The 57,671-nt window shown below is 60.1% G+C and carries 51 protein-coding genes (2 of these 51 cut by a window edge); 26 read left to right on the top strand and 25 right to left on the bottom strand.

The annotated features are described in order from the left end of the window. The 3 genes from ACI514_RS27975 to ACI514_RS27965 form a co-directional block, all read left to right on the top strand. Window positions 1–736: the 3' portion of a PepSY-associated TM helix domain-containing protein gene (locus ACI514_RS27975; protein WP_405122749.1), read on the top strand. 395 nt of this gene lie to the left of the window's left edge; 736 of the gene's 1,131 nt are visible here — the last part of the coding sequence; its start codon lies beyond the left edge, outside the window; the stop codon is at window positions 734–736. Beyond that, window positions 733–912 (top strand): hypothetical protein, encoded by a 180-nt coding sequence (locus ACI514_RS27970; protein WP_095050282.1) that lies wholly within the window; start codon window positions 733–735, stop codon window positions 910–912. The genes ACI514_RS27975 and ACI514_RS27970 overlap by 4 nt, the downstream gene beginning before the upstream one ends. A 209-nt stretch (window positions 913–1,121) precedes the next feature. Beyond that, entirely contained in the window at window positions 1,122–1,751 is a 630-nt protein-coding gene (locus ACI514_RS27965) for a glutathione S-transferase (protein WP_320413579.1), read from the top strand. A gap of 208 nt (window positions 1,752–1,959) precedes the next feature. Here ACI514_RS27965 and creD read toward each other — a convergent pair whose 3' ends face one another. From creD to ACI514_RS27945, 4 genes are all read right to left on the bottom strand, one after another. Continuing rightward, on the bottom strand, window positions 1,960–3,330 hold the full coding sequence (gene creD / locus ACI514_RS27960; protein ID WP_095050279.1) for a cell envelope integrity protein CreD: 1,371 nt from the start codon (window positions 3,328–3,330) through the stop codon (window positions 1,960–1,962). A gap of 168 nt (window positions 3,331–3,498) precedes the next feature. Continuing rightward, window positions 3,499–4,917 carry a two-component system sensor histidine kinase CreC gene (gene creC, locus ACI514_RS27955; protein WP_320413581.1) on the bottom strand — a complete coding sequence of 473 codons (1,419 nt, stop codon included), beginning with the start codon at window positions 4,915–4,917 and terminating at the stop codon, window positions 3,499–3,501. Then, window positions 4,917–5,597: a two-component system response regulator CreB gene (creB, locus tag ACI514_RS27950; RefSeq protein ID WP_160059692.1), complete on the bottom strand. Its 681-nt coding sequence runs from the start codon at window positions 5,595–5,597 to the stop codon at window positions 4,917–4,919. The genes creC and creB overlap by 1 nt, the downstream gene beginning before the upstream one ends. A gap of 73 nt (window positions 5,598–5,670) precedes the next feature. Next, entirely contained in the window at window positions 5,671–6,174 is a 504-nt protein-coding gene (locus ACI514_RS27945) for an ATP-dependent zinc protease (RefSeq protein WP_007909997.1), read from the bottom strand. Window positions 6,175–6,480: 306 nt separating this feature from the next. Between ACI514_RS27945 and ACI514_RS27940 the strand changes: the two genes are divergently transcribed. After that, on the top strand, window positions 6,481–7,368 hold the full coding sequence (locus tag ACI514_RS27940; RefSeq protein WP_160059693.1) for an acyltransferase: 888 nt from the start codon (window positions 6,481–6,483) through the stop codon (window positions 7,366–7,368). A gap of 1 nt (window position 7,369) precedes the next feature. On the opposite strand, the gene ACI514_RS27935 is transcribed toward ACI514_RS27940, so the two are convergent. Continuing rightward, window positions 7,370–7,927 carry a DUF2780 domain-containing protein gene (locus tag ACI514_RS27935; protein ID WP_160059694.1) on the bottom strand — a complete coding sequence of 186 codons (558 nt, stop codon included), beginning with the start codon at window positions 7,925–7,927 and terminating at the stop codon, window positions 7,370–7,372. A gap of 149 nt (window positions 7,928–8,076) precedes the next feature. Here ACI514_RS27935 and ACI514_RS27930 point away from each other — a divergent pair, with 149 nt between their 5' ends. Both ACI514_RS27930 and ACI514_RS27925 read left to right on the top strand, forming a co-directional pair. Continuing rightward, window positions 8,077–8,712: an RNA polymerase sigma factor gene (locus ACI514_RS27930; protein WP_405122748.1), complete on the top strand. Its 636-nt coding sequence runs from the start codon at window positions 8,077–8,079 to the stop codon at window positions 8,710–8,712. Beyond that, on the top strand, window positions 8,709–9,383 hold the full coding sequence (locus tag ACI514_RS27925) for an anti-sigma factor domain-containing protein (protein ID WP_405122747.1): 675 nt from the start codon (window positions 8,709–8,711) through the stop codon (window positions 9,381–9,383). Before ACI514_RS27930 ends, ACI514_RS27925 begins: the two co-directional genes overlap by 4 nt. Window positions 9,384–9,649: 266 nt before the next feature. Here ACI514_RS27925 and fdhA read toward each other — a convergent pair whose 3' ends face one another. From fdhA to ACI514_RS27885, 8 genes are all read right to left on the bottom strand, one after another. Continuing rightward, window positions 9,650–10,849, bottom strand: coding sequence for a formaldehyde dehydrogenase, glutathione-independent (gene fdhA / locus ACI514_RS27920; protein WP_093429915.1), 1,200 nt, complete (start codon window positions 10,847–10,849; stop codon window positions 9,650–9,652). Between the two features lie 175 nt (window positions 10,850–11,024). Then, on the bottom strand, window positions 11,025–11,882 hold the full coding sequence (purU, locus tag ACI514_RS27915) for a formyltetrahydrofolate deformylase (protein ID WP_405122746.1): 858 nt from the start codon (window positions 11,880–11,882) through the stop codon (window positions 11,025–11,027). 216 nt (window positions 11,883–12,098) lie between these two features. Next, entirely contained in the window at window positions 12,099–12,731 is a 633-nt protein-coding gene (locus tag ACI514_RS27910) for a sarcosine oxidase subunit gamma (protein WP_160059697.1), read from the bottom strand. Between the two features lie 160 nt (window positions 12,732–12,891). Continuing rightward, complete coding sequence (locus ACI514_RS27905; protein WP_160059698.1) at window positions 12,892–15,909, bottom strand: sarcosine oxidase subunit alpha; 3,018 nt, start codon at window positions 15,907–15,909, stop codon at window positions 12,892–12,894. Next, window positions 15,906–16,235: a sarcosine oxidase subunit delta gene (locus ACI514_RS27900; RefSeq protein WP_007913119.1), complete on the bottom strand. Its 330-nt coding sequence runs from the start codon at window positions 16,233–16,235 to the stop codon at window positions 15,906–15,908. The genes ACI514_RS27905 and ACI514_RS27900 overlap by 4 nt, the downstream gene beginning before the upstream one ends. A gap of 14 nt (window positions 16,236–16,249) precedes the next feature. Beyond that, entirely contained in the window at window positions 16,250–17,500 is a 1,251-nt protein-coding gene (locus tag ACI514_RS27895; protein ID WP_003206307.1) for a sarcosine oxidase subunit beta, read from the bottom strand. A 20-nt stretch (window positions 17,501–17,520) separates the two neighbouring features. Then, window positions 17,521–18,774 (bottom strand): serine hydroxymethyltransferase, encoded by a 1,254-nt coding sequence (locus tag ACI514_RS27890; protein ID WP_007913117.1) that lies wholly within the window; start codon window positions 18,772–18,774, stop codon window positions 17,521–17,523. Between the two features lie 272 nt (window positions 18,775–19,046). Next, window positions 19,047–19,757, bottom strand: a complete 711-nt coding sequence (locus ACI514_RS27885) for a TraX family protein (protein WP_405122745.1) — start codon at window positions 19,755–19,757, stop codon at window positions 19,047–19,049. Window positions 19,758–19,883: 126 nt separating this feature from the next. Between ACI514_RS27885 and ACI514_RS27880 the strand changes: the two genes are divergently transcribed. Together ACI514_RS27880 and ACI514_RS27875 are read left to right on the top strand one after the other, a co-directional pair. After that, complete coding sequence (locus tag ACI514_RS27880) at window positions 19,884–20,924, top strand: low specificity L-threonine aldolase (RefSeq protein ID WP_016772826.1); 1,041 nt, start codon at window positions 19,884–19,886, stop codon at window positions 20,922–20,924. 174 nt (window positions 20,925–21,098) lie between these two features. Next, entirely contained in the window at window positions 21,099–21,923 is an 825-nt protein-coding gene (locus tag ACI514_RS27875) for an SDR family oxidoreductase (RefSeq protein ID WP_405122744.1), read from the top strand. 208 nt (window positions 21,924–22,131) lie between these two features. On the opposite strand, the gene gbcB is transcribed toward ACI514_RS27875, so the two are convergent. Then, a complete protein-coding gene (gene gbcB, locus ACI514_RS27870; protein WP_160059702.1) occupies window positions 22,132–23,232 on the bottom strand; it encodes a glycine-betaine demethylase subunit GbcB in 1,101 nt (366 codons plus the stop codon). 296 nt (window positions 23,233–23,528) lie between these two features. On the opposite strand from gbcB, the gene gbcA reads away from it, so the two are divergent. Further along, window positions 23,529–24,824, top strand: a complete 1,296-nt coding sequence (gbcA, locus tag ACI514_RS27865; RefSeq protein ID WP_016986282.1) for a glycine-betaine demethylase subunit GbcA — start codon at window positions 23,529–23,531, stop codon at window positions 24,822–24,824. 802 nt (window positions 24,825–25,626) lie between these two features. Here gbcA and ACI514_RS27860 read toward each other — a convergent pair. The 6 genes from ACI514_RS27860 to ACI514_RS27835 all read right to left on the bottom strand — a co-directional run bounded on the left by ACI514_RS27860 (window position 25,627) and on the right by ACI514_RS27835 (window position 33,380). Beyond that, on the bottom strand, window positions 25,627–26,397 hold the full coding sequence (locus ACI514_RS27860; protein WP_077574827.1) for an electron transfer flavoprotein subunit beta: 771 nt from the start codon (window positions 26,395–26,397) through the stop codon (window positions 25,627–25,629). A 9-nt stretch (window positions 26,398–26,406) separates the two neighbouring features. Continuing rightward, on the bottom strand, window positions 26,407–27,627 hold the full coding sequence (locus ACI514_RS27855; RefSeq protein ID WP_405122743.1) for an electron transfer flavoprotein subunit alpha/FixB family protein: 1,221 nt from the start codon (window positions 27,625–27,627) through the stop codon (window positions 26,407–26,409). After that, window positions 27,627–29,576, bottom strand: a complete 1,950-nt coding sequence (gene dgcB, locus ACI514_RS27850) for a dimethylglycine demethylation protein DgcB (RefSeq protein ID WP_405122742.1) — start codon at window positions 29,574–29,576, stop codon at window positions 27,627–27,629. Before dgcB ends, ACI514_RS27855 begins: the two co-directional genes overlap by 1 nt. A gap of 112 nt (window positions 29,577–29,688) precedes the next feature. Beyond that, window positions 29,689–31,749 (bottom strand): dimethylglycine demethylation protein DgcA, encoded by a 2,061-nt coding sequence (dgcA, locus tag ACI514_RS27845; protein WP_016983627.1) that lies wholly within the window; start codon window positions 31,747–31,749, stop codon window positions 29,689–29,691. 15 nt (window positions 31,750–31,764) lie between these two features. Further along, window positions 31,765–32,295 carry a DUF5943 domain-containing protein gene (locus tag ACI514_RS27840; protein ID WP_005792152.1) on the bottom strand — a complete coding sequence of 177 codons (531 nt, stop codon included), beginning with the start codon at window positions 32,293–32,295 and terminating at the stop codon, window positions 31,765–31,767. Between the two features lie 107 nt (window positions 32,296–32,402). Beyond that, on the bottom strand, window positions 32,403–33,380 hold the full coding sequence (locus tag ACI514_RS27835) for a dipeptidase (RefSeq protein ID WP_160059705.1): 978 nt from the start codon (window positions 33,378–33,380) through the stop codon (window positions 32,403–32,405). Window positions 33,381–33,614: 234 nt separating this feature from the next. Between ACI514_RS27835 and ACI514_RS27830 the strand changes: the two genes are divergently transcribed. The 3 genes from ACI514_RS27830 to ACI514_RS27820 all read left to right on the top strand — a co-directional run bounded on the left by ACI514_RS27830 (window position 33,615) and on the right by ACI514_RS27820 (window position 34,887). After that, on the top strand, window positions 33,615–34,016 hold the full coding sequence (locus ACI514_RS27830; RefSeq protein ID WP_223027360.1) for a lysozyme inhibitor LprI family protein: 402 nt from the start codon (window positions 33,615–33,617) through the stop codon (window positions 34,014–34,016). Between the two features lie 101 nt (window positions 34,017–34,117). Next, window positions 34,118–34,441 carry a helix-turn-helix domain-containing protein gene (locus ACI514_RS27825; RefSeq protein ID WP_160059707.1) on the top strand — a complete coding sequence of 108 codons (324 nt, stop codon included), beginning with the start codon at window positions 34,118–34,120 and terminating at the stop codon, window positions 34,439–34,441. 29 nt (window positions 34,442–34,470) lie between these two features. After that, the gene (locus tag ACI514_RS27820) at window positions 34,471–34,887 is read left to right on the top strand and encodes a DUF3010 family protein (RefSeq protein WP_116028358.1); all 417 of its coding nucleotides are present in this window, start codon (window positions 34,471–34,473) and stop codon (window positions 34,885–34,887) included. A gap of 122 nt (window positions 34,888–35,009) precedes the next feature. On the opposite strand, the gene ACI514_RS27815 is transcribed toward ACI514_RS27820, so the two are convergent. Further along, window positions 35,010–35,954, bottom strand: coding sequence for a GlxA family transcriptional regulator (locus ACI514_RS27815; RefSeq protein WP_160059708.1), 945 nt, complete (start codon window positions 35,952–35,954; stop codon window positions 35,010–35,012). A 207-nt stretch (window positions 35,955–36,161) separates the two neighbouring features. Here ACI514_RS27815 and ACI514_RS27810 point away from each other — a divergent pair, with 207 nt between their 5' ends. The 6 genes from ACI514_RS27810 (at window position 36,162) to ACI514_RS27785 (ending at window position 41,721) form a co-directional block, all read left to right on the top strand. Further along, window positions 36,162–37,106: a choline ABC transporter substrate-binding protein gene (locus ACI514_RS27810; RefSeq protein WP_405122741.1), complete on the top strand. Its 945-nt coding sequence runs from the start codon at window positions 36,162–36,164 to the stop codon at window positions 37,104–37,106. 108 nt (window positions 37,107–37,214) lie between these two features. After that, window positions 37,215–38,102, top strand: a complete 888-nt coding sequence (locus tag ACI514_RS27805) for a 3-keto-5-aminohexanoate cleavage protein (protein ID WP_123454174.1) — start codon at window positions 37,215–37,217, stop codon at window positions 38,100–38,102. A gap of 152 nt (window positions 38,103–38,254) precedes the next feature. Then, window positions 38,255–39,220: an L-carnitine dehydrogenase gene (locus tag ACI514_RS27800; protein WP_160059710.1), complete on the top strand. Its 966-nt coding sequence runs from the start codon at window positions 38,255–38,257 to the stop codon at window positions 39,218–39,220. 227 nt (window positions 39,221–39,447) lie between these two features. Next, window positions 39,448–39,924, top strand: coding sequence for a thioesterase family protein (locus ACI514_RS27795; protein WP_405122740.1), 477 nt, complete (start codon window positions 39,448–39,450; stop codon window positions 39,922–39,924). Window positions 39,925–39,948: 24 nt separating this feature from the next. Beyond that, entirely contained in the window at window positions 39,949–41,112 is a 1,164-nt protein-coding gene (locus tag ACI514_RS27790; RefSeq protein WP_405122739.1) for a gamma-butyrobetaine dioxygenase, read from the top strand. Between the two features lie 345 nt (window positions 41,113–41,457). Next, on the top strand, window positions 41,458–41,721 hold the full coding sequence (locus ACI514_RS27785; RefSeq protein WP_160059713.1) for a hypothetical protein: 264 nt from the start codon (window positions 41,458–41,460) through the stop codon (window positions 41,719–41,721). Between the two features lie 88 nt (window positions 41,722–41,809). Here ACI514_RS27785 and ACI514_RS27780 read toward each other — a convergent pair whose 3' ends face one another. Together ACI514_RS27780 and ACI514_RS27775 are read right to left on the bottom strand one after the other, a co-directional pair. Then, the gene (locus ACI514_RS27780; RefSeq protein ID WP_007949927.1) at window positions 41,810–42,913 is read right to left on the bottom strand and encodes a GlxA family transcriptional regulator; all 1,104 of its coding nucleotides are present in this window, start codon (window positions 42,911–42,913) and stop codon (window positions 41,810–41,812) included. A 514-nt stretch (window positions 42,914–43,427) separates the two neighbouring features. Then, entirely contained in the window at window positions 43,428–44,804 is a 1,377-nt protein-coding gene (locus ACI514_RS27775; protein ID WP_405122738.1) for an L-serine ammonia-lyase, read from the bottom strand. Between the two features lie 437 nt (window positions 44,805–45,241). On the opposite strand from ACI514_RS27775, the gene ACI514_RS27770 reads away from it, so the two are divergent. The 3 genes from ACI514_RS27770 (at window position 45,242) to choV (ending at window position 48,273) form a co-directional block, all read left to right on the top strand. Next, window positions 45,242–46,186 carry a choline ABC transporter substrate-binding protein gene (locus ACI514_RS27770; protein ID WP_064119194.1) on the top strand — a complete coding sequence of 315 codons (945 nt, stop codon included), beginning with the start codon at window positions 45,242–45,244 and terminating at the stop codon, window positions 46,184–46,186. Between the two features lie 66 nt (window positions 46,187–46,252). After that, window positions 46,253–47,098, top strand: a complete 846-nt coding sequence (choW, locus tag ACI514_RS27765; RefSeq protein ID WP_016983941.1) for a choline ABC transporter permease subunit — start codon at window positions 46,253–46,255, stop codon at window positions 47,096–47,098. Beyond that, window positions 47,095–48,273, top strand: coding sequence for a choline ABC transporter ATP-binding protein (gene choV / locus ACI514_RS27760; RefSeq protein ID WP_064119193.1), 1,179 nt, complete (start codon window positions 47,095–47,097; stop codon window positions 48,271–48,273). Before choW ends, choV begins: the two co-directional genes overlap by 4 nt. Before the next feature lie 240 nt (window positions 48,274–48,513). On the opposite strand, the gene betT is transcribed toward choV, so the two are convergent. Further along, window positions 48,514–50,511 carry a choline BCCT transporter BetT gene (gene betT, locus ACI514_RS27755; RefSeq protein ID WP_038363124.1) on the bottom strand — a complete coding sequence of 666 codons (1,998 nt, stop codon included), beginning with the start codon at window positions 50,509–50,511 and terminating at the stop codon, window positions 48,514–48,516. A gap of 63 nt (window positions 50,512–50,574) precedes the next feature. Further along, window positions 50,575–50,769 carry a hypothetical protein gene (locus ACI514_RS27750; protein WP_160059716.1) on the bottom strand — a complete coding sequence of 65 codons (195 nt, stop codon included), beginning with the start codon at window positions 50,767–50,769 and terminating at the stop codon, window positions 50,575–50,577. Between the two features lie 171 nt (window positions 50,770–50,940). Here ACI514_RS27750 and betI point away from each other — a divergent pair, with 171 nt between their 5' ends. From betI to ACI514_RS27725, 5 genes are all read left to right on the top strand, one after another. Further along, window positions 50,941–51,534, top strand: coding sequence for a transcriptional regulator BetI (betI, locus tag ACI514_RS27745; RefSeq protein ID WP_007918292.1), 594 nt, complete (start codon window positions 50,941–50,943; stop codon window positions 51,532–51,534). Between the two features lie 88 nt (window positions 51,535–51,622). Next, window positions 51,623–53,095, top strand: a complete 1,473-nt coding sequence (gene betB / locus ACI514_RS27740) for a betaine-aldehyde dehydrogenase (RefSeq protein WP_160059717.1) — start codon at window positions 51,623–51,625, stop codon at window positions 53,093–53,095. A gap of 144 nt (window positions 53,096–53,239) precedes the next feature. Further along, complete coding sequence (gene betA / locus ACI514_RS27735) at window positions 53,240–54,943, top strand: choline dehydrogenase (RefSeq protein ID WP_405122737.1); 1,704 nt, start codon at window positions 53,240–53,242, stop codon at window positions 54,941–54,943. A gap of 280 nt (window positions 54,944–55,223) precedes the next feature. Continuing rightward, the gene (locus ACI514_RS27730; RefSeq protein WP_160059719.1) at window positions 55,224–56,666 is read left to right on the top strand and encodes a TldD/PmbA family protein; all 1,443 of its coding nucleotides are present in this window, start codon (window positions 55,224–55,226) and stop codon (window positions 56,664–56,666) included. Continuing rightward, a protein-coding gene (locus ACI514_RS27725) for a TldD/PmbA family protein (RefSeq protein ID WP_405122736.1) crosses the window boundary here: on the top strand, window positions 56,666–57,671 show its 5' portion. It continues 332 nt past the right edge of the window; only the first 1,006 of its 1,338 coding nucleotides appear in the window; the start codon lies at window positions 56,666–56,668; its stop codon lies beyond the right edge, outside the window. Before ACI514_RS27730 ends, ACI514_RS27725 begins: the two co-directional genes overlap by 1 nt.

Genomic DNA, 57,671 nt, shown 5'->3' with positions numbered 1-57,671 from the left:
CCTGCGACTGCATGTCGACATGTTCGCCGGGCTGCCGGGCAAATTACTGCTGGCGTTCATGGGGCTGCTGTTTGTCGTGGCCATCGTATCCGGGACGGTGCTGTACCTGCCGTTCATGCGCCGTTTGAAGTTCGGCACGGTGCGTCAGGACAAGTCGACACGGCTGCGCTGGCTCGACCTGCATAACCTGATCGGTGTTGTCACCCTGACCTGGGCGCTGGTTGTCGGCGTGACCGGTGTGATCAGCGCCTGCGCCGACCTGCTGATCGCTGCCTGGCGCAATGACGCACTGACTGCGCTGATCGAACCGTACCGCGGTGCGCCACCGCTGACCCACCTGGCGCCGGCCACGCGTTTGCTCGATATCGCTGCTGAAGTTGCGCCGGAGATGAAACCGGATTTCATTGCCTTCCCCGGCACACGCTTTTCCAGCGAACACCATTACTCGGTGTTCATGAAGGGCGGTACGCACCTGACCTCGCATCTGCTGACGCCGGTGCTGATCGATGCGACCACGCTGCAGGTCACCGCCGTGGCCGAACGGCCGTGGTACATGGACGCCATGGGCATGTCGCAGCCGCTGCACTTTGGTGACTATGGCGGCATGCCGATGAAAATCCTCTGGGCCACTCTGGATGTGCTGACGATCATTGTGCTCGGCAGTGGCGTGTATTTGTGGGTGGTTCGGCGCAGAGCGGCCAGGCCTGTGCTGGAAACGGCGGAGGCCTCTGCATGAAGCCGCGTCAGTCGAGTTTCTGGAAAGTGTTCAGCACGCCGATCGTGATTGCGTTGCTCAGTGCGGCGGGGTTGTTTGCGGCGTTGCTGGGGGATGGGATTTGGGATGCATTGAGCTGGGTCGGACTGGGTGTTCCGGCCTTTCTGGCGATCAGGGGATTGTTGCTGCGCAGGTAGTTTTTGTGCTGTCGGTGATGGCCTCATCGCTGGCAAGCCAGCTCCCACAAGGATCTCTGCTGGGCCTGAAATGTGTGTTCACTGCAAAAACCTGTGGGAGCTGGCTTGCCAGCGATGGCGCCCGGATGGGCGCCATAAATTCCCTCGCCAGCCATCGCGGTTCTGACTAGGCTAACCACCTGCTCTTCGACGATCACCGAGGTTTGCCAATGTCCGCCCCCAGCATGACCCTGTACCACAACACGCTCTCCCCGTTTGTGCGCAAAGTGATGGTGTTGCTGCACGAAACCGGCCAGCAGGATCGCGTCGCGCTGCAAGACTGCGTGCTAAGCCCGGTCAGCCCGAGCGCCGAGCTCAATCTCGACAACCCGCTGGGCAAGATCCCTGCCCTGCGCCTGGCCGACGGCAACGTTATCCATGACAGCCGGGTGATCCTCGAATACCTCGACCAGCAGCACGTCGGCAATCCGCTGATCCCCCGCGAAGGCGCGGCTCGCTGGCGCCGCCTGACCCTGGCCTCGATGGCCGACGGGATCATGGACGCGTCGGTGATGGTGCGTTATGAAATGGTCCTGCGCGCGCCGGAAAAGCATTGGGATGAATGGCTCGAGGCTCAGCGCGACAAGATCCGCCGCGCCCTCGCTTTGTTGGAGCGCGACGCGATTGCCGAGCTGACCAGCCACTTTGATGTGGCAGCGATCAGCGTCGCCTGTGCGCTGGGTTATCTCGATTTGCGCTTCCCGGATCTGGGCTGGCGGGATGCCAACCCGCAATTGGCCAACTGGTTTTTTGAAGTGAGTCAGCGACCTTCCATGATCGCGACCATGCCCAAGCCTTAGTTTTCCAGGGCCTGTTCCGGCCTCATCGCTGGCAAGCCAGCTCCCGCAGGATTTGTGGTAGATCGGGGATTTGTGTCATCACCGAACTCATTGTGGGAGCTGGCTTGCCAGCGATGGCACCACCTCGGTTCCACAGGCAAAAAACCGATCATCCGCGTCACCAATCCCTCCCTCCAGCACTGATCCTCACGCAATCCCAGCGACCGGCTCATTGCATCGCCCCGACATCAAACTCCAACGGCTTCGCCGGTTTCTGACCGATCCCGTACCAATCCAGTTTGCGCGTCAGCACCATGAACACACCGAGCAAACCAAACAGCAACAACGAGCCCATCAACAACGCGTAATCCTCAGCGCTCAGCAAGCCATAAAGCAGGCCATACAACGCCGCCAGCCCCGCCGAAAAACTCAAGCCGTGACGCACACTGCGCAGCACATGGCAGACATAAAATCCGATCAACACCACACAGGCACTGGCCGACAGCAAATATGCCAGGGCAAAACCAATGTGCTCCGACAGCGACAGCAACAACAGATAAAAGAATGCCAGCGCCACACCAACCAGCGCGTATTGCACCGGGTGCACGGCCAGACTCTTGAGTACTTCGAAGAGGAAGAAACCGGCGAACGTCAGGACAATGAACAGCAGCGCATACTTGATCGCCCGGTCACTCTTCAGATATTGATCCACCGGATCGATAAAGCTCACACCGAAGCTACGACCGTTGAACGCCTCGCAATCATTGCTGCTCACGCAACGGCTCATGGCGTCTTGCAGGTTGGTGGAGAAAAACGTGGTCTGCCAATCGGCGCTGAAACCTTGATCATTGATTTCACGTTTGCCCGGCAGGAAGTTGCCGACAAAGCTTGGATGCGGCCAGTTGGCAGTGAGGCTGACGCTGCTGCTCTTGCCCACCGGCAGCACCTGCAATGAACCAGTGCCTTGCAGACGCAGGTCGAAGCCGAAGCTCAGTTCCGTGGTTTTACTGGTGTCGAGCAACGGCAGCGTGACCCGCACACCTTCACCGAGCCAACCGACTTGCGTACCCGGAACGAAATCGAGGCGCTGGCCATCGAGCTCCAGTTTCAGCGCATTTTCGATACCGCGAATATCGCTGATACCGACCGCGAGAAACGGTGCATCGAATTGGTAGTCGCTGAAGTCTTCCTTGATGCCCAATTGCGCCGGCAATGAGAAATGGCCGTTGATGCGGTTATCGGCGTGGAACAGCCGCGCCTCATAAATGCCCCGCGCACGCAGTTCGGTTTGCACCTGGCCGTCCAGTTCAAATCGTTCCGGCAGGAAGTACAAACGCCCGCGTTCTTCGCCCGGTTCGTCGTAACGCTGGTTGGTTTTATCGTTGGTTTTCCAGTTGTGAATCACTTTGCGATACGGCACCACCATCACCGGGCCGCTCAGTTGCTGGCTGTAGCTGGAGCTGCGGGCAATGTCTTCGAGCACGCCATCGCGCAGCTGTTGGCGCTCGTCGATGACGCCGTCGATCATCAGCAGCGGGATCAATAACAGCAGGATCAGCAGGGCGATGGCGCCGAGCTTTATAGTCAGATTCTTGTTCATGGGACTCTCCCTGTTTGGATGGGGAGAGTCTGCTGAGTGGGTGTGGGGGTTTTGTGGGGGGAATGTGGAGATTGTGTGGAAAAATCAAAAGATCGCAGCCTTCGGCAGCGCCTACAGGTGTACGCACCCTATGTAGGAGCTGCCGAAGGCTGCGATCTTTTGACGGAATCAAGGCAAGCGCAATGTCACCTCAACACCACTTTCGACATTACGAATCTGCATCGTCCCACCATGTAACTTGACCACTTCTTCAACGAAGTTAAGCCCCAACCCCGTGCTTTTTCGTCCACTGTCCGGGCGCGGCAATGAGTAGAAGCGTTCAGTCAAACGCGGCAAAGCGTAGTCAGGAATCGGCGCCGTTTCATTGAACAATCGAAATTCGATCTGCTCGCCAACCCGCTCGGCACTGAACCGCAGAAGCCCCTCAAACGGGGTGAAATCCAGCGCATTTTCCAGCAGATTACCCAACGCCTGACGCAGCAAAAACGGCTCGCCAATCAACAGCAGATCCGCCGCAATGGTCTGTTCGATGCGCAACTGTTTGCCTTCAATTCGCGCCGCCTGCCCCTGCAACAACTGATCAACCAGCGCCGCCAACGGCACGGCGACCCGCTCTTCAAGGCCCTGACGTTGTTCCACCTGCGCCAGATTCAGCAACCGTTCGATCAACTGCTGCATCCGCGCACTTTCACTGTCGATGTTGCCGACAAAGCGCAATCGCTGAACCGGCGGCATGTCCCCTTGCAGCAACTCCGCCGCGCCACGAATCGCCGCCAGCGGACTTTTCAGTTCATGGGTCAGCGTGTGCACATAACGCTCGACGTAGGCCTTGCCTTCCAGTTGCGTGCGCATCTGTTCCACGGCGGTAGCCAATTGTTCCAGTTCACCGCCACGGTAATGCGGCACTTCCACCCGCCGGCCCTCACTCACCGCTTGGGCATAACCGGTCAGACGATGCAGCGCGCGGCTCAGCCACCACGACAGCAATGCGCCAAAGAGCAGACCGAGGCCGATCAATCCGGCGCCGTAAAACAGCAGGCGCCGCTCGGTGCGATCGACGTAGGGCTGCAATGAGCTGTTCGGCTTGGCCACGGTGACCACACCGATGATCTGGCCGTTGTCGCGGATCGGCGCGCCGACGTGCATCACCGACGAGCTGGCGTCATCCGGATCACTGCGGCTCGAACGTGCGCCGTACTCACCGCGCAGGGTCAGGTAGACGTCGTTCCAGCGCGAGTAATCCTGACCGACCGCGACACCACTGGAATCGAGCACGACGATGCCTTTCGCGTCGGTGACGTAGATACGGTGGTTGACCTGATTTTTCGGCAAACCCCAAATGGTCGCTTGCGGCTGGCGCTCACCATAGGCGCGCAGCAACTCGGGCCAGCGGTTCTCGCTGAGGGTGCCGGCCTTGAAATCATCCCGCAGGATTTCCGCCATCAGGTTGGCGGTATCGACCAGGGTTTCTTCGGTGGACTGACGCACGCCGGGGCGGATTTCTTCCATCACCGTGTTGAGCACGAAATAACCGGTGAGGCCGACAAACAGCACGTACACCAGAAAGATCCGCAGCCCCAGTGACATCAGCTGTGCCCCGGGCTGTAGCTGTAACCGAGGCCACGATGAGTCTGGATCGGCTCGGCGTCGGCGCGCACCAGACGCAATTTGGCGCGTACGCTTTTGATGTGGCTGTCGATGCTGCGCTCGTAGCCGGCGTCGGCGGCGACGCCTAGCGCATCAAGTAATTGTTCGCGGCTGAACACCCGCTCGGGTTGTTCCAGCAGGCATTGCAGCAGGCGGAATTCGTGGCGGGTCAGGCTCAGGGTCTGACCGCGATAAATGATTTGAATCCGCTCCGGATCGATACGAAACAGCGCTGAACTGGTCTCAATCGCTGGACGCGGCGCCATGCGCTTGAGGATGGCCTTGACCCGCGCCGCCACCTCTCGAGGACTGAACGGCTTGACCACGTAGTCGTCGGCGCCGATCTCCAGGCCCACCACGCGATCAATCTCGGCATCGCGGGCGCTGAGGAACAGCACCGGCACTTCGCTGAAGCGCCGCAGTTGTTTGCAGGTTTCGAAACCGCTGATGTCCGGCAGGCCGATGTCGAGGATGATCAGATCGGCCGGGGTCTGCCGCTGATGCTCCAGCGCCGCCGCGCCGAGGCTCAGCCACGTGGTGGCGAAGCCCTCGCCCTGCAAGGCAAAAATCAGCGTGTCGGCAATCGCCGCTTCGTCTTCGACAATCAGGATATGAGGCATGGCGTCCGAGCCCGTGGGTTAAGTGCGCGAACGGTGCCCCAAGCCTGACGTTACGTCAATGAGACCACTTGGCTCAGCAGTCCGGCTTGTCGGCCGTGAAGCGCCGTGCCGGGTTTACTGCCGCGCCGAATTCGCGCAAGGCCTTGGCACCGATCAGCAGCGGATAGTTGAAGTTGCTGCGGTCGGTCAGGTTGACCTCAACGGTACGCTTGACGTTGCCCAGGCACAGCTCCAGATCGACCACCGGACGTTTGGCGACTTCGGTGCTTTCGCCCTCATCCTCTTCATCCGAGCGGCTCTTGATCTTGCTGATCCGTGCGACCTTGTGTTCGTAGACCTTGTTGCTGGCGTCCTTGGTGCCGAGGCGGAACCGTACCCATTCATCGCCATCGCGGGTGAAGGTTTCGATGTCCTTGGCCGACAGCGAGGCGGTCAGTGCGCCGGTGTCCATCTTGGCCTTGAGCACTTCACCACCGATTTCCGGCAGCGCAATGTATTCATAGCGCCCGTACAGGGTCGGCTCGGCGGCCATGACCGGCAGGGCGACGAGGGCAAACAGTGCAAGGAGGGATTTCACGTAAGGGGTTTCCTTGGAAAATGAGGGCGGCAGACTGGGATTTTAGACACCCATTGAGTCATTCGTTCGCCTTGAATCGCTTTCGCGAGCAGGATCGCTCCCAAAGGGTTTTGTGCTGAGCAGACATTTTTAATACACCTGAATCCAGTGTGGGAGCGAGCCTGCTCGCGAAGAGGACAGCACATTCAACACAACGCTTGAAGCAAAGCATACCGGCCCAAAAGTGAAACATTCGTCACCACCGATTTGGCCTGCCGCGCGAAGCTGCTTATCATGGCGCGCCCATCCGTTTGCAAAGAGTTGCTTATGCGCCGCCTGCTCACCGGCTGTTTCGTCACCCTGCTGCTGTTGCTCAACACCCTGATCCTGATCGGGCCGTTGTTGGTTTTCGCCCTGCTCAAACTGATCGCACCAGGCCGCTGGCGCGATTACGCGTCGGGGGCGGTGATGTGGATCGCCGAGACCTGGGCGGAAATCGACAAGCTGATTTTCCGCCTGTGCATTCCCACCCAATGGGACATTCGCGGTGGCGAAGATTTGCGCGGTGACACTTCGTATCTGGTGGTCAGCAACCACCAGTCGTGGGTCGATATTCCGGCGCTGATCCAGACCCTCAACCGCCGCACGCCATTCTTCAAATTCTTCCTCAAGAAGGAACTGATCTGGGTGCCGTTTCTGGGGCTGGCGTGGTGGGCGCTGGATTACCCGTTCATGAAGCGCTACACCAAGGCATTCCTGGCGAAGCACCCGGAGCTGGCCGGCAAGGATCTGGAAATCACCAAACAGGCCTGCGAGCTGTTCAAGCGTCAGCCGGTGACTGTGGTCAATTATCTGGAAGGCACGCGCTACACCGCCGCGAAAAGCGCGCAGCAGCAATCACCCTTCAACCACTTGCTCAAGCCCAAGGCCGGCGGCGTGGCGTTTGTCCTGGCGGCGATGGGTGAACAACTGGATGCGATTCTCGACGTCACCGTGGTGTATCCACAGGCGAAGATCCCGGGTTTCTGGGATTTGATCAGCGGCAACGTGCCGCGCGTGATCATCGACATCAAGACCCGCGAACTCGACCCGGCGCTGTGGCAGGGCGATTACGAGAATGATCCGGCGTTTCGCCAGACGGTCCAGAGCTGGGTCAACCGGCTCTGGAACGAGAAGGATCAGCGCATCGCCGAACTGCGCAGCGAGCGCGGCTGAATCAGCTACCGGTGCCGGCGCCCCAGATGCTGCCCAGGCTGCTCAGCAGCGAACCGCCGACGCCCTGCTGACCGAGGTATTGCAACAGCACAGGGGCAAACTGGCCGATCATGCCGCTGTCCATGCCCAATGCGCTGAAGGCATTGTTCAGGTCATTGGTGTCCTTGACGTTGCCCAGCGCGTTTTCCAGACCGGCGGATTTGCCGGACGAACCGAGCAAAGCCCCCAACGCCGCCAGATTGCCGCTGCCACCCGACAGTTTGTCGATGCCCGGCACTTCCTTGGCCAACTGCGAATAATCGGTACTGCTCAATTGATTCTTCGCCAGACCAAGCATCGCACTGGTGCCGCCAACGGCTTGCTCCGGCGTGACATCCAGCGCACTGAGGGCACTGAGCAAACCGGCGGTTTCCGAGGTCGGCGCCGCAGCGGCCGCCTTGTCACCGCCCTGCATCCCCGAAACCGCACCAGCGACGTCGTTCAGACTGAAACCGGCAAACACCGGCCCGGCGGCCAGGGTCAGGAGCGATGCCAAGGTAAAACCGCGTGAAATCTTCATCAGACATCCTCTTGCGCTGTAAAAACCACCCGGTGAACGGGCAGTGAAACTGCCGGTTTGACCGGGTATCCGCCGGCATGTTCCGGCGCGGCGCATCCATTTTCATCCGGCTCACGTATATAAAACGTGAAATCCCGGACACCCTCGTGATGAATGGCACAACCGCTGTCGCTGAACTAGCCTGTGAACAGTCCGAGCCCAGCCCTCGTCGCCCGACCTTTGCCTGGAGAGTCGTCATTTCCATCGCCGACACCGATCAGCTGCGACAGTTGTTGGCCCAGTGTTCACTGGGTGATCGTCGCGCCTTCGAAACGCTCTATCGCAGTGTCGGCCCACGCTTGCATGGCGTTGCCCTGCGCTTTATGGGCCGTGCCGATCTGGCCGAAGAAGTGCTGCAGGAAGCCTTCGTGCGCATCTGGAACAACGCCTCGCGCTACGAAGCGCACCTGTCCGCGCCGCTGACCTGGATGATCAACATCACTCGCAATCAAGCCATCGATCAGTTGCGCAAACACCGTGACCGGCCACTGACTGACCTCGAACAGGACGCCCTGCCGGACGAAAGCCCCTCGGCTCACGACCAACTGAACAGCGCCCGCGAAGCTCATGCGCTGAACCGCTGCCTGGAGACCCTCGAAAGCATGCAGCGCCAGTCAATCACCGTGGCCTACTTTCAAGGATTGTCGTGCACGGAACTCGCCGAACATCTGGCCACGCCACTGGGAACGGTGAAATCGTGGATCCGCCGTGGCATGGAACGTCTGCGTCGGTGCCTTGAATCATGAATTACCAGACCCCTGCCCTGCGCCGCGCCCTCGCCGCCGATTACGCGATTGGCCTGATGTCTGCACCTGCGCGGCGGCGCTTTGAACAGTTGCTGCTGGATGACACGACATTAAGGGCTGAACTGGCGCAATGGCAGGAAAGCCTCGTCTCTCTCACCGAAGCGCTGCCGGAACATCCGGTGCCCGACCGCGTGTGGCAAGGCATCACCGCGCGCATCGAACCGCAGGTGCTGCATGTGCCTGAGAAACGGCCATTCTGGAACTGGCTGCGACTCACCGCTGCGATCTGCTCCATTGCCGTGCTGGTGCTCCTCGGCTCGCTGTACAACCGCGACGACGCCCGCTACCGCGCCACGCTGTTGACCGCTGATGCGCAACCGGCGCTGAAGGTCGAGGCGCATGCGGATTATCTGCAGGTCGAGCCGCTGACGCTGGCGGCGGTTGATGCGGATCGCAGCCTGGAACTGTGGGCGATTCCGGCTGACGGCAAACCGATCTCGCTTGGGGTCATTCCGGCGGGTGGCAAAGGCAAGGTTGAGTTGAACGAAGCGCAGAAGATGTTGATCGGCAAACCGATTGCTTTGGCGGTCAGTCTGGAACCTAAAGGTGGCTCGCCGACTGGGCAACCGACCGGACCGGTTCTGTATCAAGGGGCGCTGGCGGCGCTGTAAAGCAAAGCCCCTCACCCTAGCCCTCTCCCAAAGGGAGAGGGGACTGACCGTGGGATATTGACGTAATACGCCGACGTGAAAGACTTGCGTTGAATCCATAGTCGACTCGATCTTTCAGGTCGATGTACGACGCAAGACACCTCGGTTGGCCCCATCTCCCTCCGGGAGAGGGCTGGGCGGGCGGCGTTCCGATGAGGGTAGCTCTTGACCTTGGCTTGCAACAAAAACGGCGACCCTGAGGTCGCCGCTTTGTATTGCGCTTAAGCCTACGCCGCACTAAACAACTTATGCGGATCAATCACAAACTTCTTCGGCACGCCCGCATCGAACTCGCCGTAACCTTCCGGCGCCTGATCCAGACTGATCACCTGCACGCCCACCACTTCGGCGATATTGATGCGATCCCACATGATCGCCTGCATCAGTTGACGGTTGTACTTCATCACCGGGGTCTGGCCGGTGTGGAAGCTGTGGGATTTCGCCCAGCCCAGACCGAAGCGAATGCTCAGGCTGCCCATTTTCGCCGCGGCATCCACAGCGCCCGGATCTTCGGTGACGTACAGACCTGGAATACCGATCTTGCCAGCAACGCGAACCACGCCCATCAGTGAGTTGAGCACGGTGGCCGGCGCTTCGGCTTTGACGCCGTCGTGGCCGTGGCCGCGTGCTTCGAAGCCGACGCAGTCCACCGCGCAATCCACTTCCGGTTCGCCCAGCAGTGCGGCGATCTGTTCGTGCAGCGGCGTGTCTTTCGACAGGTCGACGATTTCAAAACCCTGGGCTTTGGCGTGGGCCAAGCGGATGGTGTTGACGTCGCCGACGATCACCACCGCCGCACCGAGCAAACGCGCAGAGGCAGCGGCGGCCAGACCGACCGGACCAGCGCCGGCAATGTAAACGGTGCTGCCCGGACCAACGCCTGCCGTCACGGCGCCGTGGTAACCGGTCGGGAGGATGTCGGAGAGGCAGGTCAGGTCGCGGATTTTCTCCATGGCCTTGTCGCGGTCCGGCAGTTTCAGCAGGTTGAAGTCGGCGTATGGCACCAGCACGTATTCAGCCTGGCCACCGGTCCAGTCGCCCATGTCGACGTAGCCGTATGCGCCGCCGGCACGGGCCGGGTTGACGGTCAGGCAGACGCCGGTGTGTTGCTCTTTGCAGGAACGGCAGCGCCCGCAAGCCACGTTGAACGGTACGGAAACCAGGTCACCGATTTTCAGGTTTTCGACGTCGGAGCCTTTTTCGATCACCTCGCCGGTGATCTCGTGGCCCAGCACCAGACCGGTCTGCGCCGTGGTACGGCCGCGCACCATGTGCTGGTCGGAGCCGCAGATATTGGTGGAAACCACTTTGAGAATGACCCCGTGCTCGATCTTGCGACCGCGCGGGTCCTGCATTTTCGGATAGTCGATTTTCTGTACTTCGACCTTGCCAGCGCCGAGATACACCACACCACGATTGCCAGACATGCTTTCACCTCGCTGTTGTTTTTATGGAACCGCGTTGCCCAGGCAGGCAGCGCGTTGAATGCTCGGGTATTGCTTGTTGGTTTTGCGTTGCTTGTTATGGCCCTATCGCGAGCAGGCTCACTCCTACATTGGAATGCGTACCCCTTGTAGGAGTGAGCCTGCTCGCGATAGCTATCTAAAGAACGACCGTGCGATTGGCGTTGAGGAAAACCCTTCGCTCAATGTGATACCCAACCGCCCGCGCAAGTGTCAGGCCTTCAATATCCCGCCCCTTGGCAATCAGATCCTCAGGGTAATGACTGTGATCCACCACCTCGACGCCCTGGGCAATGATCGGCCCTTCATCGAGGTCGTTATTGATGTAATGCGCCGTCGCGCCAACCAGTTTCACGCCCTTGTTGTAGGCCTGGTGATACGGCTTGGCGCCCTTGAAGCCGGGCAGCAACGAGTGGTGAATGTTGATCGCCTTGCCATCGAGCTTGCGGCACAGTTCCGGCGACAACACCTGCATGTAGCGGGCGAGAATCACCAGTTCGGCGCCGGACTCTTCGATCACTTGCCACACCTGACGCTCCTGCGACGGCTTGTCGTTGGGGTCGAGGGGGAAATGGTAGTAGGGAATCTGGTGCCAGTCGGCCAGCGGTTTCAGATCCGGGTGATTGGAGACCACCGCCGCGACGTCCATCGACAACTGGCCAATGCGCTGGCGGTAGAGCAAATCGTTGAGGCAGTGATCGGCCTTGGAGACCATGATCACCACTTTTGGCCGGTAGTTCGGCGCGGTCAGCTCGAAGATCATGCCGAAGGCCTGGCCGCGTTCGGCGAGGCCGGCACGGAAGGACTGTTCGTCGAAGCCGTCGGGCTGACGAAATTCCACGCGAATGAAGAAACGCCCGGAGAGGCGGTCATCGAACGAATGGTGCTCGGTGACGTAGCAGCCCTGCTCGAACAGGAAACGCGTCACCGCGTCCACGGTGCCGAGGACGCTGGGGCAGTCGGCGGTCAGAATCCATGTGTCTGGGGCGCGGCTCATGGTGCGGTGACTCCTGTTCTTTTGTGCGGGGTGTCAGGTTTTCCCTCACCCTAGCCCTCTCCCAGAGGGAGAGGGGACTGACCGAGGTGTTGTTTCGAGCTACGCCGACCTGAAATATCGCGGCGAACTCAGGCTCGAAAACTCCACAAATCTGCTCCCTTTCCCCCTCTCCCCCCTGGGGGAGAGGGCTGGGGTGAGGGGGTAGCTCTTGATCTTTCAGGCCTGAACGCTCAACCCGTACTCAGCCGATGCATCCTGCAACCACAACCACCAGTAATCCGAAAAGCTGCGACGAATCAGCAATTCCCAGGTGTCTTCAGCGGTATGTCGAATCATCAGCTGCGACTTGGCGAACACCGTGCCGACCGCTTTCCCGACCGGGAAGTTGTTCGGGTGCACGTCATAGCTGGTCGACTTCATCAGCACCTGACGTACATTCGGCCCGCTCAGTTCGAGCACTTGCTGGCCGCCGCTGACGTTGACGATCGCGATGTGCAGATCGCCGAGCGCTTCACGCAGTTTCTGTTCGGCGGCGTACTCTTCACCGCTTGGCACAATCAGCAGCCACTCATCCGGGCCCATCCATTGCAGGCTGGTTTCGCCTTTGACGATGACGCTCAGAGCGCCGGGCAATTCAATGCCCAGGGCTTTGTGCACACCGGCGGCGAACGCGGCATCGTGGCCATCGCCACGGATGGTCAGGTGACCGAGGAGTTTCTTTTCACGCACGATCACGCCGGCGTTCTTGCGGCCCTTGCCGACCAGGCTGGCGAGGTCGGCATGGTGCAGCGACGACTCGGCCTTGGCGCCGGTGGTCGGGCGTTGTTGGTAAACATTGGCTGTGGTCATAAAGCACCTTTGCTGAATTCTGACTTGAGCCCTGTGTAGGCAGATCTACCGCTATCGCGAGCAGGCTCACTCCTACAAGGGGTACGCGATCACCTGTAGGAGTGAGCCTGCTCGCGATGAAGTCACCGCAGCGCAACTGCACTCCCCAGGCGCCGAACCATCAAATATTCTGGCGATCACCCTTCGGATCAAAAAACACCGAAGAAACAATCTCCGCCTCGATCACGCTGCCATCCGCCAGCGGTGCAAACACCCGCTCACCGAGACGCTTCAGACCGCCCTTGACCACACCCATGGCAAACGAATAACCGAGGGAGTTGTGCGCGTAGCTGGAGGTCACGTGGCCGACCATGGTCATCGGAATCGCCTGCTTGGTGTTGAACACCAACTGCGCACCTTCCGGCAGCCAGACATTCGGATCGATCGGCTTCAGACCGACCAATTGCTTACGCTGATCCTTCACGCAGTCTTCACGGTTCATCCCACGCTGGCCGATCCACGAGAACGGTTTGGTGCGACCCACGCACCAGCCCATGTTCAAGTCGTCCGGGGTCATCGAGCCGTCAGTGTCTTGGCCGACAATGATGAAGCCCTTCTCGGCACGCAGGACGTGCATGGTCTCGGTGCCGTACGGGGTCAGGTTGTACTGCTTGCCGGCCTCGACGATTTTCTCCAGCACGCCCATCGCATAGTCGGCCTGCACGTTGACTTCGTACGACAGCTCACCGGTGAACGAGATGCGGAACACCCGCGCCGGCACGCCGCCGACCAGACCTTCTTTCCAGGTCATGAACGGGAACGCTTCGTTGCTCAGATCAATGTCGGTCACGGCGCTGAGCAGCTTGCGGCTGTTCGGCCCGGACAGGGTCATGGTCGCCCAGTGATCGGTGACGGAAGTGAAGTAGACCTTCATGTCCGGCCATTCGGTCTGGTGGTACAGCTCCAGCCACTGCAGCACGCGAGCCGCGCCGCCGGTGGTGGTGGTCATGACGAAATGGTTGTCGGCCAGACACGCCGTGACACCGTCGTCGAAGACCATGCCGTCTTCTTTGCACATCAAACCGTAACGAGCCTTGCCCACGTCGAGCTTGGTCCAGGCGTTGGTGTAAACGCGGTTGAGGAACTCGCGGGCATCCGGGCCCTGGATGTCGATCTTGCCGAGGGTCGAAGCGTCGAGCAGGCCGACGCTGTCGCGCACGGCTTTGCATTCACGCTTGACGGCGGCATGCAGGTCTTCACCGTTTTTCGGGAAGTACCATGGGCGCTTCCACTGACCGACGTCTTCAAACTCGGCGCCATTCTTCACATGCCAGGCATGCAGCGCGGTGTGACGCACCGGCTCGAAGATGTGCCCACAGTGACGGCCAGCCACAGCACCGAAAGTCACCGGCGTGTAGTTCGGACGGAACATGGTGGTGCCCATCTGCGGAATGGTCACGTTCAGCGAACGGGCGGCAATGGCCAGACCGTTGACGTTGCCAAGCTTGCCCTGATCGGTGCCGAAGCCCAGCGCGGTGTAGCGTTTGACGTGCTCGACCGATTCGAAACCCTCACGGGTCGCCAGTTCGATGGCGGCGGCGGTCACGTCGTTTTGCAGGTCGACGAATTGCTTCGGCGCCCGTGCGGTGTTCTTTTCATGCGGCACCTGGAACAGCGCCAACGTCGGTTCTTCGTGACGGCTCAAGGCTTTTGGCAACACGCCTTCGACGGTCTGGAAACCGGCTTCGGCAGCGGCGCGCACGCCACCTTCAAAACCATCGGCCAGCGAATCGCCGAGACCATAAACACCGTTGATGCCACCGACACACACGCGTTTCTGCGGTGCTTCGCCCGGCACGAAACCGAGGATGTCTTCGCGCCAGGTCGGCTTGCCGCCCAAGTGCGAGGCCAGGTGAACCACCGGGCTATAGCCGCCGGAGCTGGCTACCACGTCGCAGTCCAGCCATTCGCCCGGACTGGTCACGGCGTGCGCTTTGACATCAATCGCGGCGACGCGGGCAGCGGTGACACGCTTGCTGCCTCGGGTCTCGATCACGGCGCTACCGGTGAGGATGCGGATGCCTTTGGCGCGGGCCTCTTCTACCAACGCACCACGCGGATTGCTGCGCGCATCGGCGATGGCGACCACTTGCAGACTGGCATCGAGCCAATCCAGAGCAACGCGATAAGCGTGGTCGTTGTTGGTCGACAGCACGAGTTTCTTGCCCGGCGCTACGCCGTAACGGCGCACGTAAGTCGACACCGCACCAGCGAGCATGTTGCCCGGCACGTCGTTGTTGCCGTAAACCAGCGGACGCTCGCAAGCACCGGTCGCCAGCACCACTCGCTTGGCGCGAACGCGGTGGATGCGCTGACGCACCTGACCGATTGGCGCACGGTCGCCGAGGTGATCGGTGAGGCGTTCGTGAATGGTCAGGAAGTTATGGTCGTGGTAACCGTTGACCGTGGCGCGCGGCAGGATCAGCACGTCCGGGGTGTTTTTCAGTTCGGTGATGACGCTGGCAACCCACTCCATCGCAGGTTTGCCGTCGAGGCTTTCGCGCGAATCGAGCAGGCTGCCGCCGAACTCTTCCTGCTCGTCGGCAAGAATGACGCGAGCACCGCTGCGCGCAGCGGCCAGTGCAGCAGAAAGACCGGCCGGGCCACCGCCAACAATCAGCACGTCGCAGTGCTGGTTCATGTAGTCGTAGGTGTCCGGATCGTTCTCGGTCGGCGAGCGGCCAAGACCTGCTGCCTTACGGATGTACTTCTCGTAAGTCATCCAGAACGATTGCGGGTACATGAAGGTTTTGTAGTAGAAACCCGGCGGCATCAGCTTGCCGCCGACCTTGCCGAGAATGCCCATCATGTCGTTGTTGACGCTCGGCCAGCCGTTGGTGCTGGTCGCAACCAGCCCTTGATACAACGCCTGTTGCGTGGCGCGCACGTTGGGAATCTGCGTGGCTTCGGTAGCGCCGATCTGCAGCACCGCGTTCGGCTCTTCGGCACCGGCAGCGAAGATCCCGCGAGGACGCGAGTACTTGAAGCTGCGCCCGATGATGTCGACGCCGTTGGCGATCAGCGCGGCGGCCAGCGAGTCACCCTCGAAGCCTTTGTAGCTCTGACCGTTGAAGGTGAAGCTCAGCACTTTGTTGCGGTCGATCCGTCCACCGTTGGACAGGCGATTGGTCTGGCTCATACCTTCTCTCCCAGCGCCGTCGTGGCTGTTTTCGCCGAATCAGCCTTGTCGGTGAATTGCGGCTTGGTGCCGATCTTGTAGGTTTCGAGAATCTCGTAGGTCACGGTGTCGCGGGTGACGTTGAAATACTGGCGGCAACCGGCGACGTGATCCCACAGTTCGTGGTGCAGACCGCGCGGGTTGTCGCGGAAGAACATGTAGTCGCCCCACTCCTCGTCGGTGCAGGCGCCAGGGTCGAGCGGGCGCGGAATGTGCGCCTGACCGGATGCGTGGAATTCCTCTTCGGAGCGCAGTTCGCCGCAGTGAGGACAGAAGATATGCAACATGGGGATTTCTCCTGTTAGTGGGCGACGGCAGCAGCGCCGTGTTCGTCGATGAGTGCGCCGTTGTGGAAACGGTCGATGGAAAACGGTGCGGCCAACGGGTGCATTTCACCCTTGGCCAGACTCGCGGCAAACACGTTGCCCGAGCCAGGTGTCGCTTTGAAACCACCGGTGCCCCAACCGCAGTTGAAGAACATGTTCGGTACCGGGGTTTTCGAAATGATCGGGCAAGCGTCCGGGGTGGTGTCGACGATGCCGCCCCACTGACGGTTCATGCGTACGCGCGACAGTACCGGGAACATCTCGACGATGGCCTGAATGGTGTGCTCGATCACCGGGTACGAACCGCGCTGGCCGTAGCCGTTGTAGCCGTCGATGCCGGCACCGATCACCAGGTCGCCCTTGTCGGACTGGCTGATGTAACCGTGCACGGCGTTGGACATGATCACGCTGTCGATAATCGGCTTGATCGGCTCGGACACCAGCGCTTGCAGCGGGTGGGATTCGATCGGCAGACGGAAACCGGCGAGTTTGGCCATGTGCCCGGAGTTACCGGCAGTGACCACACCGACGCGTTTGGCGCCGATGAAACCCTTGTTGGTTTCAACACCGATGCACACGCCGTTTTCCTTGCGGAAACCAATGACTTCGGTCTGCTGGATCAAGTCCACGCCCAAGGCGTCGGCGGCACGGGCAAAGCCCCAGGCCACGGCATCGTGACGGGCGACGCCGCCGCGACGCTGAACGGTGGCGCCCATCACCGGGTAGCGAGTGTTTTTCGAGCAGTCGAGGTACGGAATCTCGTCAGCGACTTGCTTGGCGTTGAGCAGCTCGCCATCGACGCCGTTGAGGCGGTTGGCGCTGACCCGACGCTCGGAATCACGGATGTCCTGCAGGGTGTGGCACAGGTTGTAGACGCCACGCTGGGAGAACATCACGTTGTAGTTGAGGTCCTGCGACAGGCCTTCCCACAATTTCATCGCGTGTTCGTAGAGGTGCGCCGACTCGTCCCACAGGTAGTTGGAACGCACGATGGTGGTGTTGCGCGCGGTGTTACCGCCGCCCAGCCAGCCCTTCTCGACCACGGCGACGTTGGTGATGCCGTGTTCTTTCGCCAGATAGTAGGCGGTCGCCAGACCGTGCCCGCCGCCGCCGACGATGACCACGTCGTAGACTTTTTTCGGCGTTGGCGTGCGCCACATGCGCTGCCAGTTTTCGTGGTGGCTGAGGGAGTGTTTGAAGAGGCCGAAGCCCGAATAGCGTTGCATAGTCAGTTACTCCAGAACACTCAGCGATAAACCGGGAAGTCTGCGCACAGGGCCGACACTTGCTGGGCAACATTGGCCTCGACATCGGCATCGCCGAGGTTGTCGAGGATGTCGCAGATCCAGCCAGCCAACACTTCGCACTGGGTCACCTTGAAGCCGCGAGTAGTGACGGCCGGGGTGCCGATGCGCAGGCCCGAGGTCACGAACGGCGATTGCGGGTCGTTCGGCACGGCATTCTTGTTGACGGTGATGTGGGCACGGCCAAGGGCGGCGTCGGCATCTTTGCCGGTCAGGCCCTGACGGATCAGGCTGACCAGGAACAAGTGGTTGTCGGTGCCACCGGACACTACATCGTAGCCACGTTTGATAAACACGCTGGCCATCGCCTGAGCGTTGTCGATCACTTGTTGCTGATACGCCTTGAAGCCCGGCTCCAGTGCTTCTTTGAAGCACACGGCTTTACCGGCGATGACGTGCATCAGCGGGCCGCCCTGAGCGCCGGGGAATACCGCCGCGTTGAGCTTCTTCTCGATCTCTTCGTTGGACTTGGCCAGGATCAGCCCGCCACGTGGACCGCGCAGGGTTTTGTGCGTAGTGGTGGTAACCACGTCGGCGTACGGCAGCGGGTTCGGGTACAGACCGGCGGCAACCAGACCGGCAACGTGGGCCATGTCGACAAACAGCAGCGCGCCGACCTTGTCAGCGATCTGACGGAAGCGCGGGAAGTCCAGAGTCTTCGAGTAAGCGGAGAAACCGGCGACGATCATTTTCGGCTTGGATTCGACGGCGAGACGCTCGACTTCGTCGTAATCGATCAGCCCGGTGTCGGTGTTGATGCCGTACTGCACAGCGTTATAGAGCTTGCCCGAAGACGACACTTTGGCGCCGTGGGTCAAGTGACCACCGTGGGCCAGGCTCATGCCGAGGATGGTGTCGCCCGGCTGGATCAGCGCCAGGTAAACAGCACTGTTGGCCGATGAACCGGAGTGTGGCTGGACGTTGGCGTAATCGGCGCCGAACAGTTGCTTGGCCCGCTCGATGGCCAGCGCTTCGACTTTATCGACGTGCTCGCAGCCACCGTAGTAGCGCTTGCCCGGATAGCCTTCGGCGTATTTGTTGGTCAGGCCACTGCCTTGCGCTTGCATCACGCGTTTGCTGGTGTAGTTTTCTGACGCGATCAGCTCGATGTGATCTTCCTGACGTTGCTCCTCGGCATTCATCGCCGCCAGCAGTGCATCGTCGTAACCCTGGATCTGGTCTTGCTTGCTGAACATCGCGTCTCTCCCAGCGGCATCTGTGCGCCATTCGTCTCGGTAAGGCACTGGCAATGAAGGCAGTGCCCTTTGATGCCGATGGTATGACCGGCGCAGACAGCTCAAATGCCTGCGCGCGCCACGCAAAGGTGCGTTTACGACATGGCCTGAAATGCCTTGTTGAATCTGCGCAGATCCCTGTAGGAGTGAGCCTGCTCGCGATGGCGGTGGGTCAGCTGAGCAAATGTTGGCTGATACGCCGCCATCGCGAGCAGGCTCACTCCTACAGGGGATTATGCGATCAACTGGCGAACCGTGAGCAGCAGGAGAAAATGCGCGGGATACAGGGCGTAGGCCCAGCGCCGCATTGGTGGCGGCTGGAGATGTCGCGCATGTCGCAACAGGAACATTCCGAGCATTGGCGCAAATAGGCACGTCGCAATACCGAGAATGGCGACGCTGCTACCGAACCTTGCCGAGTCGTAAAGCACTTGCCACTGATTCGCTGCGAGGCATATCAAACCCGGCAGCAAGCTGAAGTACCAAGGGCGGCGAAACATCAACAGCATCGCCAACGGGAGCAGAACCCCGAAGAAGCCGAACATCAGTCGTTCCGGGAAAACTATCGCCAGCACCAGCGCAGCAACGCCCAGCAATCGCGACGTGATCGAGGGATCCTGCCAACCCCGCGCCACCAACAACCCCAGCGCCAGCGTTGGCATCACATTCAACGTATCCGGCTCTGGAATGTACAACCGATACGGTATTTCGCTCACCGCACTGAACAGCAACAACCAGCCCAGATAGCGCCATTCCATCCTCCGCGAACCATCGCGCGACAGGTTCGCCGCCATCGCCAGACAAAACCACGGAAACGCCAACCGCCCCGGCACATACAGCCAATCGGCGGAGAACCCGACATATCGCAGGTGATCGAACAACATGCTCAACAGCGCCAGCCACTTGAGCAGATCCAGCGCGCCGTCACGTTTTCTCAGGTGCATAATCGGCCTGCGTCCATGTACTGTTCTGCCAGCGACATCCCGTGTGCTCCCCGGAAGATCTTCGGTAAAGTGCGCACCATCATTGACCACGAGCCTTCACAAGAGTCTCGACCACGGAAGCCGGCCATGACCGACAAGAGCCAACAATTCGCCAGCGACAACTATTCCGGAATCTGCCCTGAAGCCTGGGCCGCGATGGAGCAGGCCAACCACGGCCATCAGCGCGCGTATGGCGACGATGAATGGACCGCGCGCGCGGCCGATCATTTCCGCAAACTGTTCGAAACCGACTGCGAAGTGTTCTTCGCCTTCAACGGCACCGCCGCCAACTCGCTGGCCCTGTCGTCGCTGTGCCAGAGTTACCACAGCGTGATCTGCTCGGAAACCGCCCACGTCGAAACCGACGAATGCGGCGCCCCGGAATTCTTCTCCAACGGCTCGAAACTGCTGATCGCCGGCACTGAAAACGGCAAGATCACCCCGCAATCGATCCGCGAAGTCGCGCTCAAGCGTCAGGACATTCACTACCCGAAACCGCGCGTGGTCACCCTGACCCAGGCCACCGAAGTCGGCAGCGTCTACACCCCGGAAGAAGTCCGCGCCATCAGCGCCACCTGCAAAGAGCTGGGCCTGCACCTGCACATGGACGGCGCGCGCTTCTCCAACGCCTGCGCATTCCTCGGTTGCTCGCCAGCGGATCTGACCTGGAAGGCCGGCGTCGACGTGCTGTGCTTCGGCGGCACCAAGAACGGCATGGCCGTGGGTGAGGCGATCCTGTTCTTCAACCACAAACTGGCGGAAGACTTCGACTATCGCTGCAAGCAGGCCGGTCAGTTGGCGTCGAAAATGCGCTTCCTCTCGGCACCGTGGGTCGGCATCCTCGAAAACGACGCCTGGCTCAAATACGCCCGCCACGCCAACCACTGCGCGCAACTGCTGGCAGAACTGGTCAGCGACATTCCCGGCGTCGAACTGATGTTCCCGGTGCAGGCCAACGGCGTGTTCCTGCAACTCTCGGAACCGGCCATCGCCGCCCTGACCGCGAAGAACTGGCGCTTCTACACCTTCATCGGCAAGGGCGGCGCACGCTTCATGTGCTCGTGGGACACCGAAGAAGAACGCGTCCGCGAACTGGCCCGCGACATCCGCGAAGTCATGTCCGCCTGACCTGACGCTACACCCTCCCCCTGTAGGAGCTGCCGAAGGCCGCGATCTTCTGATCTTAAAAAACAAAATCAAAAGATCGCAGCCTTCGGCAGCTCCTACACAGGTTGTGCTTCTGCTTGGTCTACATTGTCTGTCGAGCCCTCTGCTCACATAACAATAAGCAGGAGCATCGACATGTCGTTACAAGGCAAAACCCTGTTCATCACCGGCGCCAGCCGTGGCATTGGTCGTGAGATTGCGCTGCGGGCCGCCAGAGACGGGGCCAATATCGTGATTGCGGCGAAGAGCGCCGAACCCCACGCCAAGTTGCCCGGGACCATTCACAGCGTCGCGGCGGAAGTCGAGGCGGCGGGCGGCAAGGCTCTGGCCCTGCAAGTGGATGTGCGTGATGAAGAGGCTGTGCGCAAAGCGCTTGCGCAGGCCAATGAGCACTTCGGCGGCATCGATGCACTGGTGAACAACGCCGGGGCGATCAAGCTCACCGGTGTGCAACACATCGAACTCAAGCGGTTCGACCTGATGCACCAGATCAACACCCGGGCGGTGTTGCTGTGCAGCCAGGCCGCCCTGCCCTATCTGAAGAAGTCCGCCGGGCACATTCTCAACCTGTCGCCACCGCTGAATCTGGCGAGCAAGTGGTTTGCACAGTTCAGCCCTTACACCGTGACCAAGTACGGCATGAGCATGCTGACGCTGGGGATGAGTGAGGAGTTTGCCGGTTACGGCATCAGCGTCAATTCGCTATGGCCGCAGACGATGATTGCTACAGCGGCGATCGAGTTTCAGTTGGGGAATCGGGAGTCGTTCAAACAGGCGCGCCTGCCTTCGATCATGGCGGATGCGGCGCATGTGATTCTGGAAAGTAGTGGACGGCAGATTACCGGGCGGTTGTTGATTGATGAGGAGATTTTGCGGGAGAGCGGTGTAAGCGAGTTCGAGCATTACCGGTTTGAACCGGAGAGTAATGCGGCGTTGATGACGGATTTGTTTATCGACTGAAAAGCCCCTCACCCTAGCCCTCTCCCAGAGGGAGAGGGGACTGATTGGGGGATATTTGAGAATTACGCCGACGTGCAACTGCTCTACCGAATCCATAATCGATAAGGTCGTTCAGGTCGATGCAGGACGCCAGACACCTCGGTCGGCTCCCTCTCCCACTGGGAGAGGGCTGGGGTGAGGGGTAAGCCGAACGCATAAAATCGCCCAGTCAGAAATCGATTCGGACGTCGCCTTTAGGCACACTGCAGCACGACAAGATAAACCCTTCAGCCTCATCGTCCTCGGTAATCCCGCCGTTGTGCTCCATCTCCACCTCGCCGCCCAGCTTGAGCACCTTGCACGTCCCGCAAATCCCCATCCCGCACGCCTTCGGAATCATCAAGCCCAGCTTGGCCGCCGCCGCATGCACCGTCTCGCCCGGTGCCACACGAATGCTCTTGCCGGACGAGGTGAATTCGACCTGATGCAGATCCGCCGCATCGATTTCCGGTGCATCCGCAGCCTGCTCGGCTTGCTCCACCGCATCAGCACGGGCTTCCGGTGGCGTGGCGCCGAAGGATTCCTCGTGATAACGCGACATGTCGTAACCGGCCACTTCCAGCAACCGCTTAACCGCATTCATGTAAGGCGTCGGCCCGCAGCAGAACACTTCGCGCTCAAGGAAGTCCGGCACCATCAATTCCAACATCTTGTGGTTCAGGTAACCGCGATAACCGGCCCACGGTTCACCCAAGCCATGCTTCTCACAAATCAGGTGCAGACTGAAGTTGTCGATCCGCGACGCCATGTGCTCCAGCTCGCGGTGGTAAATGATGTCTTTCGGTGAGCGCGCGCTGTGGATAAAGGTCATGTCGACGTTGGCGTTGGTGTCGTAGAACCAGCGCGCCATCGACATGCACGGCGTGATACCGACGCCGCCACTGAGATACAGCACTTTCGGGCTCGGGAAGTCGATGGCATTGAACAGCCCGACCGGCCCGTGCACCGCCAGCTCCTGCCCCTCATGAAGTGTGTCGTGCAGCCAGTTGGAAACCCTGCCGCCCGGCACGCGCTTGATCGTCACCGAAAAGCTGTACGGCACCGACGGCGAGCTGGAGATGGTGTACGAACGCATGATCGGCTGGCCTTCGATTTCCAGCTCCAGGGTCACGAACTGCCCGGGCTTGAAGAAGAACAGGATCGGCTGGTCAGCCATGAAGCAGAAGGTGCGCACGTCCCAGGTTTCCTGGATGACTTTGACGCAACGGACGATGTGTCGGCCATTGGCCCAGGTCTGGGTGGTGACCGGATTCAGGAAGCTGTTGGACATGCTGTTCTCCACGGCCGACTGTCGGCCTCATGTCGGCGATTCTGCGTATAGCGCGAACCGCCCGTTTACCTATCCGCGACATCGGCATACTTATCGCGACCAGCCCCCAACCACCGGGGGTTGCGCGTCGGGAACAGATTGCACCATGTCGCCCATGGATAAGGTTGCGCCCTGCGCCGGGCCCACACTCGCCCCAACACCAAGACAGCTTCTTTACACCTTGCGTAGCAACCGTTAGCAGCACACCTGATCAGCCACTTTCGCCGGCCACGCAGATGGCCATGAGGATCACATCGATGGACGTCACCGCAAAAATCAGCCTGGGCGATCCGCTGGAACCCGCACGCAAGGCCACCGCACAAATGCTGCAAGAGCGCGAGCGCACCTTTTCGCTGCCGCAACCGTTCTACAGCGATGAACGGCTGTTCGATATCGACATGCAGGAGATCTTCCAGAAAGAGTGGTTGATCGCCGGCATGACCTGCGAGATCCCGGCCAAGGGCAACTACCTGACCCTGCAGATCGGCAAGAATCCGATCATCGTCATCCGTGGCGCCGAAGGCGTGGTGCATGCCTTCCACAACGTCTGCCGCCACCGTGGCTCGCGTCTGTGCACCAGTGAAAAAGGCAAGGTCGCCAAATTGGTCTGCCACTACCACCAGTGGACCTATGAGCTGGACGGGCGTCTGCTGTTCGCCGGCACCGAAATGGGCGCCGACTTCGACATGAAGCAGTACGGCCTCAAACCGGTGAACGTGAAGACGGCCGGCGGTTACATCTTCATCAGCCTGGCCGAGAACCCGCCGGCCATCGATGACTTCCTGTCGACGCTGAACCATTACATGGAACCGTACGACATGGAGAACACCAAGGTGGCGATTCAAACCACCTTGTTCGAAAAGGCCAACTGGAAACTGGTGCTGGAAAACAACCGCGAGTGCTACCACTGCAACGCGTCGCACCCGGAACTGCTGAAAACCCTGCTGGAATGGGACGACGTCACCGACCCGCGCGCCGATCAGGCGTTCAAGGATCACGTCGCTGCCTCCGCCGCGGCCTGGGAAGCCGAGAAGATCCCTTACGCCCACGCCAGCTTCGGCCTGCGCAACCGCATAGTGCGCATGCCGCTGCTCAAGGGCACCGTGTCGATGACCCTCGACGGCAAACAGGGCTGCGCGAAACTGATGGGCCGGATCAAGAACCCGGATCTGGGTTCGATGCGCATCCTGCACCTGCCGCACTCGTGGAACCACTGCATGGGCGACCACATCATCGTCTTCACCGTGTGGCCGATCAGCGCGCAGGAAACCATGGTCACCACCAAGTGGATCGTGCACAAGGATGCGGTTGAAGGTGTTGATTACGACGTCGAGCGTATGCGTCAGGTGTGGGATGCGACCAACGATCAGGACCGGCGTCTGGCGGAAGAGAACCAGCGCGGGATCAATTCGACGGCTTATCAGCCTGGGCCGTATTCGAAGACCTATGAGTTTGGCGTGGTCAACTTCGTCGACTGGTACAGCGAGCGCCTGCTGAACAACCTCGGCGCCGAGCCTGCGCCATACCTCAAAGGCGTCCCGGTTCAGGGCTAAAAGCAAAAGCTTCGCGAGCAGGCTCGCTCCCACAGGTGGAATGCATTCCAAATGTGGGAGCGAGCCTGCTCGCGAAGGCGTCATGAAAGTCATTACATCTCTGAAACCAGATTGCACAATTTTTGACCAACCACCCCACACCCTATACCCACCAAGCCCCCCAGCCTTCCGCAAACAAGTTATCCACACACCCACCCACAGCAAATGGGGGTAACTGTGGATGAACGAAAAAATAACTGACTGATTTGTGAAGAAAAATCGTGACTTATCCAGAAGCACGGTTTGCAAGACGCACTGGTTAATTTTTGATCATATTCATGGAGGCCACGTCCTGCATGGCCTGTAGAGGATGGCGAACACGTTATCCACAGAAGCGCCAACAGAGTTCGGGGGTAACTTTGCCTTGTCTGTGGAAAAGCGTTGGAGGCTGTGTGAAATCGGGGTTTTGCGCGGGAATTAAGTCCGGAAACTTACGAATTGACTGTTTTTTGATCACCCCTTCGAAAGCCACGGTTTGTATGGGCTTCAGCGGATAGCGAACATCTTATCCACAGAAGCGCCAACAGAGATTGGGGGCAACTTTCCAAGTTATCCTGGCGAAAAAGCCCTGAAAATCCGTGACTTAGGCTGGTTGTTTTTTGATCGGAGGGCTGTAGGGCTTGAATGGCGTGGGGTGTAGAGAGGGGCGAACACGTTATCCACAGATCCGCCAACAGGGATTGTGGGTAAAAGTGCTTGCCCTCATCGGAACGCCGCCCGCCCAGCCCTCTCCCGGAGGGAGAGGGCTAGGGTGAGGGCCTTTTCAGCGGACGACGCCTTCTTCAATCAGCAATTTGAGAATCGCTTCAGCCCCGGCCTGTGCGGTAACGCCCTTGAGCACCTGCCCCCCGCCACCACTGGCCTTGGCCGTCGCGGCCTTCATCCGGTCCGCCCCGCTTTTGGCCTTGATCACCTTCAAGCGTTTCGGCCGTGGCTTGGCCGCTTGCAAAGTGGCAACCGCGAGCAACTCATCGTCCACCACTTCGACGTCTTCAGCCTGCAAGACCCCGCGTCGCGCGGGACCATACGCACTCTGCCGAGGCTTCGGCGCAGCGTTATCCACAGTCGCCAGAAACGGCAGTTTCACCTTCAACCGGCGCCGCTGTCCGCGCGGCAAGGCTTGCAGCACCAGCGCCGAACCATCATTGATCGACTCGACCTGAGCCAGCCCGACCACCAACGGCCAGCCCAGTCCTTCGGCGAGCAAAAACGGCAACATCCCCGAACCTTCACCGGTTTCCGCCTGGCTGCCGGTCAGGACAACTTGCGCACCGGCATCGCGCAGATACGCGGTCAGCGCCGGCAGCGCATCGGCGCCTGCCGGTTGCTCCAGCACATGCATCTGCTCAAGCCCCATGCCCAGATAGGCGCGCAACGCCGGTTCTGCAACGTCACCGGCATGCAGCACTTGCAGGTTATCCCCAGCCAGTTGCAAACCCAGTTCCACGGCGCGCGCGTCCTGATCAGCGCGGCGTGGCCGCCCGGAGGTCGGGTGGGCGCCGATTGAAACCAGACTGATTACTTTCGTGTTCATAAAGTTTCCTTAAGCCGCATCGCGCTTGGCTTCGTTGCGGTAAGCCGCGACCGCTTCGATCAACGCCTGCAGAATCTCTGCGCTTTCGCCGATCACCGACAAATCGGCACGCTTGATCATGTCGCAACCCGGATCAAGGTTGATCGCCACGACCTTGTCGCAGGCACCAATACCTTGCAGGTGCTGAATCGCGCCAGAGATACCCACAGCCACATAGACCCGCGCGGTGACCCAGGTACCGGACGCGCCGACCTGACGATCACGCGCCATGAAGCCATCGTCCACTGCAACGCGGGAAGCACCTTCGGTAGCGCCGAGTGCTGCCGCCGTTTCGTGGAATAGTGCCCAGTCTTTGACTCCATTGCCGCCGGAGAAAATGAATTCGGCTTCAGCCATTGGAATCGCCGCCGGGTCGACCGCCACGGCGCCGAGATCTTCGATCCGCGAGAGACTGCGCGCCACGCTTGTGGATAACTCCACCGGCAACGCTTCGTGGCGAGTGTCGCTGACTGGTTCGGCGCATTCGGCAGCGGCCAAAATCAACCGCGCAACTGGACGGGCAAGGTCTTGCAGCCCAGCGCCAGCGCGGCCGATGCACTCCTGATCCTTGACCTGCCAGACCCGTGTCGCCGGGCGTTCGCCCAGTGCAGCGGCAAAGCGTCGACCGAGTTCACCGCCACCGCTGCGGCTGTCCGGCAGCAACCAATGACGCGGGTTGAACTGGTTATCCACAGCGCGCAAACCTTGCACCCGTTGCTCCGGTGCATAACCGCTGAATTCCTCGCCTTCGAGCACCAGCAAGCGATCGACGCCAGCGGTCGCGAAAGCGTTTTCCTTGTGCTCGCCAAAGACCACCGCCAACACCGCGCCGTCCTGGCCAGCGAGTTGATGGGCGAGCCCAAGCAAGTCGCGATCGTGGCTGCTCAAGCGACCACCGACCATGTCCGGCACCACGCTGATGTAGAACGCCGGGGCCGGCACTTGATGCAGCGGCAATTGCACTTCCACAGCCGCCGAACGTTTGACCGCCCCGCCCTGTTGCGCGCCGCTGCGGTCGATCCGTTTGATGCCGTTGGGGCCGATAAAACCGATGCCGTGCAGGTTCTTTCGGATGACGCCATTCGGCCCCATCCAGCTGTGTTGCGCCGGTTGCATGGCCGCATGCAGCGGATGCAAACGGTTACGCGCAATCCATTCGGCGCGTGGGTCGCGGCGGATAATGTCGCTCATCAGTGGGCCTCCGCAGGTTCACGTTTGGCCGGGGTGGCAGGCTTGCTCGGCGCGGCGTCTTCGAGCAGCGCGTCGGCCACCAGTTCAGCGATGTCCTTGATCAGCGGACGCGGTTCGACCACGCCTTCGAGCATCGCCGTGCACTGTGGACAACCCACGGCCACCAGTTCGGCGCCGGTCTCGCGGATGTCTTCCATGCGCATGTCGGGAATCCGTTGCTTGCCCGGAATGTCAGTGATCGGCGCGCCGCCACCACCGCCGCAGCAGCGCGAACGGAAGCCGGAACGTTGCATCTCTTTCACTTCGATACCGAGGGCACGCAGCACTTCACGCGGCGCTTCGTACTCGCCGTTGTAACGACCGAGGTAGCACGGATCGTGATAGGTCACGCTGTTGCCTTTGTGCTGACCGAGGTTCAGCGCGCCGGCCTGAATGATTTCTGCCATGTAGGTGCTGTGGTGCTGCACCAGGTAGTTGCCATCGAACGCGCCGTACTCGTTTTTCAGCACGTGGAAGCTGTGCGGATCACAAGTAACGATGCGGTTGAAGCTGTATTTGGCCAGGGTCTGGATGTTGCGTTTGGCAAGCAACTGGAAGGTCGCTTCATCGCCGAGACGCCGGGCAACATCGCCGCTGTCACGCTCTTCGAGACCGAGTACGGCAAAGTCGATTTTCGCCGCTTTCAGCACTTTGACGAAGGCGCGCAGGGTGCGCTGGTTGCGCATGTCGAACGCACCGTCGCCGACCCAGAACAGCACGTCGGTGGATTTCTTCTCGCTGAGCAGATTGAGGTTCAAGTCCGCCGCCCAGTTCATCCGCCCGCCCGGGGCGAAACCGCCGGGGTTGTCGGTGGCGATGAGGTTTTCAAGGACTTCGGCGCCCTTGTTCGGCGTCGCGCCTTTTTCCAGGGTCAAGTGCCGGCGCATGTCGACGATGGCGTCGACGTGCTCGATCATCATCGGGCATTCCTCGACGCAGGCACGGCAGGTGGTGCACGACCACAGGGTTTCGGCGTCGACCAGACCGTTAACGATCGGTTGATGTGGATTACCGCTGTGTTCGCCCACTGGTTTGCCGGGATACGGGCTGCCGGCGAACTTCGCATCGGTGCCACCGGCGAGACCGACGACCATGTCCTGAATCAGTTTCTTCGGGTTCAGCGGCTGACCGGCAGCGAACGCCGGGCACGCCGCTTCGCACTTGCCGCACTGCACGCAGGCGTCAAAGCCGAGCAACTGGTTCCAGGTGAAATCCTTGGGTTTCTCAACACCCAGCGGAGCACTCGGATCGTTCAGATCCAACGGCTTCAAACCCGTGGAACGACCACCACCAAAACGCTCCGCGCGACGGTGCCAAGCCAAATGCAAAGCACCAGCGAAGGCGTGTTTCATCGGCCCGCCCCAGGTCATGCCGAAAAACAGTTCCGACACGCCCCACAGCACACCGATCCCGAGGATGACGGCGAGCACCCAACCGCCAAAGTTCTCCGGCAGAATCCCGGCCACCGGCAAGGTCAGCAGGAAGAACGACGCCGAGAACGCCAGCAGACTTTTCGGCAGGCGCATCCACGGGCCTTTCGACAGCCGCGCCGGCGGGTTGCGCCGACGCAGATAAACGAAGATCGCGCCGACGAACATCACTGCCGTCATCAGCAGCAAGGCGTAACCGAGAATGCGGTTATGCAGGCCAAAACCGTGCACCAGCAGCGCCAGTACAATCGACGCCACCGCACCGCCGGCCGTGGCCACGTGGGTGTTGGCGATGTATTTGTCCCGCGCCACGACATGGTGCAAATCGACCATGTAGCGCTTGGGCATGGCCAACAGGCCGCCGATCAGATCGACCTTCGAGGCCCGGCCCCGACGCCACATGGCCACCCGCCGCAACGCGCCAAGGACCCCAAGGCCGATAACTGCGAACAACAGGATTGGAAGAAGGGTGTTCAACATCAGAGTCACCTCTGGCGAGGTGCAAGCTACAAGCTACAAGCTGCAAGAAAGAGCAGCAAAATCTGCCGGGCTTTTACTTGCGGCTTGAAGCTTATGGCTCGCAGCTGAGCCGTCAAAAATCCTTACAGAGCCGGAGTGCGTCATAAATGGCGGCGTGCGTGTTGCGCTGCGCCACGCAGTCGCCGATGCGGAACAGCAAGTAGCCGTCGCCCGCCTCGCTCAGCGAAGGTTGCGGCTGGATCGCAAACAACGCTTCGACGTCGATCTGGCCCTTGTTGCGCGAACCCTCTTTGAGCGCGTAATAGATTTCTTCATCCGGACGCACGCCGTTTTCCACCACCACCTGATCGACCACCCGCTCCTCTTTGGCGCCGGTGTATTCGTTCTCCAGCACCGCGACCAGTTTGTCGCCTTCGCGGTAGACCTTCTCCAGCATCATGTCGCCGGTCATGATCACTTCTTTCGGGTACATGCTGCGGTAGTAGGTCGGGAACGATGTACCGCCGATGGCCACGCCCGGCTTGATGTCGTCAGTGACGATCTCGACCTGGCTGCCCTTGTCGGCGAGGAAGTCGGCAACCGACATCCCGGTGAACTCACAAATGGTGTCGTAGACCAGCACGTTCTTGCCCGGCGCAACCTTGCCGTCGAGCACGTCCCAACTGCTGACCACCAGCCCTTCGGCGGCGCCCCAGTGTTCGTTCTGTTCCAGATACGGATGCCCGCCGACCGCCAGCACCACTACGTCCGGACGCAAGTCCATGATGGTGTCGGCATCGGCCGCCGTGCCCAGACGCAGATCGACTTTCAGTCGCGCCAGTTCCAGTTGGAACCAGCGGGTGATGCCAGCGATCTGGTCACGCTGCGGCGCTTTCGATGCGGTGGTGATCTGCCCGCCGATGAATTCCTTCTTCTCGAACAGGGTCACGTCGTGGCCACGTTCGGCGGCAACGCGGGCCGCTTCCATCCCGGCAGGGCCGGCACCGACGATCACCACTTTGCGTTTCGGCCCGGTGGATTTCTCGATGATGTGCGGCACGCCCATGTACTCACGGGACGTCGCGGCGTTCTGAATGCACAGCACGTCGAGGCCTTGATACTGACGGTCGATGCAATAGTTGGCGCCGACGCACTGCTTGATCTGGTCGATCTGGCCCATCTTGATCTTGGCGATCAGATGCGGGTCGGCGATGTGCGCGCGGGTCATGCCGACCATGTCGACGTAACCGCCTTCAAGAATGCGCGTGGCCTGGTTCGGATCCTTGATGTTCTGGGCGTGCAGCACCGGCACCTTGACCACTTCCTTGATCCCGGCGGCCAGATGCAGAAACGGCTCCGGTGGATAACTCATGTTCGGAATCACGTTGGCCAGGGTGTTGTGGGTGTCACAGCCCGAGCCGACGACGCCGATGAAATCGAGCATGCCGGTGTCGTCGTAATACTTGGCGATCTGCTTCATGTCCTCGTGGGACAAGCCGTCCGGGTGGAACTCGTCACCGCACAGACGCATGCCCACGCAGAAGTCATCACCGACCTCGGCGCGCACGGCCTTCAGCACTTCCAGACCGAACTTCATCCGGCCTTCGAAGGTGCCGCCCCATTCGTCGGTTCGCTTGTTGACGCGCGGACTCCAGAACTGGTCGATCATGTGTTGGTGCACTGCCGACAGCTCAACGCCGTCGAGGCCACCGGCCTTGGCCCGGCGTGCGGCTTGGGCGTAGTTGCCGATGACCCGCCAGATTTCTTCCGGCTCGATGGTTTTGCAGGTGGCGCGGTGCACCGGTTCACGGATGCCCGACGGCGACATCAGGGTCGGCCAGTTGAAGCCGTCCCAGCGCGAGCGGCGGCCCATGTGGGTAATCTGAATCATGATCTTGGCGCCATGCTTGTGCATGGCGTCGGCCAGATTCTGGAAATGCGGAATGATCCGGTCGGTCGACAGGTTGACCGAGCTCCACCATTCCTGCGGGCTGTCGATGGCGACCACGGAGGAGCCGCCACAGATCGCCAGGCCGATGCCGCCCTTGGCTTTCTCTTCGTAATACTTGACGTAGCGGTCGGTGGTCATGCCACCGTCCGTCGCGTAGACCTCAGCGTGCGCGGTGCTGAGCACGCGGTTGCGGATGGTCAGTTTGCCGATCTGGATCGGCTGGAACATTGCTTCGAAAGCCATGGCGGGTTCCTCGACTTACAACGGCTTGACGGTGAACAGGCCGTCGTCGTGGCCTTCTTCGGAGCCACCGTAGACTTGCTCGGCGACGGTGCGAATCTTGCTGCCGCGTGCTTCAAGAATCTGATCCATGGCCCCGGCAAACCAACCGGTGAACATGTAGTCGACCTTGCGCCCGACCTTGCCGTACACATAGACGAATGCCGAGTGTTCGAGCTTGACGCTGGCGGTGCCTTTGTCGAGGTCGATGTCCTGGATCTTGAACAGGCCCCAGCCGCGTTGCGACAGGCGCTTCATGTAGTGCTCGAACACCGCGACGCCTTCCAGGCCGTGGCATTCAGCTTCTTTTTCGCACCAGTGCCAGGCGGATTTGTAGCCCGCCTTGTAGAGGATCTCGGCGTAGGCGTCAGCGCCCAAAACCTCCTCGATACCCATATGATTGTTGACGAAGAAGTGACGCGGCACGTAGAGCATGGGCAGGGCGTCAGAGGTCCAGACACCGGTCTCGCTGTCGACTTCGATTGGCAATTGCGGGGCGATCTTGGCCATGGAAACTTAACTCCAGAAAAAATAGTGGATTCAGTGGTGACCGCTGCCCTCACCCCGGCCCTCTCCCACAGGAGAGGGGGCAGTTCGGCGGCGGTCTTGAGTCAGCGTTATTCGCCCCAGACGTCTTTGAGGACGTTGACCCAGTTCTCGCCCATGATCTTGCGCACCACGCGCTCGGGATGGCCGCGTTTGAGCAGGGTTTCGGTCAGGTTCGGGAACTCGCCGACGGTGCGGATGCCCAGCGGGTTGATGATCTTGCCGAAGCTGGTCAGACGGCGGGCGTAGCCCTTGTCGTGGGTCAGGTATTCGAAGAAGTCCTGGCCATGGCCTTGGGTGAAGTCGGTGCCGATGCCGATGGCGTCTTCGCCGACGATGTTCATGGTGTATTCGATCGCCTCGGCGTAATCGTCGATGGTCGAATCGATGCCCTTGGCGAGGAACGGCGCGAACATGGTCACGCCGACGAAACCGCCGTGGTCGGCAATGAACTTCAGCTCTTCATCGGACTTGTTGCGCGGGTGCTCTTTGAGACCCGACGGCAGGCAGTGGGAATAGCAGACCGGTTTTTTCGATTCGAGGATGACTTCTTCGGAAGTCTTGGAACCGACGTGGGACAGGTCGCACATGACGCCAACGCGGTTCATCTCGGCGACGATTTCGCGACCGAAACCCGACAGGCCGCCGTCCCGCTCGTAGCAACCGGTGCCGACCAGGTTCTGGGTGTTGTAGCACATCTGCACGATGCCGACGCCGAGCTGCTTGAACACCTCGACGTAGCCGATCTGGTCTTCAAACGCGTGGGCATTCTGGAAGCCGAAGAGGATGCCGGTCTTGCCTTGTTCCTTGGCACGACGAATGTCGGCGGTGGTGCGCACCGGCATCACCAGGTCGCTGTTTTCGCGGATCAGCTTCTGGCTGGCAGCAATATTGTTCACGGTCGCCTGAAAGCCTTCCCACACCGACACAGTGCAGTTGGCCGCCGTCAGACCGCCCTTGCGCATGTCTTCGAACAGCTCACGGTTCCATTTGGCAATGATCAGACCGTCGATAACGATGCTGTCGGCGTGTAATTCGGCTGGGCTCATCAGGCGTCCCCTTATTGGCGATTCATGCGCCGAATCGTCTGCCGGCGCTTTGGGGCCAGCATATGCCTCGGTGCCCGGGCGACCGGGTGCAAAAACGACAGGGGAATTGCCGAAAGCGTCAATCCGCGACAAAGGGTCGCCAGACGCTCCGATCAGCTACCTGTTCAAGCCCGCAAGCTTGAGCCAGAATCTCCGGCATCTTGGAAACACCACTGGATTAGAGCGGCGACAACAATGAAATCGATCTTCCTGGCTTTGGCTTTGCTTGCGACCGGCGTACACGCCGCCGAAGAATCCGACAACAACCCGTGCGACGCCGTCGAAAACGACGTCCAGACCCTGGAATGCTCGACCTACAGCCGCACCACCGCCGAAGACCTGCTCAAGGACAACTACGCCAGCCTGACCGAACGCATGCAGACCGCGTACGGCAAAAACGCGACGCAACTGGCGGACATCACTGCCAAGATGAAGACGGCTCAGCAGCAGTGGTTAAAGACCCGGGATGCGGATTGCGCGGTGGAAGCGTTTCCGGCGACGGCGGGGAGCAAGGCGTTCACGATTGCGCAGAATGATTGCGTGGCGCGGATGAGTGATGAGCGGTCGGAGTTTTTGGAGTCGATTGGGCAGGAGTGATCCTGACCACTCGTAACATGCCGTCAAACTTGTTGATTGGCATTGGGAGAAATATAAGCAAAGATCCTGAAATCTTATAAAAGACTTATATTTCTCCGAATATGAAGTTACCCACAGATATCCAAATCATCAACGACGCCGAGGGCAAACCGGCCTTCGTGGTCATTCCCTATGCGCAATATGTCGCGCAGAAAATGCAGCCCGATCTGATTCCCCATGAAGTGGTCAGTCGGATGGTCGACGGAGCGACACCGATCCGTGCCTGGCGCGAATACCTCAACCTGACTCAGGAAGAAGTCGCTAAACGCATGGGTATTTCGCAACCGGCGTTTGCCCAGCAGGAAACAGTCGCCAAGCCACGCAAGGCCACTCGCGAGAAAATTGCGTCGGCGTTCGGCATCACCACCAATCAGCTTGAGCTGTAAGCTGCCCTCTTCACTTCAAGGAATTCCCCATGAACATCTGCGGCATCGAAATCAAAGGCAGCGAAGCGATCATCGCCGTGGCCGCTCTCGACGGTTCGACCCTGAGCCACATTCCCCTTGCCACCAAGAAGATCGCCCTCGAAGACGATGACGAAGCGGCAAACGTTAAGCTCTTTGCGGCGCAGGTGGCGTCGTTTGTGCGGGAGAATTCGGTTGACCGGATTGCGATCAAGAAACGCAGCAAGAAGGGTGAGTTTGCCGGTGGGCCGACGACGTTCAAGATTGAAGGGATTTTGCAGCTGCTGGATGGGTGTGAGGTGACATTGTTGTCGCCGCAGACGATCAATGCGCAGGCGAAGAAGCATAATTTTGAACTGCCGGGGACGTTGAACAAGTATCAGCATGAGGCTTATAAGGCGGCGTGTTCGGCGCTGCTGAAGAAGTAACCCGATCAAACTGTAGGAGTGAGCCTGCTCGCGATGACGAAGTGTCAGTCGACATCAGTGTTGTCTGACTTACCGCTATCGCGAGCAGGCTCACTCCTACAGGGGTTTTGGGTGCATCCAATTCAGGCCTGTGCGGTACGGCGGTCTTCGCGCGGGCAGCGGGCGAAGCGTGCGCGGTAGCTGCGGGTGAAATACGACGGTGATTCGAAGCCGCAGGCGATGCTGACTTCGAGCACGCTCATGTCAGTCTGGCGCAGCAGCTGTCGGGCCTTTTCCAGCCTTAGCCGCAGATAGAAATTGCTCGGTGTGTCGTTCAGATGCAGCCGAAACAAGCGCTCCAGTTGCCGTCGCGTGACCTTGATCGATTCCGCCAATTGCAGCGTGGTCAGCGGCGGTTCGCTGTGCTGCTCCATCTCGCCGATCACCTGCACCAGTTTCTTGTTGTTGATCCCGTAACGCGTAGCAACTTCCATACGCTGGTGGTCTTTGCGCGGGCGAATCCTCCCCAGCACAAACTGCTCACTGACCTGAATCGCCAGCTGCGGCCCATGGGCCTGAGCGATCAAATCGAGCATTAAATCAATGGAAGCGGTGCCACCCGCCGAGGTGATCCGTCGACGGTCGATCTCGAACAATTCCTGGGTCACGCTGAGCTGTGGATAAGATTCCTTGAAGGCATCGATCGCTTCCCAGTGCAGGGTCAGGCGATGGCCCTCAAGCAACCCGGCTTCGGCAAGGACAAAGCTGCCCGTGTCAATGGCGCCCAGCGTCACGCCATCGTTATCCAGCCGCCGCAGCCAATGTTCCAGCACCGGCGTGGCAAATTTCAGCGGCTCAAACCCGGCCACCACCAATAACGTCGCGCCTTTTTTCAGCGGCTCCAGCGCTGCATCGGCGTTGACCGACATGCCATTGCTCGCCAGCACCGCCCCGCCATCAGCGCTCAACACGTGCCAGCGATACAACTCGCCACGAAAGCGGTTGGCCACGCGCAGCGGTTCGATCGCGGAGATAAAGCCAATGGCGGAGAACCCCGGCATCAGCAAGAAATAGAAATCCTGGGACATAGGCGCACTCGATTCGCGGGTAACGAGAGGGAGGGGAGCGTGGCTCGTTGATACGCCGATTGTCGTCAGCGTTCAAGCGCACAGGTCGCTACAGTGCAAATGCCAGTCGCCGCAGTGCGTTTTCACAGGCGCATAGCTGCGTAACTTGGCATCACCGGCGCATCAGACGCCGGGAACCACAATAAACCACCTGCCGAGGAACCCGACATGAAACGACTGATCAGCAGCTGTGTTCTTGCACTCAGCGGTACCGCTTTCTTGAGCGCCAGCGTCATGGCGGCCGAACCCGCCTCGTGCCAGAACGTGCGCATGGGCGTGGTCAACTGGACCGACGTGATCGCCACCAGTGCCATGACCCAGGTCCTGCTCGACGGCCTCGGCTACAACACCAAACAAACCAGTGCGTCCCAGCAAATCATCTTCGCCGGGATCCGCGATCAGCGCCTGGACCTGTTCCTCGGTTACTGGAACCCGCTGATGACCCAGACCATCACCCCGTTCGTCGACGCCAATCAGGTCAAAGTCCTCGAAGCGCCGAGCCTGAAAGACGCCCGCGCGACCCTCGCGGTGCCGACTTATCTGGCCGACAAGGGCCTGAAAACCTTCGCCGACATCGCCAGGTTTGAAAAAGAACTGGGCGGCAAGATCTACGGCATCGAACCGGGCTCGGGCGCCAACACGCAGATCAAGGCAATGATCACCAAGAACCAGTTCGGCCTCGGCAAGTTCCAGCTGGTCGAGTCCAGCGAAGCCGGCATGCTCGCCGCCGTCGACCGCGCCGTGCGCCGCAAGGAAGCCGTGGTGTTCTTCGGTTGGGCGCCGCACCCGATGAACGTCAACGTGCAGATGACTTACCTGACCGGCAGCGACGATGCCCTTGGTCCGAACGAAGGCATGGCCACCGTGTGGACGGTGACCGCGCCGAAATACGCTGAGCAGTGCCCGAACATTGGTCGCTTGCTGACCAACCTGACGTTCACCGCCGAAGACGAGAGCCGGATGATGCAGCCGCTGCTCGACCACAAGGACGCCTTCGAATCGGCCAAGCAATGGCTCAAGGATCACCCCGAAGACAAGCAGCGCTGGCTGGAAGGTGTGACCACGTTCGATGGCAAACCGGCGGCTGAAAACCTCCAGCTGACCAGCAAATAACACTCTCATTTAAAAGCCCCTCTCCCAAGGGGAGAGGGAACCGGACGAAGCTTCGCAGCCCCGAAAAGGGCTGCGGACAGACCCATCACGCCTGAAGGAAACCGCACCATGAACCACGACGTCATCATCACCTGCGCACTCACCGGTGCTGGCGACACGACCGCCAAGAGCCCGCACGTGCCGGTCACCCCGAAACAAATCGCTGCCGCCGCCGTTGAAGCAGCCAAGGCCGGCGCCACCGTTGTGCATTGCCATGTGCGCGATCCGCAGACCGGCAAGTTCAGCCGTGACGTGGCGCTGTACCGCGAAGTGATGGAGCGCATCCGCGAGGCCGACGTCGACATCATCGTCAACCTCACCGCCGGCATGGGCGGCGACCTGGAAATCGGCGCCGGCGAGAACCCGATGGAGTTCGGCCCGAACACCGATCTGGTCGGCCCGTTGACTCGTCTGGCGCACGTTGAAGAGCTGTTGCCGGAAATCTGCACCCTCGATTGCGGCACGCTGAACTTCGGCGATGGCGACACCATTTACGTCTCCACACCGGCGCAACTGCGTGCCGGCGCCAAGCGCATCACCGAGTTGGGCGTGAAGGCCGAGCTGGAGATTTTCGACACCGGTCACCTGTGGTTCGCCAAGCAGATGATCAAGGAAGGTCTGCTCGATAACCCGTTGTTCCAGCTGTGCCTGGGCATCCCGTGGGGCGCGCCGGCGGATACCACCACCATGAAAGCCATGGTCGATAACCTGCCAGCCGACGCGGTATGGGCCGGCTTTGGCATTGGCCGGATGCAGATGCCGATGGCTGCGCAAGCGGTGTTGCTGGGCGGCAACGTACGGGTCGGGCTGGAGGACAACCTGTGGTTGGACAAAGGCGTGCTGGCGACCAACGGCCAATTGGTCGAGCGCGCCAGCGAGATCCTCAGCCGCCTCGGCGCCCGCGTGCTGACCCCGGCTGAGGGCCGCAAGAAAATGGGCCTGACCCAGCGCGGCTGACCTATCCCAAAAACGAGCCTGACTGGCCCCACTTTTAACCTGTAGGAGCTGCCGAAGGCTGCGATCTTTTGACTTTGATTTTTAGAAGCAAGATCAAAAGATCGCAGCCTTCGGCAGCTCCTACAGGGATCACCTTACTCGGGAAAAATCCAATGAGCTTTATCACCGAAATCAAAACCTTCGCCGCGCTGGGCAGCGGTGTCATCGGTAGTGGCTGGGTGGCCCGTGCCCTCGCCTATGGCCTCGACGTGGTGGCCTGGGATCCGGCGCCCGGCGCCGAAGCAGCACTGCGCAAACGCGTGGCCAATGCCTGGGGGGCCCTGGAGAAAAACGGTCTGGCGCCGGGCGCTTCGCAGGATCGCCTGCGCTTTGTCGCGACTATCGAAGAGTGCGTGCGCGATGCCGATTTCATTCAAGAAAGCGCCCCGGAACGTCTGGAGCTGAAACTTGATCTGCACAGCAAAATCAGCGCCGCAGCCAAGCCCAATGCGTTGATCGGTTCGAGTACGTCGGGCCTGTTGCCGAGCGAGTTCTACGAGAGTTCCACGCACCCGGAACGCTGCGTGGTCGGCCACCCGTTCAACCCGGTTTATCTGCTGCCTTTGGTAGAGGTAGTCGGCGGCAAGAACACCGCGCCGCAAGCCATTCAGGCAGCAATGAAAGTCTACGAATCCCTCGGCATGCGCCCGTTGCATGTGCGCAAGGAGGTGCCGGGGTTTATTGCCGACCGCTTGCTCGAAGCGCTATGGCGTGAAGCGCTGCACCTGGTCAACGACGGTGTCGCCACCACTGGCGAAATCGACGATGCGATCCGCTTTGGCGCCGGTCTACGCTGGTCGTTCATGGGCACATTCCTGACCTACACCCTGGCCGGTGGTGATGCGGGAATGCGCCACTTCATGTCGCAATTCGGCCCGGCGTTGCAGTTGCCGTGGACCTATCTGCCGGCGCCGGAGCTGACTGACAAGTTGATCGATGACGTGGTCGATGGCACCAGCGATCAGCTCGGCCGTCACAGTATTTCGGCGCTGGAGCGCTATCGTGATGATTGTTTGCTGGCTGTGCTGGAGGCGGTGAAGACCACCAAGGAGAAGCATGGGATGGCGTTCAGCGAGTGATATGTCTGCCGTGACATTGCAGCCCTCACCCTAGCCCTCTCCCAGAGGTAGAGGGGACTGACCGCGCTGATTGTTCGAGTTACGCCGACTTGCACCATCGAGCCGAACTCAGGACTCGAAAAGCTCGAAAATTTGCTCCCTTTCCCCCTCGCCCCCTTGGGGGAGAGGGCTGGGGTGAGGGGGTAGCTCTTGATCTTAACGACCCGCCCACTGCCGGAACCCAAACCATGCCCAACCTCACCACCTACCAAACCAGAATCATCCCCGACTGGGTCGACTACAACGGTCACCTGCGCGACGCCTTTTACCTGCTGATTTTCAGCTACGCCACCGACGCCCTGATGGATCGCCTCGGCATGGACAGCAACAACCGCGAAGCCAGCGGCCATTCACTGTTCACCCTTGAATTGCACCTCAATTACCTGCACGAAGTGAAGCTCGACACCGAAGTCGAAGTACGCACGCAAATCATTGGCCACGACAGCAAACGCCTGCACCTCTATCACTGCCTGCACAAGGTCGGTGAGGATCAGGAACTGGCCGGCAATGAACAAATGCTCTTGCACGTCGACCTCGCCGGCCCGCGCTCGGCGCCGTTCAGCGCGGACACCCTGAGCCGCCTGCAAAGCATCGTCGCCGAGCAGAAAGACTTGCCTGCTCCCGCTTACATCGGCCGCGTCATCGCGCTGCCGCCTGCAAGGTAAATCCATCGATCGCAAGGAGCCGCCATGAACACCGCTGCCGCTGTTGCCGATTTCCGTACTTATCCGTTGATCAGCGCGCTCGGTGGCGTGCAGAGCCTGGCGGATCGTGTTGCCATTGAATGGGCTGATGGTCGCGTCAGCCCGTTTCACCATGTCTGGTTGCGGGACAACTGCCCGTGTCCACAGTGCGTCTACAACATCACCCGCGAACAGGTCTTCGAGATTGTCGATGCCGCTGAAGACCTCAAACCCGCTGCCGCGCATATCGATACCCACGGCTGCCTACGCATCGACTGGCAGGACGGTCACCTCAGCCGTTTCGATCCGGGCTGGTTACGCGCGCACGCCTACGACGATGAATCCCGCGCCGAACGCTTGGCCGCCAAGCCCAAGCCTTATCTTTGGCGTAGCGATTTGCAGTTGCCGGTGTTCGAATACGTGGCACTGATGAACGATAACGCCGCGCTGCTGCAATGGCTGCTCGCCGTGCGCGACATCGGCCTGACGCAAGTGCGCGGCGTACCCAGCGAACCCGGTTCACTGAAACTTATCGCGCAGCGCATTTCCTTTATCCGCGAAAGCAACTTCGGCGTGCTGTTCAACGTGCAATCCAAGGCCGATGCCGACAGCAATGCCTACACCGCTTTCAATTTGCCGTTGCACACTGATCTGCCGACCCGTGAGCTGCAACCGGGGCTGCAATTTCTGCATTGCCTGGTAAATGACGCCGAGGGTGGCGAGAGTATTTTTGTCGACGGATTTTCGATTGCCGATGCGTTGCGCAGTGAGGACCCGGCAGCGTTTCAGGCGCTGTGTGAAATCCCCGTGGAGTTTCGCAACAAGGATCGCCATAGCGACTATCGCTGCCTGGCGCCGATCATTGCTTTGGATGCCTTGGGACGAGTGGCGGAAATTCGCATGGCGAACTTTTTGCGTGGCGCATTTGATACCTCGGTGGAGCAGATGTCGGTGTTGTATCGGGCGTATCGGCGGTTTATCGCGATGACGCGCGAGCCACGATTCCGGCTGATACAGCGGCTCAATCCTGGAGAGTTGTGGTGCTTTGATAATCGCCGCACGCTGCACGCGCGCAATGCCTTTGACCCGGCCACCGGAGCGCGGCACTTCCAAGGCTGCTATATCGATCGGGATGAGTTGTTATCGCGGATTCTGGTGCTGCAACGCTAAACCATAAAAAGATCGCAGCCTTCGGCAGCTCCTACATTGGAATGCGTTCCCTGTAGGAGCTGCCGAAGGCTGCGATCTTTGCTTTTATAAGCAGGCAAAAAAAGCCCCGATACCAGCCGTGACTGGATCGGGGCTCAAGCTACTGTTGAGGAGCTGCCGTGCGAGGGTGACCAAACCTTCGTGTTGCAAGCTGAGTTCAGTGTGCCCACTCCCTTGAGCGGCGAGTTAGCCGAAAACGACCTGTTCATAGCCGTCGCAGCCACTGCGACAAAACGCCCTTGCCGTGCCCCGACGTGGCTACCAGAATCGAGCCACGACCTCCGTTACCGAAGAAGGATGCGCGTCATGATGTATGCCGATTTGATCGATCAGGAAGATTTGCTGGGCCAGCTCAAAGCGTTGGGTATTCAAGTGCCCAGTGGCACGACCGCCGATCAGGCCTGCCAGTGCGCGGTGCGCGGTCTGGATAATGTTCGCGCGTTTGAACTGCGCAAAATGGTCAAGGATATGTACACCAGCGGCGCCAGCATTCAGCCGGCGGTACGTCAGGCGATCGACAAACAATTACTGCCGGCATTGGCGGACTACCAGCAAAGCCATAGCGCCTGACAGCAGATCAAAAGATCGCAGCCTTCGGCAGCTCCTACATTGGAACGCATATCCCTGTAGGAACTGCCGCAGGCTGCGATCTTTTGCCTTACAGCCTTACGCTGGCAAACGTCGATTCATTACGCGCCTGACTCAACGCCGACATCGGCCCCGACAGCGGCGACATCACGATGGCCTGCGGCAGCGGCAGCATCGCCACTTGCTGGGTGGTGTTGGAGCCTACTCGCTCGTCCCGCGGCGGAATGCCGAAGTATTCGCGGTAGCACTTGGAGAAGTGCGGCGTCGAGACAAAACCACACACCGACGCCACTTCGATGATCGACATCGGCGTCTGCTTGAGCAACTGCCGGGCGCGGATCAGACGCAGCTTCAAGTAGTAACGCGACGGCGAGCAGTGAAGGTATTTCTGGAACAACCGCTCCAGCTGTCGACGCGACACGGCGACGTACACCGCCAGTTCGTCGAGGTCGATCGGCTCTTCGAGGTTGGCTTCCATCAGCGCGACGATTTCCTGCAGCTTCGGCTGGTTGGTGCCGAGCATGTGCTTGAGCGGCACGCGCTGGTGATCCTGTTCGTTGCGGATGCGTTCGTAGACGAACATCTCCGAGATCGCGGCGGACAGTTCACGGCCGTGATCGCGGCTGATCAGGTGCAGCATCATGTCCAGCGGCGCGGTGCCGCCGGAGCTGGTGAAACGGTTACGGTCGAGGGTAAACAGACGCGTACTCATCGCCACGCGCGGGAAAGCTTCCTGCATCGCCGCCAGACATTCCCAGTGCACGCTGCAATCGAAACCGTCGAGCAGGCCGGCGCAAGCCAGTGCCCAACTGCCGGTGCACACGGCGCCGAGGCGCTTGGACTGACGCGCCTGGCTTTGCAGCCAGGAAACGTGCTCACGGGTAACGGTGCGTTGAATGCCGATACCGCCGCAGACAATCACGGTGTCCAGTGGCGGGGCTTTGTGCATGGAAGCGTCGGGAGTGATTTGCAGACCGTCACTGGCCCACACCTGGCCGCCATCGACGGTGAGGGTGCTCCAGCGATACAGCTCGCGACCGGACAATTGGTTGGCCATGCGCAGGGGTTCTACTGCGGAGGCCAGAGAAATCAGCGTGAAATTGTCCAGCAGCAGAAAGCCGATGGATTGAGGCGCACGGTTCTGGGGTTGGGCCCCGGAGTTGAACGACGTCATCGCGGTATCTCCTCACACAAAGCGGGTGATGGCCTCAGGCGGAGGCTCTTGTTATTGCCAGCGTTCTCGCGTGGGAGACGGGCTTTGTTATGACAGAGCAATTGCCATGCCTAAAATTGGATGGCCGTTCAATAACTCCTGAAAACGACGTCGCGACGTGTCTATTCGAGACGTCCGACGAAAGGTATTTCGAAGTGCCATCAGCGTCGGTGAAAGCCCTGCCCCGCAGCGTGTGAGCAAATCGGTAGCACTTGTGGGAACTGGCCTGCGTGCAGTTTGTGGGGAGTGTCACCGCAGGCACGGGTGACGGACGGTAGGGATGCAGATCATATGTAACAGGTGGGAAAGACTCTTATCTGTTTGCGACGCGCTAAAAGGTGGCGTGATTTATTGTCTGTGTTCACTTGATGAGCAATTTTGACTGGTCTGACGCTATCGCGAGCAGGCTCACTCCTACAGGGGAACGCGTTCCAAATGTAGGAGTGAGCCTGCTCGCGATTGAGGCGACTCGGTCTCAGCACTCAACCGCACTGACCGCCAGGCCACCCCGCGAGGTCTCCTTATATTTGTCATGCATGTCAGCGCCGGTATCACGCATGGTGCGGATCACCCGGTCCAGCGAGATAAAGTGCTGACCATCGCCGCGCAACGCCATCTGCGCCGCGTTGATCGCCTTTACCGCGGCAATCGCATTGCGCTCGATGCACGGCACTTGCACGAGGCCACCGACCGGATCGCAGGTCAGCCCGAGGTTATGTTCCAGGCCAATCTCCGCCGCGTTGCACAACTGCTCCGGTGTAGCGCCAAGAATCTCCGCCAGCCCCGCCGCCGCCATTGCGCACGCTGAACCGACCTCACCCTGACAGCCAACCTCAGCGCCAGAGATCGAAGCATTCTTCTTGCACAGAATCCCCACCGCCGCCGCACCCAGGAAGTAGTCGACCACATTGGCGTCCGTCACCGCTTCGCTGAACTTCATAAAATAGTGCAGCACCGCCGGAATAATTCCCGCCGCGCCATTGGTCGGCGCCGTGACCATGCGCCCGCCAGCCGCGTTTTCTTCATTAACCGCGAGGGCGAACAGGTTGACCCACTCCATGGCGCTGAGCGTCGAGCCGATCACATTGGGCTTACCCAGTTCCTGCAGGCTGCGATGCAACTTCGCCGCACGCCGGCGCACATTCAAACCGCCGGGCAGGATGCCTTCGTGCTTGAGCCCCTGCTCGACGCAATCCTGCATCGCCCGCCACAGCTTCATCAGACCGGTGCGAATCTCTTCTTCACTGCGCCAGACCTTTTCGTTGGCCATCATCAGTTCGGCAACGCGCAGGTTATTGTTCTTGCACAGCTCCAGCAGCTCGACCGCACTGGAAAAGTCATAAGGCAATTCAGTGCGATCCAGATCGACGACACCGCTGGAGGCCTGTTTTTGATCGACGACAAAACCGCCACCCACCGAATAGTAGGTATCGCGATGCAGTTCGCCGTGATCGCCCTCGGCCACAATGGTCATCGCATTGGGATGGAACGGCAGGTTCTCGTCGATCAGGCGCATGTCCCGCGCCCAGACAAACGGCACCGCCAGACGACCATCCAGTAAAAGAGTGTGGGTTTCGCGCAGCGCCTGAATGCGCGGGCCTATTTGCGCCGGGTCGATTGCGTCCGGCCACTCGCCCATCAGCCCCATGATCACCGCGTTGTCGCTGCCGTGACCGATGCCGGTGGCCGAAAGCGAACCGTACAGCTGCACTTCGATCCGCCGTACCTGCTCCAGCTGATGCTCGTCCCTTAGCGACTCGACAAATAACGCCGCCGCGCGCATCGGCCCGACGGTGTGGGAACTGGACGGGCCGATGCCGATTTTGAACAGGTCGAAAACGCTGATAGCCATTGCTGCAGAGCTCCTGAGGATACCGGTCCGGGACGCAAAAGCGCCCGCTGGCGGAGCTGCTACGCTCAAGCTGCGTTCCGCCGGAATGCCCGCATCATCAGGCTTTTGTCGGGACGCACGGCGTCTGACACCGACGCACTCATGTCCACCAGCGCCGCGCCGTTTTCGCCCCGGTTTTTCGACGTTTTTGTGCGGTTCAGATGGCCATTCGGGGCAGAAAAAAGCTGTAAACGACGTCACTGACACTGGATGCGACCATCCCTGTACTGGATACGACCCCCCCTGTAGGCGTCAGATTTTCACTGGTACATGATCGTTATGACTCGATTGCAAGGCGCCGTGACAGAGCTGTCTCCAGAACGCCATCCAACCGCAACCTATAAGTGCGGTGGTCCACAGTCGGAACACTGCCAAAAAAAACACCAAGGAGTCCATCCATGAAAGGTTCCCCATCGTTGTTGTTGGCCGCCATGCTGAGTCTGCCGTTACTGGCGCAAGCTGCAGAACCGGCGCAGTGCAGTACCGTTAACTTCTCTGATGTCGGCTGGACCGACATCACCGCCACCACCGCCACCACCTCCGTAGTCCTCAACGCCCTCGGCTACAAGACCAAGACCACCATGATCTCCGTGCCCGTGACCTACAAGTCGCTGGCCGACGGCAAGAACATGGATGTGTTCCTCGGCAACTGGATGCCGACCATGGAAAACGACATCAAGGCTTACCGCGATGCCGGCACTGTGGAAACCGTGCGCACCAATCTCAAGGGCGCCAAGTACACCCTCGCCGTGCCGCAAGCCCTGTATGACAAAGGTCTGCATGACTTCGCCGACATCGCCAAATTCAAGAAAGAACTCGACGGCAAAATCTACGGCATCGAGCCTGGCAACGACGGTAACCGTCTGATCCAGAGCATGATCGACAAAGACGCCTTCGGCCTGAAGACCGCGGGTTTCAAAGTCGTCGAATCCTCCGAAGCGGGCATGCTCTCGCAGGTTGACCGCGCGCAAAAACGCGACACCGCCGTGGTCTTCCTCGGCTGGGCGCCGCACCCGATGAACAAGCGCTTCAAGATTCAATACCTGACCGGTGGCGATGATTTCTTCGGCCCCGATTTCGGTGCGGCGACCGTGGCAACCAACACCCGCAAGGGTTACGCCGCGGAATGCAGCAACGTCGGTCAGTTGCTGAAGAACCTGGAGTTCACCGTCGACATGGAAAGCGAACTGATGGGCAACATCCTCGACGACAAGATGAAGCCTGACGCGGCCGCCAAGGCCTGGCTGAAAAAGAATCCACAAGTGCTCGATACCTGGCTCGCTGGCGTGACCACCATTGACGGTAAACCTGGCCTGGAGGCCGTGAAAGCCAAGCTTCAGTAATCGCTTATGCCGGGTGGGCTCGCCCACCCGGGCTGTTTATTTCCTTGCATGCGGACGTTCACTACCATGCTGATTGATCAGAAAATACCTTTAGGCCAGTACATCGCGGGCTTCGTTGAATGGTTGACGCAACACGGCGCCAACACCTTCGACGCAATCGCCGTGACCCTGGAAACGATGATCCACGGCGTGACGTTTGCGCTGACCTGGTTCAACCCACTGGTCTTGATTGGCCTGATCGCCCTGCTCGCGCACCTGATCCAGCGCAAATGGGGATTGACCGCTTTCGTGATCGCCTCCTTCCTGCTGATCCTCAATCTGGGGTACTGGCAGGAAACCATGGAAACCCTCGCCCAGGTCATGTTCGCGACCCTGGTCTGCGTGGTCATCGGCGTGCCGCTGGGCATCGTCGCTGCGCACAAACCGATGTTCTACACTGTCATGCGTCCGGTACTCGATCTGATGCAGACCGTACCGACCTTCGTTTACCTCATTCCTACCCTGACCCTCTTCGGGCTGGGTGTGGTCCCGGGCCTGATCTCTACGGTGGTGTTCGCCATCGCTGCGCCGATCCGCCTGACCTACCTGGGCATCCGCGATGTCCCGCAAGAACTGATGGACGCCGGCAAAGCCTTCGGCTGCTCGCGTCGCCAATTGCTCTCACGGATCGAACTGCCTCACGCCATGCCGAGCATCGCAGCCGGCATCACCCAGTGCATCATGCTGTCGCTGTCGATGGTGGTGATCGCCGCACTGGTGGGCGCCGACGGACTCGGCAAACCGGTGGTCAACGCACTGAACACTGCTGATATCGCTCTGGGCTTCGAAGCGGGCCTGGCGATCGTACTGCTGGCGATCATGCTCGACCGTATCTGCAAACAACCCGACGCCAAAGTAGGGGGTGACGCATGAGCATAATTCGCTTCGAAGACGTTGACGTAATCTTCTCCAAAGATCCGCGCGAGGCACTCAAGCTGCTCGATCAGGGCATGACCCGCAACGAGATCCTGAAGAAGACCGGACAGATCGTCGGTGTGGAAAAAGCCACGCTGGACATCAACAAAGGCGAGATCTGCGTGCTGATGGGCCTGTCCGGTTCCGGCAAGTCGAGCCTGCTGCGCTGCATCAACGGACTCAACACCGTGAGCCGCGGCAAGTTGTTCGTCGAGCATGAAAACCGCCAGATCGACATCGCCTCCTGCACCCCGGCCGAGCTGAAAATGATGCGCACCAAACGCATCGCCATGGTGTTCCAGAAGTTCGCCCTGATGCCGTGGTTGACGGTGCGCGAGAACATCAGTTTCGGTCTGGAAATGCAGGGTCGCCCGGAGAAGGAGCGCAAGAAACTGGTCGACGAAAAACTCGAACTGGTTGGCCTGACCCAATGGCGCAACAAGAAGCCTGACGAACTCTCCGGCGGCATGCAGCAGCGTGTCGGTCTGGCGCGGGCGCTGGCGATGGACGCCGACATTCTGCTGATGGACGAACCGTTCTCGGCGCTCGACCCGCTGATCCGTCAGGGTCTGCAGGATGAACTGCTGGAGCTGCAACGCAAGCTCAACAAGACCATCGTGTTTGTGAGTCACGACCTTGATGAGGCGCTCAAATTGGGTAGCCGCATCGCGATCATGAAAGACGGCCGGATCATCCAGTACAGCGTGCCGGAAGAGATCGTGCTGAACCCGGCGGACGACTATGTGCGCACCTTCGTCGCACACACCAATCCGCTCAACGTGCTCTGCGGCCGCAGCCTGATGCGCACACTGGACAAGTGCAAACGTATCAACGGTTCGGTGTGTCTCGATCCGGGCGGCGATTCGTGGCTGGACCTGGCCGAAGGCAACACCATCAAGGGCGCGCGGCAGAATGGTTCGGTGCTGAACCTGCAGAACTGGGCACCGGGACAAGCGGTGGAAGGGCTAGAGCGCAAGCCGACACTGGTGGACTCGAACATCGGTATGCGCGATGCGCTGCAGATTCGTTATCAGACCGGCAACAAGCTGGTGCTGCACGATGACAATCATGTGGTGGGGATCCTGGGCGACAGCGAGCTGTATCACGCGCTGTTGGGCAAGAACCTCGGTTAAGGCGGGATAAAAAAAGGGATCGCGGTGAGCGATCCCTTTTTTATTGGGTCAGGGAAAAGCCCCTCATCGGAACGCCGCCCGCCTAGCCCTCTCCCGGAGGGAGAGGGGACTGACCGAGTTGTACTTTCGAGCTACACCGACCTGAGAAATCGAATCGAACTCAGGTCTTGAAAAGCCCCCGATCTGCTCCCTTTCCCCCTCTCCCTTGGGGAGAGGGTTGGGGTGAGGGGGCTTTTGACTTTAGCTGTACACCCGGCCAAGGAGCTGCCGATGGCTTTCAAACTGATCGAGCACATCGCGTGTGATCTGATCCTGCGTGAAGCCCATCAGGTCGTAATCCTGGCTGCCGTTGTGCAGATAAACTTCAGCGCGGTAGTAACGCTGGCGCGCTTCATCGGACTGCGCCGATTCGGTCGGGGTCGCCAGATAGCCGTCAAGGCTCACTTCGTAAACGAAAGGGTTGCCCTCTTCCATCTCGACGCGCACGCCCATGCAGCGTTTGGATTTACCCAACAGCGTCTGCACTTCCAGACCCTGCGCACGCATCTGCGCGGTGGCATCTTCCAGCGCCGGGCTGACTTGCTTGTCCATGAAGCGCTGCACTACCGATTGGCTCGGTTGCAGGTCCAGTTGCGTCAGACGCTCGCTGAAACCACGACGACCGCGCTCCGCCAGTTGCGCCTGCTCCTGTTCGATCTGCACGTCCTGGCGCATCGCCTTGTGCAGGCCGAACATGAAGAACACCAGCACCACCGAGAACGGCAGACCGGCCAGCACCACCATGGTTTGCATGGCTTCGAAGTTACCGGCAAACAGCAGACCGATAGTCACCAGGGTGATCACCACCGACCAGAAGATCCGCAGCCAGTGCGGCGCATCTTCGTCGACGTTGCCGCCCTTGCAGGACAGATTCGCCATCATCACCGCGCCGGAGTCGGCCGGGGTCAGGAACAGCACGAAGCCAACAAAGATCGACACACCGATGACGACTTTCGACGCCGGGTAGTGTTCAAGCAACTGATAGATCGCCATCGACGGCTGTTCCAGCGCCGTCTTGCCGAGCTCCACCGCGCCATGGTTCATCACCAGATCCAGTGCCGAGTTACCGAAGATCGACAGCCAGGCCAGTGTGAAGCCCAGCGGAATCAGCAGCACGCCAGCCACCAGCTCACGGACGGTACGACCACGGGAAATACGCGCGATGAACATGCCGACGAATGGCGCCCAGGAAATCCACCACGCCCAGTAGAACAGAGTCCACAGGCCCATCCAGCGCTCGGACTTGGCGTTGTCGCCTTCGTACACATAAAGGTCGAAGGTTTTCAGCACGATGCCATTGAGGTAGTCACCGATGTTTTGCACGAAGCCGTTGAGCAGGTGCAAGGTCGGGCCGAACAGCAGGACGAAAATCAGCAGGCCGCTGAACAGCACGATGTTCAGGTTGGACAGACGACGGATGCCGTTTTCCACGCCGGACACGGCAGCGATGGTCGCCACGGTACTCATCACGATGATCACGATCAGCAGATTGGTGTTGCTGTGTTCCATGCCGAACAGGTTTTCCAGACCCGACGATACTTGCAGCGAACCAATCCCCAGGTTCGTCACCAGACCCAGCAGCGTTACGAACATGCCGAAACCGTCCACCGCGTGACCGGCCGCGCCCTTGACCCAACGCTCGCCCACCAGCGGATACAGCGCCGAGCGCAACGCCAGCGGCTGGTTATGACGGTAAGCAAAATACGCCACGGCCAGACCGACCAGTGCATAGATCGCCCAGCCATGCAGGCCCCAATGCAGGAAGGTCAGCTGTACCGCCTGACGCGCGGCCAGGTTGCTGGCCGAGGCGCCTTCCGGCGGATTGAAGTAGTGATCCAGTGGCTCGGACGCGCCGAAGTACAGCAGCGAAATACCGATACCCGACGAGAACAGCATCCCCGCCCAGGCGCCGTAACTGAAATCCGGGGTGTCGTCCTTGCTGCCCAGTTTGAGTTTGCCGTAAGAGGAAAACGCCAGGCCCACCACAAACACCAGATAGGCGGCGATGACCACCATGTAGTACCAGCCGAAGCTGCGCGACAACCAGGCCTGAGCGATACCCAACAGTCTGCCGGCCTCTTGCGGGGCGATAATCAGAATGGCGGTCAACAACAGAATCAGCGCGGTAGAGGTGTAAAACACCCAACCGTTGACCGTCACCTTCTCGGGCGGGGTCTTTATAAGCGAGGCAGAACTCATGGCACAAATGCTCCAGGCAGTGCGAGAGAAGAACACAAGGCAACACGGAACCCGACCAATCGGTTAGTTGGCAGCCGACCGGCGGGTGATATAAAGACACCCCGAAAAATGCCCGAACCTGCCGAAATGGCGCTGCGAATCGCTTTCGTGGCCGAAGGTGGACGGACGTTCATCCGAAACCTGGCCCTGAGCGTCTTGCCCTTTCAACACGTCCATCGAATCGCGAACCGCGCCATGCCCCATAAAGGTTTCGAGCATTTTCGGATGTCGGTTTTATCGCCACTTACACGTAGGAAAAATCTGTAGGCAGCGACGATTTGTCGCAGATCTTATTCTTTGTTGATTGAACGTTCAATCAAAACAAAATAGACTGGCCGTCAATCCGATAGGCGTCATTCGTCGCTCGGAAGGCCTAAGGAGATGTGCAAGATGCCCAAGGTCGGTATGCAACCCATCCGCCGCCAACAACTGATCGAAGCCACTTTGCAGGCGGTCGATCAGGTCGGAATGGGGGACGCCAGCATTGCGCTGATCGCCCGTTTGGCCGGTGTCTCGAATGGCATCATCAGTCATTACTTTCAGGACAAGAACGGCCTGATTGCCGCCACGATGCGGTATCTGATGACCGCCCTCAGCGAGAGCGTCACCGCGCGCCGTCAGGCGCTGGCAGATGACAGCCCACGGGCGCATCTGCAGGTGATCATCGAAGGCAACTTCGACGCCAGCCAGGTCAATGGCCCGGCAATGAAAACCTGGCTGGCCTTCTGGGCCACCAGCATGCACCAGCCGTCTTTGCACAGGTTGCAGCGGATCAACGATCACCGTCTGTATTCCAACCTGTGTTGTCAGTTCCGCCGTGTGTTGTCGCTCGAAGATGCGCGCAGCGCAGCGCGGGGGCTGGCAGCGTTGATTGACGGCTTGTGGTTGCGCGGCGCTTTGTCGGGAGACGCTTTCGACACGGCGCAGGCGCAACAGATCGCTTACGAATACATGGATTTCCAATTGGCCAAGAAGGTGAGCTAGAGCACACAGAAAACGCTCGGCCCCTGAACGCCACCGCAGCCTTATCGCGGTGGTCAACGCCAACCACCAATGCACTTGCGAGGACACTATGGCCCGTTTCGAACTGCAAAAACTTTACATCGATGGCGCGTACTCTGACGCCGGCAGCGATGCCACCTTCGAAGCCATCAACCCGGCTAACGGTGAAGTCCTCGCACTGGTGCAACGTGCGACCAAGGAAGACGTCGAGCGCGCCGTGGTCAGCGCTGAAAAGGGCCAGAAAATCTGGGCCGCGATGACCGCCATGGAGCGCTCGCGCATCCTGCGTCGCGCCGTCGACATCCTGCGCGAGCGCAACGATGAACTGGCCGCGCTGGAAACCCTGGACACCGGTAAATCCTTCTCCGAAACCAAATACGTCGACATCGTTACCGGTGCTGACGTGCTGGAATATTACGCAGGCCTGGTGCCGGCCATCGAAGGCGAGCAGATCCCGCTGCGTGACACTTCTTTCGTCTACACCCGTCGCGAGCCGCTGGGCGTGGTTGCCGGCATCGGCGCGTGGAACTACCCGATCCAGATCGCCCTGTGGAAATCCGCTCCAGCCCTGGCTGCCGGTAACGCGATGATCTTCAAACCAAGCGAAGTCACCTCGCTGACCACCCTGAAACTGGCCGAGATCTACACCGAAGCCGGCGTTCCAAATGGCGTGTTCAACGTACTGACCGGCAGCGGCCGTGAAGTCGGCACCTGGCTGACCGAGCACCCGCGCATCGAAAAAATCTCCTTCACCGGCGGCACCGACACTGGCAAGAAGGTTATGGCCAGCGCTTCGGCTTCGTCGCTGAAAGACGTGACCATGGAACTGGGCGGCAAATCCCCGCTGATCATCTGCGACGACGCCGATCTTGATCGCGCTGCCGACACCGCGATGATGGCCAACTTCTACAGCTCCGGTCAGGTCTGCACCAACGGCACTCGCGTGTTCGTACCGGCGCATCTGAAAGCCGCTTTCGAAGCCAAGATCGTTGAACGCGTTGCGCGCATCCGCATTGGCAACCCGGAAGACGAAAACACCAACTTCGGCCCGCTGGTCAGCTTCGCGCACATGGAAAGCGTGCTGGGCTACATCGCCAAGGGTAAAGAGCAAGGCGCCCGCGTGCTGTGCGGCGGCGACCGTCTGACCGACGGCGAATTCGCCAAAGGCGCATTCGTTGCTCCGACCGTGTTCACCGATTGCACCGACGACATGACCATCGTTCGTGAAGAAATCTTTGGCCCAGTGATGGCGATCCTCTCCTACGAGACCGAAGAAGAAGTGATCCGCCGCGCCAACGACACCGACTTCGGCCTGGCCGCCGGTATCGTCACCAAAGACCTGAACCGCGCCCACCGCGTGATTCATCAACTGGAAGCCGGTATCTGCTGGATCAACGCCTGGGGCGAGTCCGACGCAAAAATGCCGGTCGGCGGTTACAAGCAGTCGGGTGTTGGCCGTGAAAATGGCATCAGCTCTCTCAATAACTTCACGCGCATCAAGTCCGTGCAAGTCGAACTGGGTGAGTACGTTTCAGTTTTCTGATGAGCTGATCAGCTCCAAGCGGCAAGTTTCAAGCTGCAAGTAAAAGCAGTTTGGGTTTGCCGCCCTCCCCGATTTCGAAGCCACAGCTCGCCGCTTTTACTTGCAGCTAGAAGCTTGTGACTTGTAGCTCCCTCAGGAGAACTTATGACTCAAGAATACGACTACATCATCATAGGGGCCGGCTCTGCAGGTAACACACTTGCGACCCGTCTGACTGAAGACGCCGGCGTCACCGTTCTGCTGCTTGAAGCAGGCGGCCCGGACTACCGTTTCGACTTCCGCACGCAAATGCCGGCGGCACTGGCATTCCCGCTGCAAGGTCGTCGTTACAACTGGGCGTACGAAACCGATCCAGAGCCACACATGGACGGTCGTCGGATGGAATGCGGTCGCGGCAAAGGCCTCGGCGGTTCCTCGCTGATCAACGGCATGTGCTACATCCGCGGTAACGCCATGGACTACGACGGCTGGGCGAAACTGCCAGGCCTGGAAAACTGGTCGTACCTCGACTGCCTGCCGTACTTCCGCAAAGCCGAAACCCGCGACATCGGCCCGAACGACTACCACGGTGGTGAAGGCCCGGTCAGCGTGACCACGCCGAAGGCGGGCAACAACCCGCTGTTCCACGCCATGGTTGAAGCCGGCGTGCAAGCCGGTTACCCGCGCACCGAAGACCTGAACGGTTACCAGCAGGAAGGCTTCGGCCCGATGGACCGCACCGTCACGCCGAACGGCCGTCGTGCTTCCACCGCCCGTGGTTACCTCGACGTCGCCAAGAAGCGCTCGACCCTGACCATCGTCACCCACGCCCTGACCGACAAGATCCTGTTTGAGGGCAAGCGTGCCGTTGGCGTGCGTTACCTGGTCGGCGACGCTGAAGAGCGCGTTGAAGTCAAAGCGCGCAAAGAAGTGCTGCTGTGCTCCGGCGCCATCGCTTCGCCGCAGATTCTGCAGCGCTCCGGTGTCGGCCCTGCCGAGCTGCTGAAGTCGCTCGACATCCCGGTCGTTCACGATCTACCGGGCGTCGGTGAAAACCTGCAGGATCACCTTGAGCTGTACCTGCAATACGCTTGCACTCAGCCGGTTTCGCTGTACCCGTCGCTGCTCTGGTACAACCAGCCAGCCATCGGTGCGGAATGGCTGTTCAACGGCACCGGCATCGGCGCCAGCAACCAGTTCGAAGCAGGCGGTTTCATCCGTTCGCGTCCGGAATTCGAATGGCCGAACATCCAGTACCACTTCCTGCCGGTAGCGATTAACTACAACGGCAGCAACGGTGTGAAAGAGCACGGTTTCCAGGCGCACATGGGTTCCATGCGTTCGCCAAGCCGTGGTCGCATCCAGGCCAAGTCGAAAGACCCGCGCCAGCACCCGAGCATCCTGTTCAACTACATGGCCACCGAGCAGGACTGGCAGGAATTCCGCGACGGCATCCGCCTGACCCGCGAAATCATGCAACAGCCTGCGCTCGACGCCTTCCGTGGCCGCGAAATCAGCCCGGGCATCGAAGTGCAAACCGATGAGCAGCTGGACAAGTTCATCCGCGAGCACGCCGAAACTGCGTTCCACCCGTCCTGCTCGTGCAAGATGGGCACCGACGAGATGGCCGTAGTGGATGGCGAAGGTCGCGTGCACGGTATTCAGAGCCTGCGTGTGGTCGATGCCTCGATCATGCCGATCATCACCACCGGCAACCTGAACGCGCCGACGATCATGATCGCCGAGAAAATCGCCGACAAGATCCGTGGCCGTCAGCCGCTGCCGCGTAGCACCGCTGCTTACTATGTAGCGGGCGATGCGCCGGTAAAGGGCAAGCCGATGCGTGATATCACCCCGGTTGCTCAGTAAGACTTGGTACCGCATCAAGGCTGATCGCGAGCAGGCTCACTCCTACAAGGATCTCCAGTGAACACAAACTCTGTGGACACTGGAGATTAACTGTAGGAGTGAGCCTGCTCGCGATGAGGCCCTACAATTCAGCACAAATCCCTCTGCTTCAAGTAAATCCTCCTACACCCCCTCTTCACTTGATCCTACCCCCACGCAGGCCTACTCTAGACCTCGCGCAACCGTTTCACCCCCTCCCCGCCGCCGCTTTACCGCTTCCCCCTGACAAGGAGGTTCCCGAATGTTCGATTTCCACCCCCAGCTCAAGCAGCGCTTCGCTGCCTTGCGCACGGGCGCTGAGTTCTTTTCCCTGCGGTATGTACGCGAGTCCGGGCAGTACCTGTCAGTGCGCAAGAACGTCGCCGAACCGCCGAGCCTGAGCCGCGACGAAGGCGCAATGCTCACCGTGCGCGTCAATGGCGTTGAGGCCTACGCGGCGACCAACGATCTCTCGCAACAAGGCCTGCAAGCCGCGCTTGAACGCGCTGAGATTCAGGCCCGCCGCCTGAAGCCGCACGCCTTGCTCGACCTGCGCGATCAGCCAGTGTCCAGCGATCGCGCTGATTACTTTTCGCCCAATCTTGAACAACCCTTCCCGTCCCTGAGCGAATGCTTCGAGCTGCTCGGCGCGGAATCCGCCTCGGTGCCAAAGGATGAGCGCCTGGTGAATTGGCAAGTGAGCATCGGCATTACTCACGTCGAACAGATCTATCTGAGCAGCGCCGGGGCTGAATTGCGTCAGGCCCAGCGCTTCGTCTACCCGGGCCTTGACGTCACCGCTTACGACGGCAACGACAGCCAGACCCGCAGCCTCGGCCGCGAGAACTTCGGCCAACAGGGCGGCGCAGACGTTATCAGCCGCTGCGGTTTGATCGGTGCCGGCCCACAGGTTGCCGATCAGGCGCTGCAACTGCTGCTTGCACCGAATACCCCGCAAGGCCCGCGCGACCTGCTGTTGATGCCCGATCAAATGATGCTGCAAATCCACGAATCCATCGGCCACCCGCTGGAACTCGACCGCATCCTCGGTGATGAACGCAATTACGCCGGCACCAGTTTCGTCAAAGCCAGCGACTTCGGCAGCCTGCAATACGGCTCGAAACTGCTCAACGTGACGTTCGATCCGGGCATTCCCGAAGAACTCGCCAGCTATGGCCACGATGACGATGGCAGCAAGGCCAGCAAACAATTCCTGATCCGCGATGGCCTGTTGTTGCGCCCGCTGGGCGGTGCGCTGTCGCAATTCCGCGCCGGTCTTGATGGCGTTGCCAACAGCCGCGCTTGCGGCTGGAACCGGCCGCCGATCGACCGCATGGCCAACCTCAACATCGAGCCGGGCGATCAGCCGCTGAACAAACTGATCGAAGGCATCGAGCACGGCATCCTGATGAGCACCAACCGCTCATGGTCGATCGACGATGCGCGCAACAAATTCCAGTTCGGCTGTGAATGGGGCCAGTTGATCGAGAACGGTGAACTCAAAGGTGTGGTGAAAAACCCGAACTACCGGGCAATTTCCGCGCACTTCTGGAAAAGCCTGCGCGCCGTCGGCGACGCCAACACCGTCAAGGTGCTGGGCACGCCGAACTGCGGCAAGGGCGAACCAAACCAGGTGATCCGCGTCGGCCACGCTTCGCCGGCCTGCGTATTCAGCAACGTTGATGTATTTGGGGGAGACGCCTGATGAGCATTTCGAAGAGTCAGTCCGACGCCTTCAAGGTCATGGTCAATTGGCTGCGCGACAGCGTGCGCGAGCCGGAGCAGTTCACCCTCAGCTACGCCGCCGAATCCTCGGCGTTCGTGCGTTTCAACCACGCCAAAGTGCGTCAGGCCGGGCAAGTACAGCAAGCCAACATCGTTCTGAAGCTGATCAACGACGGGCGTCACGCCGACCTGCAAGTCACCCTGTCCGGCGATCAGGAAGGCGATCTGCGACGCCTCGCCGAAGGCCTGCAGCAACTGCGCGAAACCCTGCCGCTGCTGCCGCAGGATCCGTATCTGTTGCTCAACCACACCGGCTGGCAGAGCCAGAACGTGCAGGAGCATCCGCTGCCGGACACCGAACAGGTTGTCGATGAAATCTGCGCCGCTGCTGAAGGTCTGGACTTGGTGGGCTTCTATGCCGCTGGCCCGATCAGCCGTGGTTTCGCCAGTTCTTCAGGGGCGTTCGGTTGGCATCAGGCCAACAGCTTCAACTTCGATTTCAGCCTGTTCCACGACAACGGTGAAGCGGTTAAGGCCAGCTACGCCGGGCATGACTGGAGCAGCGAAGGTTTCGCCAAGCGCTTTGCTCAGGCACGTGAGCAACTGGAGTTTCTCGGCCGTCCGCTGCGCACCTTGGCGCCGGGGCAGTACCGCGCGTATCTGGCACCGGCAGCGCTGGAAGAAATCATGGGCATGTTGAGCTGGGGCGGTTTCTCGGCGCAGTCGATTGCCAGCAAAAGCAGCCCATTGCAGAAGTTGTATGTCGGCGATCAGGCATTCAGTCCGCTGGTGTCGCTGGATGAGAAAGTCAGCGAATCGTTGAGTCCGGCGTTTTCCGGCGAAGGTTATCCACGCAGTGATTTGCGTTTGATCGTCGAAGGCAAGGCTGGCGATCAACTGGTCGGCTCACGCAGTGCCGCTGAATACGGTCTGGCCGCCAACGGTGCCGGCGGCGGTGAAATGCCCAGTGCGTTGAACATGGCGG

Origin of the sequence: Pseudomonas sp. M20, from assembly GCF_045037865.1 — a bacterium.
GTDB lineage: Bacteria > Pseudomonadota > Gammaproteobacteria > Pseudomonadales > Pseudomonadaceae > Aquipseudomonas.
Note: the sequence above shows the minus strand (reverse complement) of the source record. Positions and strands in the feature narration are given on the sequence as shown.

Coding starts and splice junctions, on each gene's coding strand:
- ACI514_RS27970 (WP_095050282.1), top strand. CDS start 733: ATGAAGCCGCGTCAGTCGAGTTTCTGGAAAGTGTTCAGCACGCCGATC.
- ACI514_RS27965 (WP_320413579.1), top strand. CDS start 1,122: ATGTCCGCCCCCAGCATGACCCTGTACCACAACACGCTCTCCCCGTTT.
- creD (WP_095050279.1), bottom strand. CDS start 3,330: ATGAACAAGAATCTGACTATAAAGCTCGGCGCCATCGCCCTGCTGATC.
- creC (WP_320413581.1), bottom strand. CDS start 4,917: ATGTCACTGGGGCTGCGGATCTTTCTGGTGTACGTGCTGTTTGTCGGC.
- creB (WP_160059692.1), bottom strand. CDS start 5,597: ATGCCTCATATCCTGATTGTCGAAGACGAAGCGGCGATTGCCGACACG.
- ACI514_RS27940 (WP_160059693.1), top strand. CDS start 6,481: ATGCGCCGCCTGCTCACCGGCTGTTTCGTCACCCTGCTGCTGTTGCTC.
- ACI514_RS27935 (WP_160059694.1), bottom strand. CDS start 7,927: ATGAAGATTTCACGCGGTTTTACCTTGGCATCGCTCCTGACCCTGGCC.
- ACI514_RS27930 (WP_405122748.1), top strand. CDS start 8,077: ATGAATGGCACAACCGCTGTCGCTGAACTAGCCTGTGAACAGTCCGAG.
- ACI514_RS27925 (WP_405122747.1), top strand. CDS start 8,709: ATGAATTACCAGACCCCTGCCCTGCGCCGCGCCCTCGCCGCCGATTAC.
- fdhA (WP_093429915.1), bottom strand. CDS start 10,849: ATGTCTGGCAATCGTGGTGTGGTGTATCTCGGCGCTGGCAAGGTCGAA.
- purU (WP_405122746.1), bottom strand. CDS start 11,882: ATGAGCCGCGCCCCAGACACATGGATTCTGACCGCCGACTGCCCCAGC.
- ACI514_RS27910 (WP_160059697.1), bottom strand. CDS start 12,731: ATGACCACAGCCAATGTTTACCAACAACGCCCGACCACCGGCGCCAAG.
- ACI514_RS27905 (WP_160059698.1), bottom strand. CDS start 15,909: ATGAGCCAGACCAATCGCCTGTCCAACGGTGGACGGATCGACCGCAAC.
- ACI514_RS27900 (WP_007913119.1), bottom strand. CDS start 16,235: ATGTTGCATATCTTCTGTCCTCACTGCGGCGAACTGCGCTCCGAAGAG.
- ACI514_RS27895 (WP_003206307.1), bottom strand. CDS start 17,500: ATGCAACGCTATTCGGGCTTCGGCCTCTTCAAACACTCCCTCAGCCAC.
- ACI514_RS27890 (WP_007913117.1), bottom strand. CDS start 18,774: ATGTTCAGCAAGCAAGACCAGATCCAGGGTTACGACGATGCACTGCTG.
- ACI514_RS27885 (WP_405122745.1), bottom strand. CDS start 19,757: ATGCACCTGAGAAAACGTGACGGCGCGCTGGATCTGCTCAAGTGGCTG.
- ACI514_RS27880 (WP_016772826.1), top strand. CDS start 19,884: ATGACCGACAAGAGCCAACAATTCGCCAGCGACAACTATTCCGGAATC.
- ACI514_RS27875 (WP_405122744.1), top strand. CDS start 21,099: ATGTCGTTACAAGGCAAAACCCTGTTCATCACCGGCGCCAGCCGTGGC.
- gbcB (WP_160059702.1), bottom strand. CDS start 23,232: ATGTCCAACAGCTTCCTGAATCCGGTCACCACCCAGACCTGGGCCAAT.
- gbcA (WP_016986282.1), top strand. CDS start 23,529: ATGGACGTCACCGCAAAAATCAGCCTGGGCGATCCGCTGGAACCCGCA.
- ACI514_RS27860 (WP_077574827.1), bottom strand. CDS start 26,397: ATGAACACGAAAGTAATCAGTCTGGTTTCAATCGGCGCCCACCCGACC.
- ACI514_RS27855 (WP_405122743.1), bottom strand. CDS start 27,627: ATGAGCGACATTATCCGCCGCGACCCACGCGCCGAATGGATTGCGCGT.
- dgcB (WP_405122742.1), bottom strand. CDS start 29,576: ATGTTGAACACCCTTCTTCCAATCCTGTTGTTCGCAGTTATCGGCCTT.
- dgcA (WP_016983627.1), bottom strand. CDS start 31,749: ATGGCTTTCGAAGCAATGTTCCAGCCGATCCAGATCGGCAAACTGACC.
- ACI514_RS27840 (WP_005792152.1), bottom strand. CDS start 32,295: ATGGCCAAGATCGCCCCGCAATTGCCAATCGAAGTCGACAGCGAGACC.
- ACI514_RS27835 (WP_160059705.1), bottom strand. CDS start 33,380: ATGAGCCCAGCCGAATTACACGCCGACAGCATCGTTATCGACGGTCTG.
- ACI514_RS27830 (WP_223027360.1), top strand. CDS start 33,615: ATGAAATCGATCTTCCTGGCTTTGGCTTTGCTTGCGACCGGCGTACAC.
- ACI514_RS27825 (WP_160059707.1), top strand. CDS start 34,118: ATGAAGTTACCCACAGATATCCAAATCATCAACGACGCCGAGGGCAAA.
- ACI514_RS27820 (WP_116028358.1), top strand. CDS start 34,471: ATGAACATCTGCGGCATCGAAATCAAAGGCAGCGAAGCGATCATCGCC.
- ACI514_RS27815 (WP_160059708.1), bottom strand. CDS start 35,954: ATGTCCCAGGATTTCTATTTCTTGCTGATGCCGGGGTTCTCCGCCATT.
- ACI514_RS27810 (WP_405122741.1), top strand. CDS start 36,162: ATGAAACGACTGATCAGCAGCTGTGTTCTTGCACTCAGCGGTACCGCT.
- ACI514_RS27805 (WP_123454174.1), top strand. CDS start 37,215: ATGAACCACGACGTCATCATCACCTGCGCACTCACCGGTGCTGGCGAC.
- ACI514_RS27800 (WP_160059710.1), top strand. CDS start 38,255: ATGAGCTTTATCACCGAAATCAAAACCTTCGCCGCGCTGGGCAGCGGT.
- ACI514_RS27795 (WP_405122740.1), top strand. CDS start 39,448: ATGCCCAACCTCACCACCTACCAAACCAGAATCATCCCCGACTGGGTC.
- ACI514_RS27790 (WP_405122739.1), top strand. CDS start 39,949: ATGAACACCGCTGCCGCTGTTGCCGATTTCCGTACTTATCCGTTGATC.
- ACI514_RS27785 (WP_160059713.1), top strand. CDS start 41,458: ATGATGTATGCCGATTTGATCGATCAGGAAGATTTGCTGGGCCAGCTC.
- ACI514_RS27780 (WP_007949927.1), bottom strand. CDS start 42,913: ATGACGTCGTTCAACTCCGGGGCCCAACCCCAGAACCGTGCGCCTCAA.
- ACI514_RS27775 (WP_405122738.1), bottom strand. CDS start 44,804: ATGGCTATCAGCGTTTTCGACCTGTTCAAAATCGGCATCGGCCCGTCC.
- ACI514_RS27770 (WP_064119194.1), top strand. CDS start 45,242: ATGAAAGGTTCCCCATCGTTGTTGTTGGCCGCCATGCTGAGTCTGCCG.
- choW (WP_016983941.1), top strand. CDS start 46,253: ATGCTGATTGATCAGAAAATACCTTTAGGCCAGTACATCGCGGGCTTC.
- choV (WP_064119193.1), top strand. CDS start 47,095: ATGAGCATAATTCGCTTCGAAGACGTTGACGTAATCTTCTCCAAAGAT.
- betT (WP_038363124.1), bottom strand. CDS start 50,511: ATGAGTTCTGCCTCGCTTATAAAGACCCCGCCCGAGAAGGTGACGGTC.
- ACI514_RS27750 (WP_160059716.1), bottom strand. CDS start 50,769: ATGCTCGAAACCTTTATGGGGCATGGCGCGGTTCGCGATTCGATGGAC.
- betI (WP_007918292.1), top strand. CDS start 50,941: ATGCCCAAGGTCGGTATGCAACCCATCCGCCGCCAACAACTGATCGAA.
- betB (WP_160059717.1), top strand. CDS start 51,623: ATGGCCCGTTTCGAACTGCAAAAACTTTACATCGATGGCGCGTACTCT.
- betA (WP_405122737.1), top strand. CDS start 53,240: ATGACTCAAGAATACGACTACATCATCATAGGGGCCGGCTCTGCAGGT.
- ACI514_RS27730 (WP_160059719.1), top strand. CDS start 55,224: ATGTTCGATTTCCACCCCCAGCTCAAGCAGCGCTTCGCTGCCTTGCGC.